Source organism: Paractinoplanes abujensis (assembly GCF_014204895.1).
Lineage (GTDB): Bacteria > Actinomycetota > Actinomycetes > Mycobacteriales > Micromonosporaceae > Actinoplanes > Actinoplanes abujensis.
In genome coordinates this window covers 8,809,883-8,867,553 of the sequence record NZ_JACHMF010000001.1, presented here as the reverse complement: position 1 = coordinate 8,867,553, position 57,671 = coordinate 8,809,883, and the positions used below count along the sequence as shown (strand labels likewise).

Annotated in this window: 42 protein-coding genes, 1 pseudogene and 1 riboswitch (1 of these 44 cut by a window edge); of the genes and pseudogenes, 15 read left to right on the top strand and 28 right to left on the bottom strand. The window is 72.4% G+C overall.

Features of this window, described 5'->3' with window-relative positions; translation table 11 throughout:
- Nucleotides 1-52: 52 nt before the first annotated feature.
- The gene (locus tag BKA14_RS40900) at nucleotides 53-778 is read right to left on the bottom strand and encodes an SIR2 family NAD-dependent protein deacylase (RefSeq protein WP_184956084.1); all 726 of its coding nucleotides are present in this window, start codon (nucleotides 776-778) and stop codon (nucleotides 53-55) included.
- On the bottom strand, nucleotides 775-2,556 hold the full coding sequence (locus BKA14_RS40895; RefSeq protein ID WP_184956083.1) for a DMT family transporter: 1,782 nt from the start codon (nucleotides 2,554-2,556) through the stop codon (nucleotides 775-777). Before BKA14_RS40895 ends, BKA14_RS40900 begins: the two co-directional genes overlap by 4 nt.
- A gap of 786 nt (nucleotides 2,557-3,342) precedes the next feature.
- Between BKA14_RS40895 and BKA14_RS40890 the strand changes: the two genes are divergently transcribed.
- Nucleotides 3,343-4,413 carry a lytic polysaccharide monooxygenase auxiliary activity family 9 protein gene (locus tag BKA14_RS40890; RefSeq protein ID WP_184956082.1) on the top strand — a complete coding sequence of 357 codons (1,071 nt, stop codon included), beginning with the start codon at nucleotides 3,343-3,345 and terminating at the stop codon, nucleotides 4,411-4,413.
- Nucleotides 4,414-4,569: 156 nt separating this feature from the next.
- Here BKA14_RS40890 and BKA14_RS40885 read toward each other — a convergent pair whose 3' ends face one another.
- Nucleotides 4,570-5,274 (bottom strand): TetR/AcrR family transcriptional regulator, encoded by a 705-nt coding sequence (locus tag BKA14_RS40885; RefSeq protein ID WP_184956081.1) that lies wholly within the window; start codon nucleotides 5,272-5,274, stop codon nucleotides 4,570-4,572.
- Between the two features lie 85 nt (nucleotides 5,275-5,359).
- Here BKA14_RS40885 and BKA14_RS40880 point away from each other — a divergent pair, with 85 nt between their 5' ends.
- Nucleotides 5,360-6,199: an NmrA family NAD(P)-binding protein gene (locus tag BKA14_RS40880; RefSeq protein WP_184956080.1), complete on the top strand. Its 840-nt coding sequence runs from the start codon at nucleotides 5,360-5,362 to the stop codon at nucleotides 6,197-6,199.
- Here the strand turns inward: BKA14_RS40880 and BKA14_RS44760 are convergent.
- The 3 genes and pseudogenes from BKA14_RS44760 to BKA14_RS40870 all read right to left on the bottom strand — a co-directional run bounded on the left by BKA14_RS44760 (nucleotide 6,157) and on the right by BKA14_RS40870 (nucleotide 7,984).
- Nucleotides 6,157-6,360, bottom strand: a complete 204-nt coding sequence (locus BKA14_RS44760; protein ID WP_260417735.1) for a hypothetical protein — start codon at nucleotides 6,358-6,360, stop codon at nucleotides 6,157-6,159. The two genes, BKA14_RS40880 and BKA14_RS44760, sit on opposite strands and share 43 nt — an antisense overlap.
- Before the next feature lie 35 nt (nucleotides 6,361-6,395).
- Nucleotides 6,396-6,944: pseudogene (locus BKA14_RS44755) on the bottom strand (glycoside hydrolase family 88 protein); the annotation flags it as partial.
- A gap of 101 nt (nucleotides 6,945-7,045) precedes the next feature.
- Nucleotides 7,046-7,984 carry a ribose-phosphate diphosphokinase gene (locus BKA14_RS40870; RefSeq protein WP_184956079.1) on the bottom strand — a complete coding sequence of 313 codons (939 nt, stop codon included), beginning with the start codon at nucleotides 7,982-7,984 and terminating at the stop codon, nucleotides 7,046-7,048.
- Between the two features lie 70 nt (nucleotides 7,985-8,054).
- Here BKA14_RS40870 and BKA14_RS40865 point away from each other — a divergent pair, with 70 nt between their 5' ends.
- Nucleotides 8,055-8,897: an ABC transporter ATP-binding protein gene (locus tag BKA14_RS40865; RefSeq protein WP_184956078.1), complete on the top strand. Its 843-nt coding sequence runs from the start codon at nucleotides 8,055-8,057 to the stop codon at nucleotides 8,895-8,897.
- A gap of 88 nt (nucleotides 8,898-8,985) precedes the next feature.
- On the opposite strand, the gene BKA14_RS40860 is transcribed toward BKA14_RS40865, so the two are convergent.
- The 4 genes from BKA14_RS40860 to BKA14_RS40845 form a co-directional block, all read right to left on the bottom strand.
- Complete coding sequence (locus BKA14_RS40860; RefSeq protein ID WP_184956077.1) at nucleotides 8,986-9,639, bottom strand: ABC transporter ATP-binding protein; 654 nt, start codon at nucleotides 9,637-9,639, stop codon at nucleotides 8,986-8,988.
- Nucleotides 9,640-9,647: 8 nt separating this feature from the next.
- Nucleotides 9,648-12,647, bottom strand: a complete 3,000-nt coding sequence (locus tag BKA14_RS40855) for an FtsX-like permease family protein (protein ID WP_184956076.1) — start codon at nucleotides 12,645-12,647, stop codon at nucleotides 9,648-9,650.
- A complete protein-coding gene (locus tag BKA14_RS40850) occupies nucleotides 12,644-15,658 on the bottom strand; it encodes an FtsX-like permease family protein (protein ID WP_184956075.1) in 3,015 nt (1,004 codons plus the stop codon). Before BKA14_RS40850 ends, BKA14_RS40855 begins: the two co-directional genes overlap by 4 nt.
- Before the next feature lie 67 nt (nucleotides 15,659-15,725).
- The gene (locus tag BKA14_RS40845; RefSeq protein WP_184956074.1) at nucleotides 15,726-16,724 is read right to left on the bottom strand and encodes a magnesium transporter CorA family protein; all 999 of its coding nucleotides are present in this window, start codon (nucleotides 16,722-16,724) and stop codon (nucleotides 15,726-15,728) included.
- 36 nt (nucleotides 16,725-16,760) lie between these two features.
- On the opposite strand from BKA14_RS40845, the gene BKA14_RS40840 reads away from it, so the two are divergent.
- Entirely contained in the window at nucleotides 16,761-17,474 is a 714-nt protein-coding gene (locus BKA14_RS40840) for a nicotinamide mononucleotide transporter family protein (RefSeq protein ID WP_184956073.1), read from the top strand.
- Here BKA14_RS40840 and BKA14_RS40835 read toward each other — a convergent pair.
- On the bottom strand, nucleotides 17,471-17,719 hold the full coding sequence (locus tag BKA14_RS40835; protein WP_184956072.1) for an SCO4226 family nickel-binding protein: 249 nt from the start codon (nucleotides 17,717-17,719) through the stop codon (nucleotides 17,471-17,473). The genes BKA14_RS40840 and BKA14_RS40835 overlap by 4 nt on opposite strands.
- Before the next feature lie 83 nt (nucleotides 17,720-17,802).
- Here BKA14_RS40835 and BKA14_RS40830 point away from each other — a divergent pair, with 83 nt between their 5' ends.
- The 3 genes from BKA14_RS40830 (at nucleotide 17,803) to BKA14_RS40820 (ending at nucleotide 22,774) form a co-directional block, all read left to right on the top strand.
- Complete coding sequence (locus BKA14_RS40830; RefSeq protein WP_184956071.1) at nucleotides 17,803-20,550, top strand: ATP-binding protein; 2,748 nt, start codon at nucleotides 17,803-17,805, stop codon at nucleotides 20,548-20,550.
- Nucleotides 20,551-20,582: 32 nt separating this feature from the next.
- Nucleotides 20,583-21,020 carry a MarR family winged helix-turn-helix transcriptional regulator gene (locus BKA14_RS40825; RefSeq protein ID WP_184956070.1) on the top strand — a complete coding sequence of 146 codons (438 nt, stop codon included), beginning with the start codon at nucleotides 20,583-20,585 and terminating at the stop codon, nucleotides 21,018-21,020.
- Between the two features lie 329 nt (nucleotides 21,021-21,349).
- Nucleotides 21,350-22,774: an MATE family efflux transporter gene (locus BKA14_RS40820; protein WP_184956069.1), complete on the top strand. Its 1,425-nt coding sequence runs from the start codon at nucleotides 21,350-21,352 to the stop codon at nucleotides 22,772-22,774.
- 16 nt (nucleotides 22,775-22,790) lie between these two features.
- Here the strand turns inward: BKA14_RS40820 and thrS are convergent, their stop codons facing one another.
- Nucleotides 22,791-24,791, bottom strand: a complete 2,001-nt coding sequence (gene thrS, locus BKA14_RS40815) for a threonine--tRNA ligase (RefSeq protein WP_184956068.1) — start codon at nucleotides 24,789-24,791, stop codon at nucleotides 22,791-22,793.
- 140 nt (nucleotides 24,792-24,931) lie between these two features.
- Between thrS and BKA14_RS40810 the strand changes: the two genes are divergently transcribed.
- Together BKA14_RS40810 and BKA14_RS40805 are read left to right on the top strand one after the other, a co-directional pair.
- Nucleotides 24,932-25,450, top strand: a complete 519-nt coding sequence (locus tag BKA14_RS40810) for a SigE family RNA polymerase sigma factor (protein WP_184956067.1) — start codon at nucleotides 24,932-24,934, stop codon at nucleotides 25,448-25,450.
- Nucleotides 25,437-26,084, top strand: a complete 648-nt coding sequence (locus tag BKA14_RS40805) for a hypothetical protein (protein ID WP_184956066.1) — start codon at nucleotides 25,437-25,439, stop codon at nucleotides 26,082-26,084. The genes BKA14_RS40810 and BKA14_RS40805 overlap by 14 nt, the downstream gene beginning before the upstream one ends.
- On the opposite strand, the gene BKA14_RS40800 is transcribed toward BKA14_RS40805, so the two are convergent.
- Together BKA14_RS40800 and BKA14_RS40795 are read right to left on the bottom strand one after the other, a co-directional pair.
- The gene (locus BKA14_RS40800) at nucleotides 26,074-26,958 is read right to left on the bottom strand and encodes a hypothetical protein (protein ID WP_184956065.1); all 885 of its coding nucleotides are present in this window, start codon (nucleotides 26,956-26,958) and stop codon (nucleotides 26,074-26,076) included. The genes BKA14_RS40805 and BKA14_RS40800 overlap by 11 nt on opposite strands.
- A gap of 4 nt (nucleotides 26,959-26,962) precedes the next feature.
- Complete coding sequence (locus BKA14_RS40795) at nucleotides 26,963-27,280, bottom strand: hypothetical protein (RefSeq protein WP_184956064.1); 318 nt, start codon at nucleotides 27,278-27,280, stop codon at nucleotides 26,963-26,965.
- Between the two features lie 189 nt (nucleotides 27,281-27,469).
- Here BKA14_RS40795 and BKA14_RS40790 point away from each other — a divergent pair, with 189 nt between their 5' ends.
- Complete coding sequence (locus tag BKA14_RS40790; protein WP_184956063.1) at nucleotides 27,470-29,086, top strand: gamma-glutamyltransferase; 1,617 nt, start codon at nucleotides 27,470-27,472, stop codon at nucleotides 29,084-29,086.
- A 248-nt stretch (nucleotides 29,087-29,334) separates the two neighbouring features.
- Here the strand turns inward: BKA14_RS40790 and BKA14_RS40785 are convergent, their stop codons facing one another.
- From BKA14_RS40785 to BKA14_RS40775, 3 genes are read right to left on the bottom strand one after another with little or no spacing between them, the layout of a single operon-like run.
- A complete protein-coding gene (locus tag BKA14_RS40785; RefSeq protein WP_184956062.1) occupies nucleotides 29,335-29,823 on the bottom strand; it encodes a DUF4240 domain-containing protein in 489 nt (162 codons plus the stop codon).
- A 27-nt stretch (nucleotides 29,824-29,850) separates the two neighbouring features.
- Nucleotides 29,851-30,291, bottom strand: coding sequence for an NUDIX hydrolase (locus BKA14_RS40780; RefSeq protein ID WP_184956061.1), 441 nt, complete (start codon nucleotides 30,289-30,291; stop codon nucleotides 29,851-29,853).
- The gene (locus tag BKA14_RS40775; protein WP_184956060.1) at nucleotides 30,288-31,436 is read right to left on the bottom strand and encodes an aminotransferase class V-fold PLP-dependent enzyme; all 1,149 of its coding nucleotides are present in this window, start codon (nucleotides 31,434-31,436) and stop codon (nucleotides 30,288-30,290) included. The genes BKA14_RS40780 and BKA14_RS40775 overlap by 4 nt, the downstream gene beginning before the upstream one ends.
- Before the next feature lie 15 nt (nucleotides 31,437-31,451).
- A riboswitch (SAM riboswitch) is annotated at nucleotides 31,452-31,568 on the bottom strand.
- A gap of 58 nt (nucleotides 31,569-31,626) precedes the next feature.
- Here BKA14_RS40775 and BKA14_RS40770 point away from each other — a divergent pair.
- Nucleotides 31,627-32,427, top strand: coding sequence for a DUF1684 domain-containing protein (locus tag BKA14_RS40770; protein ID WP_184956059.1), 801 nt, complete (start codon nucleotides 31,627-31,629; stop codon nucleotides 32,425-32,427).
- Here the strand turns inward: BKA14_RS40770 and BKA14_RS40765 are convergent.
- Nucleotides 32,397-33,248, bottom strand: coding sequence for an NAD-dependent epimerase/dehydratase family protein (locus tag BKA14_RS40765; protein ID WP_184956058.1), 852 nt, complete (start codon nucleotides 33,246-33,248; stop codon nucleotides 32,397-32,399). The genes BKA14_RS40770 and BKA14_RS40765 overlap by 31 nt on opposite strands.
- A gap of 10 nt (nucleotides 33,249-33,258) precedes the next feature.
- The gene (locus tag BKA14_RS40760) at nucleotides 33,259-33,723 is read right to left on the bottom strand and encodes a MarR family winged helix-turn-helix transcriptional regulator (protein WP_239092653.1); all 465 of its coding nucleotides are present in this window, start codon (nucleotides 33,721-33,723) and stop codon (nucleotides 33,259-33,261) included.
- 75 nt (nucleotides 33,724-33,798) lie between these two features.
- Here BKA14_RS40760 and BKA14_RS40755 point away from each other — a divergent pair, with 75 nt between their 5' ends.
- From BKA14_RS40755 to BKA14_RS40745, 3 genes are read left to right on the top strand one after another with little or no spacing between them, the layout of a single operon-like run.
- Nucleotides 33,799-34,830 (top strand): LLM class flavin-dependent oxidoreductase, encoded by a 1,032-nt coding sequence (locus tag BKA14_RS40755; RefSeq protein ID WP_184957248.1) that lies wholly within the window; start codon nucleotides 33,799-33,801, stop codon nucleotides 34,828-34,830.
- 1 nt (nucleotide 34,831) lies between these two features.
- Nucleotides 34,832-35,518, top strand: coding sequence for an NADPH-dependent F420 reductase (locus tag BKA14_RS40750; protein ID WP_184956056.1), 687 nt, complete (start codon nucleotides 34,832-34,834; stop codon nucleotides 35,516-35,518).
- 38 nt (nucleotides 35,519-35,556) lie between these two features.
- Complete coding sequence (locus BKA14_RS40745; RefSeq protein WP_184956055.1) at nucleotides 35,557-37,485, top strand: potassium transporter Kup; 1,929 nt, start codon at nucleotides 35,557-35,559, stop codon at nucleotides 37,483-37,485.
- Here the strand turns inward: BKA14_RS40745 and BKA14_RS40740 are convergent.
- From BKA14_RS40740 to BKA14_RS40710, 7 genes are all read right to left on the bottom strand, one after another.
- On the bottom strand, nucleotides 37,460-38,200 hold the full coding sequence (locus tag BKA14_RS40740) for a CYTH domain-containing protein (RefSeq protein WP_184956054.1): 741 nt from the start codon (nucleotides 38,198-38,200) through the stop codon (nucleotides 37,460-37,462). The two genes, BKA14_RS40745 and BKA14_RS40740, sit on opposite strands and share 26 nt — an antisense overlap.
- 166 nt (nucleotides 38,201-38,366) lie before the next feature.
- Entirely contained in the window at nucleotides 38,367-39,686 is a 1,320-nt protein-coding gene (locus BKA14_RS40735; RefSeq protein WP_184956053.1) for a hypothetical protein, read from the bottom strand.
- 1,289 nt (nucleotides 39,687-40,975) lie between these two features.
- Nucleotides 40,976-44,548 carry a DUF5682 family protein gene (locus BKA14_RS40730; RefSeq protein ID WP_221477430.1) on the bottom strand — a complete coding sequence of 1,191 codons (3,573 nt, stop codon included), beginning with the start codon at nucleotides 44,546-44,548 and terminating at the stop codon, nucleotides 40,976-40,978.
- Nucleotides 44,541-45,635, bottom strand: a complete 1,095-nt coding sequence (locus tag BKA14_RS40725) for an ATP-binding protein (protein WP_203722127.1) — start codon at nucleotides 45,633-45,635, stop codon at nucleotides 44,541-44,543. Before BKA14_RS40725 ends, BKA14_RS40730 begins: the two co-directional genes overlap by 8 nt.
- A complete protein-coding gene (locus tag BKA14_RS40720; protein WP_184956052.1) occupies nucleotides 45,632-50,344 on the bottom strand; it encodes a hypothetical protein in 4,713 nt (1,570 codons plus the stop codon). The genes BKA14_RS40725 and BKA14_RS40720 overlap by 4 nt, the downstream gene beginning before the upstream one ends.
- Complete coding sequence (locus tag BKA14_RS40715) at nucleotides 50,341-51,213, bottom strand: DUF4132 domain-containing protein (protein WP_184956051.1); 873 nt, start codon at nucleotides 51,211-51,213, stop codon at nucleotides 50,341-50,343. The genes BKA14_RS40720 and BKA14_RS40715 overlap by 4 nt, the downstream gene beginning before the upstream one ends.
- A gap of 71 nt (nucleotides 51,214-51,284) precedes the next feature.
- The gene (locus tag BKA14_RS40710) at nucleotides 51,285-52,379 is read right to left on the bottom strand and encodes a phytanoyl-CoA dioxygenase family protein (RefSeq protein ID WP_184956050.1); all 1,095 of its coding nucleotides are present in this window, start codon (nucleotides 52,377-52,379) and stop codon (nucleotides 51,285-51,287) included.
- Between the two features lie 114 nt (nucleotides 52,380-52,493).
- Between BKA14_RS40710 and BKA14_RS40705 the strand changes: the two genes are divergently transcribed.
- Nucleotides 52,494-53,360 (top strand): MerR family transcriptional regulator, encoded by an 867-nt coding sequence (locus tag BKA14_RS40705; protein WP_184956049.1) that lies wholly within the window; start codon nucleotides 52,494-52,496, stop codon nucleotides 53,358-53,360.
- Between the two features lie 24 nt (nucleotides 53,361-53,384).
- Here BKA14_RS40705 and fxsT read toward each other — a convergent pair whose 3' ends face one another.
- Both fxsT and BKA14_RS40695 read right to left on the bottom strand, forming a co-directional pair.
- Nucleotides 53,385-57,308, bottom strand: a complete 3,924-nt coding sequence (gene fxsT / locus BKA14_RS40700; protein WP_184956048.1) for an FxSxx-COOH system tetratricopeptide repeat protein — start codon at nucleotides 57,306-57,308, stop codon at nucleotides 53,385-53,387.
- A 2-nt stretch (nucleotides 57,309-57,310) separates the two neighbouring features.
- Nucleotides 57,311-57,671, bottom strand: the end of a protein-coding gene (locus tag BKA14_RS40695; RefSeq protein WP_184956047.1) for a VMAP-C domain-containing protein. It continues 1,103 nt past the right edge of the window; 361 of the gene's 1,464 nt are visible here — the last part of the coding sequence; its start codon lies off the right edge, out of view — the gene reads right to left on this strand; the stop codon is at nucleotides 57,311-57,313.

Sequence of the window (57,671 nt, the reverse complement as noted above, 5' to 3'; positions counted from 1 at the left end):
TGATCCGCGTCTTAAGGGGTGCGTGGTGCCGGTTCGCCAGGTTTGCAACCATTCACCTGATGATCTTCGGGAGCACCTCCGCGGCCGTGCCCCGCAGGTTGAGCGCACAAACCTCGTCGAGCGGGGTGGCCTGCGGATTGACCTGGATCACGCTACCGCCCAGCCTGGCCGTGACCTGCGGAATCTCGGCCGCGGGGTAGACGACCCCGGCCGTCCCCACGGTGATCAGCACATCGGCGGCCGCGGCAGCCTCGACGGCCCGCTCCAACACGTCGACCGGCAACGCCTCCCCGAACCAGACCACCCCCGGCCGTACGGGGGAACCGCAGTTGCCGCAGGCCGGAGGTGTGCGCGGACCGTCACCGGACCCGGCCGCGCCGGGGGGAGGCGGGGCCGGCTGGGCGCAGACTGAGCAGCGCGGCTCGAACAGGCTGCCGTGCAGGTGGAGCACGTCTTCGGAGCCGGCTCGTTCGTGCAGCTGGTCGACGTTTTGGGTGATCAGTGTGCAGTCCAGCCGGGCGACCGCCTCGTGGCCGGGGTTGGGGTCGACGCGTTCGACCAGTTCGCGGCGCCACTCGTACCACCCCCAGACCAGGGCCGGGTCGCGCTGGAAGGCCTCGGGGGTGGCCAAGGCCTGGGCGTCGTAACGAGCCCACAAACCGGTCAGGGCGTCGCGGAACGTGGGCACGCCGCTCTCGGCCGACATACCGGCCCCGGTGAACACGACAAGACGTTGCGCTCCGGCGATGAGCTCAGCCGCGTGCTGCAGGGTGTTCATCGCACGAGTGTGCCTGTCACGCCACCTCCGTAGCGATCGATATCAGCGGGCCGGCCCGGACGGGCTCGGCCGCCCGCGACCGGGCCGATCCGAAAGCCACCCGGCTCCGAACCCCAACGGACGGACGGACGCAACCGACCTCGCTCAGCACCGCTCAGCCTGAACGACCGCGTGACAGGCCGCCCAACATCGCTCAGCCTGAACGGCTCCGAAACAGGCCACTCAACACCGCTCAACCTGAACGACTCCGAAACAGGCCACTCAACACCGTCCAGCCCCAACGACTCCGAAACGGGCCGCTCAACTCCGCTCAGCCTGGACGACTGCGCACCAGGCCGCTCAACACCGCCCAACCTGAACGACTGCGTGACAGGCTGCTCAACACCGCCCAGCCTGAACGACTGCGTGACAGGCTGCTCAACACCGCCCAGCCTGAACGACTGCGCACCAGGCCGCTCAACACCGCTCAACCTGAACGACTGCGCACCAGGCCGCTCAACACCGCTCAACCTGAACGACTGCGTGACAGGCTGCTCAGCTCGGCTCAGCCTGAACGACTGCGAGACAGGCCGTGACGAGCGAACCGTAACCGGTGGCACAGCAGCGGCGACGCGAGCACGCAACGGCGGGACAGCGGTGGCCACGTGCGGGCCCGATTGCGGCACAGCTGACGCCACGTGAGCACGCAACGGCGGCCCGACGGCCGCCACACGACCACGCAACAGCGGGACAGCAGCGGCCACGCGAGCGGGCGCCGACGGGACAGCAGCGGCCGCGAGAGCACGCGCCGACGAAAGAGCTGCCGCCACGCGAGCAGGTGCCGGGGGGACGACTGACGTCACGTCAGCGGGCGCCGATCGGGTAGCAGCGGCCACGTGGGCACGCGCCGGAGGAAGCACTGCCGTCGCACGAGCACCTGCCGACGGGACGACTGCCGCCCCGTGTGCGCGCGCTGCCGCCCGGTGCGGCGTGGCCACAGCCGACTGCGACTGGGCCTGGGCCAGCAGGTAGACGCCGGTGGCCAAGACCGCGGCAGCGGCCAGCATGATGACGACGCCGGCCACGCCGGCCTGGAAGCGCTGGCCCAGCAGGACCACGCCGATCACGGCGGCGGTTGCGGGGTTGGCCACCGTGCCGACGGCCAGGGGTGCGGCCAAGCCGGAGCGGTAGGACCGTTGGGTGAACCAGACTGCCGCGATGTTGAGGCCCACGACCGCGGCGACGCCGGCGGCGATGCTGACCACGCCGGCGTCAAGGCGCAGCGTGATCGCCTGGGTGAGGGCCGAGGCCACCCCGAAGCCCATGCCGCCCACCGCGGCGGCGCCCAGCCCGGGGAGCCCTGGGCGCAGCGCAGCCCAGGCCATGATCACGGCGGCGGCGAGCAACACGACGACACCCGCGCGCGGGGTGAGCGCCTGGCTCGACGAGCCGGTGACGGCGAGCAGGGCAACCAGGGCGCCGGTGGTCAGCGCCGTGCCCGTGAGCTCGGTGCGAGTCACCCGGCGCCGCGCGGCGGCCGCAGCCAGTGGCACCGCGGCCACGAGAGTCAGCGCGCCGAGCGCCTGCACGAGGGTCAGCGAGCCGTAGCGCAGGGCGACCACGTGCAGCACCGCCCCGACGCCGTTGGCGCTCATGCCCAGCCACCAGCGCGGGTTGCGCAGCAGCGCGCGCATCGGGGCTTGCGCCACCTGCTGTTGCAACAGGGCGCCGCACGCGTAGGCCACGGCCGACAGCACGCACAGCGCCACCGCGACGACGACGGACCACGCAGGAATCATGGCGTCAAGCCTCGTCCGTGACGGGCCTGAGCACATCGGCCCGTGGCAGTAACTTGCATACGCCTATCGCAGTAGTCGCTGCTCGACCTCTCCTCCTTTCGGCCGACAGCCCAGGACGAGAGGCGGTGCGGTGGGAGGAGGTCGCGTGCGAGGGGAATGGCCGACAGGCGGCGGTCGGAGACGGAAGGAGAACGGCCGAGAGGCGGCCGGGAGCATGGGGCGAGGCGCAACGGAGGGGCACAGAAGCGAAGGCCTGGGGCGAGACGCGGGCAGGGTCCTTGGCGGCGGGGCCTGAGGAGAGACGCAGAGCCGCGAGAAGAGGGCCGCCAGAGACGACCGCCAGGGGCGGAGGCGCGAGAAGCGAGAAGCGGGGCTCGAGAAGCGGGGCGCGAGAAGCGAGGCGTGAGAAACGAGGCGCGAGAAACGAGGCGCGAGAAACGAGGCGCGAGAAACGAGGCGCGAGAAGTTGGGGCGCAAGAAGTCGGGGCGCGAGGAGGACGGGCAGCGCGGCGGGGAGCGGGCCGAGGCGCGAGGGAAGCGGCCGGCAGGCGGTGGGCAAGGGGGGACCACGGAACCCGGCGCCAGGAGGTAGGGCAGACAGCCGGCAAGGGCGGTGGCACGGAGAAACAGCCCCGGCAGCCAGGCGTCGCTATTGACAATCATCAATTCTGTGCGACCGTGTTACGACACCCGCCGGTGTAAGTGAGTTCGGGAGTTGAGGGCAGCTCCCGCCGGATCCCCCTGGCCTGTCCACCGGGCCACCGACCATGCGGAGCACATGCCCTCATGAAACGCAGAGTTCTTTTCAGCGCGGCCGCCGGCGTCCTCCTGGCCGGCCTCACCGTCCTTTTCGCGCCGACCTCCCCGGCGAGCGCGCACGGCAACGTCACCGGTCCGGCTTCGCGTAACTACGGCTGCTACGAGCGTTGGGGCAGCAAGTTCCAGGACCCCACCATGGCCACCCAGGACCCGATGTGCTGGCAGGCCTGGCAGGCCGACCCGAACGCCATGTGGAACTGGAACGGCTTGTTCCGGGAAGGCGTGGCCGGTAATCATCAAGGCGCCATCCCGGACGGGCAGTTGTGCAGCGCCGGGCACACCGTGAGCGGCCGTTACAACTCCTTGGACGTCGTCGGCGACTGGAAGGCCACGAACGTCGGCAACAACTTCAACGTCAAGTTGTTCGACGGGGCGCGGCACGGCGCCGACTACATCTGGGTCTATGTGACCAAGCCGGGCTTCAACCCGGTGACCACGGCTTTGAAGTGGTCGGATCTGACGAAGGTGTCGGAGATCGGCAACACTCCGGCGGCGCAGTGGACGCAGCGTGCGGACGGCGTCGAGATCGACGTCCCGGTGGCGTTGTCGGGGCGCAGTGGGCGGGCCATTGTTTACACGATCTGGCAGGCCAGCCATTCGGACCAGTCGTACTACTTCTGCAGCGACGTGAATTTCGGCGGCTCGACGACCACGCCGCCCACAACCCCGCCCACCACGCCGCCGACGACTCCGCCGACCACACCGCCGACCACGCCGCCCACGACGACTCCGCCGGCTTCCGGCGCGTGCTCGGCGACGTACGCGCTGAGCAGCCAGTGGTCCGGCGGCTACCAGGCCGAGGTCAAGGTGACCGCGGGCTCGGCCGCGATCAAGAGCTGGACGGTCAACTTGGCCTACGGCAGCGCGCCCAGTGTCCGGCAGTCGTGGAATTCGACCGTGTCGACCAGCGGCAACGCGGTGGTCGCGAAGAACGCCGCCTACAACGGGGCGTTGTCGGCGGGTGGCGCGACGAGTTTCGGTTTCATCGCTGACGGAACCGCGGCCACACCCACGGTGACCTGCACTGCCACTACCTGACCTATGGCGCCGGGCGCACTGAGCCGCTAGAGTCCTATGGGAGCGCTCCCAAAGACCTCACCGGCGAAAGGAGCCCGGCACGACCGGCGGATCAAAACAACAGGGCTGCGGGGGACGGTGTGTCTGCCCTCCCCGTCCCCCGTATCAAAACTGTTGTCACCCGGCCGCTTTCACGATGCGGTCGAGCCACTCCCCCAGCAGCCCCCGCTCGGCCTCGCTGAGCATTTGCAGTCGCGGCGCGAGAGCCCGCAGAGCGACGGCCGCCGTCACCGGGCCGTCCCCCCGGTCGACCGGGGCGTCGGTGAGAATGCGCCCCAGCACGGCCTCCAGCATCACGTCGCCCAGCGCGGGGTCGCGCTGTTCCGGTGGCGTCGCCAGCAACCCCTGGATGGTTCCGACCCCGGCCGCCTGAATGAGGTCGACCGCCTGCGGCTCGGACACCCGCAGCCGCCCCGCCGCCGCCACTCGGTGCACGCGGGTCTCGAGCACCTGCCGGCCCCGGCGCGCGGCCGGCGAGCCCGGCACCCGCCCCGGATCGCTCAGCAGCCGGAACACGGCCGGATTGGCCAGCCCGAAGTCGACCTGCCGGCGCCAGCTCGCGCGCAGATCGTCGACCGGGTCGACATCGGCGGCCGCGGCAGCCTCGATGCCCGCGACCTTGGCCGAGACGAACTCGGCCATCACGTGCTCGGCCACCGCCTCGAGCAGTCCGTCCTTGTCGCCGAAAAGGCGATAGATCGTGGGCGCCTGCACACCGGCCCGTTCGGCCACCCCTCGGGTGGTCACCGCTCCGGGACCGCCCGCGTGCAGAAGCGCCGCGGCAGCTTCGACGATTGCCTGACCCCTGACCCCGTCACTCACGGACCAACGATAACACCCAGTTGCTATCGCTGATAACGGCTGCTACGGTCGACGTGTTTCCACTGGTAACACGAAAGGCGAATCAATGATTATCGTCACCGGGGCGACCGGCGCCCTCAACGGCGCCACCGTCGACCACCTGCTCGAACGCCTGCCCGCCAGCGACATCACGGTCGTCACGCGCGACCCGGCCAAGGCGGAACGCTTCGCGCAGCGTGGCGTCGAGGTCCGGCGCGGCGACTACGCGGAGCCCGGCTCGCTGCCGGCGGCGTTCGCCGGAGCGGATCAGCTGCTGCTCGTCTCCTCCAACGACCCCACCGCGGACGCGACGACCCTGCACCGCACGGCCGTCGAGGCCGCGGTCGAGGCGGGCGTGAAGCGCATCCTCTACACCAGTCACCAGGCCGCCGCGCCGGACAACCCGTTCGCCCCGGGCCGCACGCACTTCGCCACCGAGCAGCTCCTGGCCGCTTCCGGCACGCCCTGGGTGTCGCTGCGCAACGGGTTCTACGCCCACAGCCTGCAGTGGCTGGCCGGCCCGTGGCAGGAGACGGGCGTGATCGCCGTGCCGGGCGACGGGCCGGTGTCGTGGACGGCCCGCGAGGACGCTGCCGAGGCGGCCGCCGTCATCCTGAGCTCCGAGGGTGCGTACGAGGGACCGGTCACCATCACGGCGCCCGCCGCCCCCACCTTCGCCGAGCTGGCCGACGTCGCGTCGGAGCGGGCCGGGCGAACCATCAGGTTCCAGCTCATGGACGAGGCGGACTGGATCGCCGCCCGCCAGTCCGATCCCCGCGCGCAGTTCCTGCTGGGCTTCTATCGGGCCGCGCGGGGCGGCTTCTTCGCCGGCGTCGACCCGCTGCTGGGCGAGTTGCTGGGCCGTCAGCCCCGTACGGCTTCCGAAGCGCTGCGGGGAGGAAGCTGAGCGGTGGCCAGCAGGTGGAAGGCCTGAGCCTCGGCCGACGTGCCGGCCCGGTCGAAGGTGGGCGCGCCGCAGGCCCCGCGGACCAGGCCGTACGCGTCGACTTCGCGCTCGGCCGCGGCGAGCAGCGATCGCCCACCGCCTCGTACGGTGAAGGCAACCACCCGTCGGCGACCCCGGTCAGCGCCGCGTAGGCGAACATCTGCGCGGCGTTGGTCTCGCGGAACGTCGTGGGGTCGTCGAGCACGTCGTGGAACAGCCCGTCGGCCCGGCGGAACTCCAGGCACGCGTCGAGCACCTCACGCGCGTGCCCCGGCAGCTCGGTGGAGCGCAGCGCCGGGGCCAGCCGTACGGCCCGGGCGATGCCCGCCACCACCCAGCCGTTCCCGCCACCCCAGCGCGCCGGCCGGTCGGGCCAGATCGCGGAATAGACGCCGTCGCGGCACAAGATCCGCCGGTGCCCGTTGACCTGCCGCACTGCCTCGTCCAGTTCACCTGACAGGGCCAGGAACGGCACGACCATGTAGACGGTGTCGGCCCAGATCGATGGCGACGAAAGGACGTGGAAGAGAGTGCCGTCCGCGGCCCGCGGCGCGTCGTGCAGGAGCCAGTTCAGCTGCCGCCGGGCGGCGTCCGCGAAGCCGGCCCGGACGACCGCCTCCCCGCACGCCGCGCCGTTGACCGCGTTGTCGTCCGGGCCGCCGAGCCGCCCGTCCGGGGTCTGCCGGGCCACCGCCGACTCCGCCATGAGCCGGGCCAGGTCAGTGCGGCCCAGATCGAGGACCGCCTGCGCGGCGACCCCCTGTTCCCAACTCTGCCGCTGCATGGCCAGCAGCGCGTCCAGGACCCTCATGCGAACAGCGCGCTGACCGACTCGCCGTTGTGGATCCGGCGCATCGCCTCGGCCAGCGCCGGCGCCACGGAGAGGATGGTCAGCTTGTCGGTGCGGCCCCCGGCCGGGATCGGCACCGTGTTCGTGCAGACGATCTCCTCGATCTCCTTCTCGTCGGAGAGCCGCCGCACCGCGTCCGCCGCGAACAGCCCGTGCGTGCAGGCCACCCGGACGCTGCGGACGTTGCGCTCGCGCAGCCGGTCGAGCAGCTCGAACACCGTGCTGCCCTTGGCGATCTCGTCGTCCAGCACGATCACGTCGCGGTCGGCCACCTCGCCGATGATCGTGCTGATCACGACCTTGTCGTCGGCGAAGCGTTGTTTGGCCCCGGCCGCGACGTCGACGCCGAGCAGCCGCGCGAACGCGGCCGCCTCCTTGGCGTTGCCCAGGTCGGGCGAGACGACGACGGTGTTGCTCAGGTCGTAGGCGCGGAAGTGACGGGCCAGTTCCTGCAGCGCGTGCAGGTGGTCGACGGGGATGTTGAAGAAGCCGTGCACCTGCGGCGAGTGCAGGGTCATGGCCAGCACCCGGTCGGCGCCGGCGGTGGTGAGCAGGTCGGCGACCAGGCGTCCCCCGATCGAGATGCGCGGGGCATCCTTCTTGTCGCTGCGGGCGTACGCGTAATGCGGCAGCACCACGGTGATGCGCCCGGCCGAGGCGCCCCGGGCGGCGTCGAGCATGAAGAGCAGTTCGACCAGATTTTCCTGTACGGGCGGGACCAGCGGCTGGATCAGGAAGACGTCGCGCTCCCGGCAGTTGGCCTGCAGCTGCACCTCGATGCAGTCGTTGGCGAACCGGGACGTACGGGTGGGAAGCAACGGCACCCCGAGGTGATCGCAAATCTCGGCGGCGAGGTCGGGATGGGCGGATCCGGAGAAAACGGCAATGTCGCGCACGTGCCTTACCTTAAAATGCCGCCCCCGTACGGGTCACCACCGGGCGGGCCGGACCGCTAGCGTGAGCGGCATGAACGGTCTTGCCGTGGCGTGCCGCCGGGTGGTGCACATCTATCGGGCCGAAGCGGGCGATGTGGTCGCCCTGGCCGGCGTCGACCTCTCGATCGCGCCGGGTGAGACGCTGGCGCTCGTGGGCCCGTCCGGTTCCGGCAAGTCGACCCTGATCGCGCTGCTGGCCGGGCTGATGCGCCCCTCGGCGGGCCGGATCAACATCGGCACGTACGACATGGGCAAGCTCTCCGACGGCGAGATCTCGCGGCTGCGCGGCACCGAGATCGGCGTGGTCCTGCAGGGGGCGGCGAGAAACCTCCTTCCGTACGCGTCTCTGCACCGCAACATCTGGCTGGCCCAGCGCCGCGCGGCCCACACCCGCGGCATCCAGCTCGACGACCCCGACCGCATCCTCGACCTGGTGGGGCTGCCCGGGCAGGGCCGTCAGCGGCTGAGCGACCTGACCCCGGGCGGGCGGCAGCGGGCGGCCCTCGCCGTGGGCATCGCCACCGGGCCGGGTCTGCTGCTCGTCGACGAGCCGACCAGCCGCCTCGACACCGCGGGGCGCGACGAGGTGCTGGCCGCGATGGAGACGGTCAACGCCGAACGGCAGACCACGATCGTGGTGGTCACCCACGACAACGAGGTGGGGGCCCGGCTGGGCCGGGCCGTGACGATCCGCGACGGCCGGGTCGGGGCGGAGGGCCGCGACGGGCAGGACTTCGCGGTGGTCGCGGGCGACGGCACGGTGCAGCTGCCGCCCGAGGTGCTGGGCAGCTATCCGCCGGGCACGCTCTTCACGGTGCAGCACATCGACGGCGAGGTCACCCTGGTGCCCGGCGGCACCGAGCCGGTCGTTTAGGCCCCGTCCGGCCGATCACGCGGGGCTGCGGCGTGGCCCAGGCGGCGCCTGACGTCGCCTCGCTGCCACGTGACCGGCCGGACAGACCCTAATCACGCACCCAATCGGTCGCGCCGTCGATCAGGTGCAGCTCGCGGTCGCAGGCCGCCGCGGCCTCGGGGTCGTGGGTGGCGAAGACGACGGTGGCGCCGCGGTCGGCCTCGGCCCGCAGCAACTCCATGACGCGCTGACGGTTGGCCGCGTCGAGCTCGCTAGTGATCTCGTCGGCCAGCAGCACGTCACCGCGCAGGGCCAGACCCCGGGCGATCGCCGTGCGCTGCTGCTGCCCGCCCGACAGTTCCTCGATCAGCTGGTTGGCCTGGCCCGACAGGCCCAGCGGCTCGAGTGACTCGGCGGTGCGCCGGCGGGCCTCGGCCGCCGTGCCGCCGGTGGCGATGACCGCGACCGAGATGTTCTCGGCGGCGGTGAGGATCGCGGCCAGACCGTTGTCCTGCGGGATCAGCACGACGCCGAGCTTGACCGCCTGGTCGCGGCTGTCCAGCCGCTCGCCGTCGACCAGCACCTCGCCGCGGGCCGGGGTGAGCAGGCCGGCCATCGCGCTGAGCAGGGTGGTCTTGCCGGCGCCGGAAGTGCCGGTGACGGCCAGGATCTGCCCGGGCCGGGCCTCGACGCCGACCCCGCGCAGCACCGTGCGGTCGCTGTCCCAGGCCAGGTCGGCGTCGACGACGCTGAGTGTCTTCACGGGGGCTCCTAGGGTTTGATGCGGCGGCGCAGGTCGCGGCCGGTGGTCAGGGCCACGGCGGCCAGCCCGAGCAGGACGAGAACGGTCACGCCGGCCAGGGTGAGTATCCGCGGCCAGGCCGGCAGGGGAAGCGGAACTTCGGCGACACCGGCCAGCGGCAGCGCCCAGCCGGTGACGGCCCAGCCCGCCAGCGCGGTCAGCACGCCGACGGCCGCGGCGATGCCGACCAGCGCCGGGTAGGTCCACAGGGTCGCCCGGCTCACCGTCGGGCCGGGCAGGCCCTGGGTGCGCAGCGCCGACAGGTCCTCGACGCGGCGGCCGCGGTCGACGGCGGCCGCCAGCACGAGGGCGAACGCGCCGAGCAGCACGGCCAGCACGCCCGCGATCACATGGAACCAGAGCGCGAGGGCCGGGCCCTGCCGGTCGAGCCGGCGGTGCACCTGGCCGGCCCGGCTGTCGCCGATGACGGTCAGGCCGGCCTTGGTGAGCCGTTGCTCGACGTCGGGCGGGGCCTGGTCGTTGAGCCAGACCTCGGGCACCAGGGCCGGGGCGGCGTCGACGGCGAGCCGGTCGGCGTATTCGAGGTCGACCAGGCTGGCCACCTCGCCCGCGCGGGGCACGGCGGGCAGGTCGTCCCGCTTGGTCACGTCGATCGGGTAGCCGTCGATGCCGGTGAGGCCGCCGTCGATCGGGTCGTCACCGGCCATCGCGACCGGGAGCGGGTAGGGCGTGGCGACCGGGTGCACCCAGGCGCCGTCGGGCAGCCCGGACGGCGCGTCCACGTCGATGCGCAGGCCGTCGGGGGCGGCGCTGACCCGGCCGTGCCGGGGCATCCGCCAGCGCGCGGCGTCCATCACGACCTGCGCCGGCTGGTCGCTGCCGATGCTGTGGACGGTGACGCCGCCGGTCACCCCGATCACGTTGTCGTTCAGCGCGAACTGCAGGCCGTTGATCCGGCAGCCGTCCTCGCAGAGGTCCACCCGTTCGGCGTATCGGGCCCGGCCCTCGCGCAGGTCGCCCAGGCGCACCACGGTCTCGCCGAGGTCGGTCAGCGACGACACGGCCACGTTGATCCGCAGCTCCTTGCCTTTGACGACGCCGGTCGTGGTGGCCTCGACGACCAGTTCGGGCCCGCCGATCACCATCGGGGCCGGCGCGTCGGGCCGCAGGTGCCGCACGACCTGCTCGGCCGAGGGGGCGCCGCCGGGCCAGGTCGCGACGGCGGCGAGCCGGGTGGTGTCGGCGGCGATGCCGAGCGGCTCGGTGCCGGTGCTGTTGCGCAGCCGCGAGGCGGCCATCGCGAACCGGCCCTCGGGGTCCACCTCGCGCACGGCGTGCAGCAGCTGGCTGCGGAAGACCGGCGACACCTCGAGCACCCGCTGCGCGCCCACGCCCAGTTCGGCCTGCACGACCCGGCCGCGCGCGGCCACGTCGACCGCGCAGGTGGCGTAGCCGGCCACGGCGACGGTGGCGACCAGCAGCGCGAACAGCCGCTGGGCGCCGGGGCGGCGGGACAGCTGGTAGGCGGCCAGCGCGGGGCCGAGCCGGCCGGCCCGCAGCGCGCGGGTGGCGTACCGGGTGACCAGCGGCACCAGGGCCCGCGCGGCCAGCAGCGACAGGGCCAGCATGACGAAGGCCGGGGCGAGCAGGCCCACCCCGGTCAGCGAGCCGTCCGTGACCGCGAGCTGCACCGCGCAGACGACGGCCAGCAGCACGACGACGGCCTCGACGGCCAGGGCGCGGGCCCCGTTGCTCTGCGGCAGCCGGCGCAGCAGGGAGGCGACCGGGCTGAGCAGTTGCCGCCGCTGGGCCAGGATCGCCGCGCCGAGGGCGGCCACCGCGGCCAGAGGTGCGTACCGCAGGGAGGCGAAGCCCGGGTCGACGCCCACGCCGGGGAACCGGGCCGCCGCGACGGCGTTGACGAGCAGCTGCCCGGCCAGGCACCCCGCCACCGCGCCGGCCAGGATCGCCAGCAGGCTCTCCCCGGTGGCCAGCCACCACCGCGTCCACCAGCGGGAACCGCGCAGCGCGACCACCGCGAGCTCGGGCTGGCGGCCCTGGGTGCCGTAACTGACGGCCAGGAAGATGCTGAAGCAGGCCAGCAGCACGAGCGGGACGGCGAGCGCCGGCACCAGCAGATGCGCGGAGGCGCGGCCGGCGTCGATGCGGTCCAGCAGGGCCGGGATGCCGGTGTCGACCTGCAGGTTGGGCCCGATCTCGGTGGCCCGCCGGGTCAGCGCGAGCAGGCCGGCCCGCAACGCGTCGAGCCGGTCGACGTCGAGCGCCGCGACCCCGGCGGCGCCGTCGATCGACAGGTCGGTCAGGCCGTGGTCCATCGTGGCCACGGTGGTGGCGCCGGTGAAGACCGGCTCGTCCGGCCCGCGGCCGGGCACCGCGTCGAAGTAGCCGTGCGCTCCCCAGTAGACGTCGGCCGGGTCGGTGACCTCGTACGTGCCGGCGACGGTGAGCCGCTTCGGAATGCCGTCGGCCTCCCAGTGCGGGTCGCGCGGGTCGTCCTCGAAGGCCGCGTACGTCATCGTGACCGGGTCGCCCGCGGTCAGCCCGGCCCGCTGCGCCGTCCGGACCCCGACGATCACGTCGTCCTGGCCGATCAGGCAGCGGCCGCTGACGATCCGCACGTGCGCGCAGACGTCCTGCCGGAAAACCAGCTGGGTGTCGTTCCCGGCGTCCTTCTCGAGGCCCACGGTCGGAAAGGCCGAGGCGTAGACGTAGCTGAAGCCGGGCAGCTCGATCAGGGCGGCGCCGACGTTGGCGAAAGCGGGCGCGCCGCTCTCGCTCTCGACCCGGTTGTCGACCCGGCCGGTGATGCTCAGCCCGCGCTCGGTGGCCACCGACGTCTCGATCTGGCCGGCCGCGATGGCCCGGTCGACGGCGGTCAGGTAGGCCGGCGACGCGACTGCGGAGGCCACCGCGAACAGGGCCAGCAGGGCGAGCGTGACGGCCTGGCCGCGGCGGGTCCAGACCATGGCGAGCACCAGCGCGATCATCGGCCGCGGGCCCCCGTCTCGTCCGCGCGCAGGCCGCGCACCAGCGGCAGCACCGCGAGCCAGCCGACCAGCCCCAGCACGGCCAGGGAGACCAGCCCGGTGACCGACAGCGCGACCCAGCCCAAGGCGCCCGGCGCGGGCAGCACGTCCCAATCGTCGGTGAAGCCGGCCACGCCCACCCGGGCCAGGGGGTTGGCGATCGCGGCGGCCAGCAGCCCGGCCATCAGGCCCGCCCCGATCAGAACCAGAGTTCCCGCGTACGCCGTGCCGACCGCCACCGGCAGCGGCAGGCCCTGCAACCGCAACGCCCGCAGCTGACCCAGACGGTGACGCCGGTCGACGGCCCCGGCCACGCCCACGGCCGCGGCGGCCAGCAGCAACCCGGCCACGCCGGCGATCAGCGCGAACCGGGCCACCGCGGACGGGGCCTGCTCGGCCAGGGCGGCGGCGCGGTCGGTGGCCACCCGCTCGTCGCCGATCACCAGGCCGGCGTCGCGCAGCGCGGTCACCACCGACGGCCCGGCGCCGGGGGCCAGCCAGACCTGGAACTCCCCGGCCGGGTTGGTGTCACCGGCGATGCGGCGGGCCGTCTCCAGGTCGACCAGCACACCCGAGCGGCCGACCACCGGCAGCACCCCGGCCGCCCCGTCCAGGCGTACGGGAACCGGTTCGGACCCCAGGCTCGGCAGCCACGGCTCGTCGAAGCGCCAGGTCTCGGGAGCCGGGCCGGCCAGCACGATCGGCGGGGGCAGGGCACTGTCGACCGCCCACAGCTCGAAGCCGACCTCGGTGGTCCGGGTGGTGTTGAGGTCGGCCGTGATGCGCAGCGCGCCGTCGCGGGCGGCCACGTCGAGGGCAGCCCCGACGCTGCCGGGCCGCCAGCGCGCGATGTCGCCGAGCTGATCGGGACCGAGGATCTCGGCGGCCGGACCGGGCTGGGTGAGGGCGCGCACGGTGACCGACGCGCCGCGGAGGCCGGGGCCGCCCGGCAGACCGTCGAACTGCCAGCGCAGGATGCGGCAGCCGGGCGCCTCGGTGCAGCCGCGCACCACCGCCGTACGGGTCTGCTCGCCGGTGCTCAACGTGCCGAACGCCACCTGCGTGGGCGCGCCGCTCCCCTCGTTCTGCAGCACCAGGCTGAGCTGGGCCGGCAGTTTGCCGTCGTAGTGCACCCGCACGGTGAGCCGGTCACCGGTGATCGCGGGCAGGGGGCGCGGGCCCGGATTTTCGGCGGTGGTGCGGGCGATCAGGTCGACCGGGCCGTACTCCGGACGCCAGTAGGCCACCCGGGCCAGCCGGGAGCTGTCGACGGCGACGACCGGCGGGGTGCTGCCACGGTCGACCACCACGGCCATCGCCTGCTCGCCGCCCGGATCGGCCTGGCGCACCGCGGTGAGCAGCGCCGTCCGGTTGGGCGCCTGCACGAACAGCACCCGCTCGGCGCCCAGCTCGGCCCGGCTGCGCTCGACCCGGTGGGCGCCGTCGCCCCGCCACAGCCCGAAAGTGGTGGCGAACAACGCGACCGCCACGACGACCAGCGCGAACACCCGGTCACTGCCGGGCTGCCGGCTGACCAGCACCGAGGTCAGGCCGAGCCGCAGCCGGCCGGTGCGCATGGCCGCGCCGCCGCCCCGGTCGGCCACCCGGCCCAGCAGCCGGGCCAGCAGCAGCGCCACGGCCAGCGCGACCAGGGCCGGGGCGACCAGCGCGAGCCCGCTGTCGGGCGCGCTCGACCGGGCCTGATAGACGGCGGCCACCGCGACCGCGAGCAGCAGCAGATCGGCCAGCCCGGCCCGCCAGTCGCCGCGGCCCGAACCCGCCTGGCGCAACAGGTCGGCGACGGGCCGGCGCAGGGCCACCGCCTCGACCGCGGCCAGCACGAGCAGCCCGCCGAGCAGCACCGCCGCGACCGCGGCCACCGAGAGCAGCCACGCCTCGGTCTGCTGGGCCGGAGTCTCGACCGGACCGGCCAGCCACCGCGCCAGCAGGTAGCCCAGCGGCAGGCCGAGCACCGCGCCCGCGGTCAGCGGCAGCAGATGCTGGCCCCAGGCCAGGCGCAGCATCGCGAACCGGGTGCTGCCGCGCAGCTTGAGCAGGGCCACGTCGCCGCGCCGGTCACGCCCGGTGTAGCGGCCCGTCAGCCCGATGGCGAACCAGGTCAGGATCAGCGTCTGGGTCATGGCGATGATCACGCCGAGCCGGATCTCGTCGTAGTCGCGGGCGATCGCGGTCAGCAGCGGGCCGCTGGCGTTGACCACCCGCAGGCCCGACGCGCCGAGCTTGTACTCGGCCTGGCGCAGTACCGGCCCGAGCCGGTAACCCCCGTCGCCACGCAGCAACTCGTCCGGGATGGTCACGTCGAAGGTGGCCGTGGGCTCCCACAGCATCCGCTCGGCGAACGTGTCGAGCGCGGTGAACGCGGGGTCGAGCCCGCCGTCGGCCTCGAACAGCGCGTTGTTCCAATAGGGACCGTTGGGATCCGAGTACGAGAAGAGGCCGACCACCTTCAGCGTGATCGGCGCGCTGCCGGGGCTGGGGGCCAGCCGCAACGGGTCGCCGCGGCCCAGACCGAGCTGCTGCGCGGCCGGCGAGCTGATGGCCACCTCGCCCCGCGCCCGCGGGCAGGCGCCGTCGAGGACCAGATGCTCGCAGGCGTCGTCGCGGTAGGCGATGCCCATGGCGGCCGGGATGCCCCCGACGTCGGTGGTCAGCGGCAGCTGCAGGCCGATCACCGGATCGGCCGCGGGCAGCGGCAGCTGGGTCTGCATCGACGCCTCGACCTGCTCGATCGCGGTCCGCGGGTCGCCGTTGCTCTTGACGATCTGACGCACCGAAACGGTCCGCTGGTCGGCCGGCGCGGCGGCCACGTCGGCCGCGGCGGCGGCGTTGATGCTCGCGTGGGCGAACCAGGGACCGGCGGCAGCCACGGCGGCGGCCAGCGCTATCAGCACCAGCACGGTCAGAACCTGGGCGGTCCGGGTCCGCACGGCACCCCAGATGAGCGCGAACATCGACCCTCCCCCCGCTGGGATCCCCCGGAGGTTACGCCACCGGAGGCCCGCGCGGGGGGCCTGTGGATCAGAGCCAGCCGCGCCGTTTCAGGAAGGCGTAGAGGGCGACCGACACCGCCACGATCAGCGCCGAACTGACCAGGAAACCCCACCACTTCTCGTAGCCGGGGTAGGGCACGTTCTGGCCGAAGTAGCCGGTCAGCGCGGTCGGCACGGCCACGATGGCGGCCCACGCGGCCAGCTTGCGGGTGGTGTCGTTGAGCACGTTGCCCTGCTCGGCCGTGTCCGCCTGCAGCAGCTGGTCGATCCGGTCGCGCAGGTGCTCGACCTCGTCCAGGGTGTGCTGGGCGTGGTCCTCGACGTCGCGGTAGTACGGCTTGAGGGTCGCGTCGACCAGGTCGAGATCGGTGCGCATGGCCTGGCTGACCAGCTCGGGCATGGGCGCGACGGCCCGGCGCAGCGCGGCCAGCAGCTTGCGCTGGTGGATGCCCTTCATCCGGATGGCCCGGGGCGCGCCGCCCTCCTCCAGCAGCGGGTCCTCGACCTGGTCCATCGCCGCGTCGAGGCGCTGGGTGGCCGCGTACTGCCCGTCCACGACCACGTCGAGCAGGCCGTAGAGCAGGAACCCGACCCCGTCGGTGCCGCCCAGGTCGCCCGTCGCGTCCCAGCGGTCGACGAACTTCGAGGTGTCGCTGGGCGACTTGCGCACCGTGATCAGGGCCCGCGGCGTGACGAACGCGCTGATCTCGGTCTTGCCGAACCGCGTCTCGGAGTCCTCGGTGGCGATGTCGACGGCGTACACGTTGAGGAACACGTGATGCGGGTAGCGGTCGAGCTTGGGCCGCTCGTGGTCGGTCATCGCGTCCTCGACCGCCAGCGGGTGCAGCGTGAACTGCTCGGCCACCGCCTGCAGGTCGCCGGGCCCGGGGGCGAACAGGTCGAGCCAGAGCACCGCGCCGGGGTGCTGCTCGAGCAGGCCGGGCACCTCGTCGTAGTCGAAGTCGCGGGCGATCACCGTCCCCTTCTCGTAGAGGCGGGTCGCGGTCGGGCACGAGGGGGAGGTCACGTACCCACTATGCTCCCCGGCGGCTTACCCTGAACCGTGACCTGGCTCGACCAACTGCTGACCGCGTTCTACACCGCCAAGTGGCAGGTGACCGCGGACCAGGCGATCTATTACCGCGAGATCGTCGGCAACGCCTTCGGGCTCGGCTCGGCCCTGTTCGGCCTGCGCCGCTCGGCCTGGGCCTGGCCGGTCGGCATCGTCGGCAACGTGCTGCTGTTCACGGTCTTCATGGGTCAGGCGGTCGGCAACGACCAGGGCACCCCGCTCTACGGCCAGGCCGCCCGGCAGGTGTTCTTCCTCATCGCCAGCGTCTACGGCTGGTGGCAGTGGAACAGCAACCGCCGCCGCACGCACGGCACAGCCGTCTCGCCGCACTGGGCCACGGCCCGCCAGCGCCTTCTCTACGGCTCGCTGGCCCTGACCGCCGTGGTGCTGTGCTTCTTCGTGTTCCGCGCGGTCGGCGCCGGCTTCGAGGTCCCGTGGTGGTATTACCTGGCCGACTCGTGGATCTTCGTCGGTTCGATGCTGGCCACGTACGCGATGGCCCGGGGCTGGGTCGAGTTCTGGCTGTGCTGGATCGCCGTCGACCTGGTGGGCGTGCCCGAGCTGCTGCACTTCGGCTACTACCCCTCGGCCGTCCTGTACGCCGTCTACGCCGCCTTCGTGATCTGGGGCTTCGTCGTGTGGCTGCGCATTTCCCGTACGCCGGAAAGGCCGCCCACCCTCGAGCAGGCGGCCCAGCCCGCTTAGACCTCGCTGGTCAGCTCGTAGACCTCGGTCGTCGGGTGGCCGGCCCGCTCGTGGATGCGCATGACGGCCTCCTTGCTGGGCGCGGTGCTGAGGCAGAAGACCTTGCCCTGCTCGGGGTCGAGCCAGGCCCGCTCGAAGTGCACGCCCTCCTCCCCCTCGATCTTGAGGTCGGCCTCGTGCGCCTCGGCCAGCTGCTCCGGGGTGACACCGTGGAATCCGCTGTGTACGTCCATGAATTTCGCCATGCCTCCACGGTTGTCGCGGTTCGCGCGTCGGACATCGGTCAGAGCACCTACGAAGACCCGATCGCCTACCTAAAGTTTCTCCCGTGGTGGCCAGCCCCGTGCTCGTCGGCCGCGAGGACCTGCTCGCCCTCGCCGACCGGCGCCTCGCCGCGCCCACCGGGGAGTTGCTGTTCCTGGCGGGTGAGGCCGGCATCGGCAAGACCCGGCTGCTCACCGAGATCGTGCGCCGGGGCCGGGCCCTGGGCTACGCGGTGGCCGCCGCGGGCGCCGCGCCGGGCGACACCGAAGTGGCCGGGGGCCTGCTGGCCGATCTGGGGACAGAGCTGCGGCGCGACCCGGCCACGGCCGCGGCCGGGCAGCGTCTCGGCGAGCGGCTGCACGAGCTGGCCGGGGCCGACGGCGACGCGGCCCGCCGGCGTCGTCTGCTCGTGGCCGACCTGGCCGAGCTGATCGCCCGTCCCGGCGGCACCGGATCGGAGTTCCTGATCACGCTGGAGGACCTGCACTGGGCCGACGACCTGACGCTCGACGTGCTGGCCCGGCTGGCCCGGCACGCCGCGTCGGCCCGCCTGATGGTCGTCGGCACCTATCGGTCGGACGAGCTCTATCCCCGCGTGCCCATGCGGCAGTGGCGCACCCGCCTGCTCACCCAGCGGCTGGCCGAGGAGGTGCGGCTGCCCCGCTTCGGCCCGGCCGAGACCGCCGCCATGGCCGCTGCGATCACCGGGTCCGGCCTGTCCACCGCCGCGGCGGCCGCCCTGCACAACCGCAGCGACGGCATCCCGTTGCACGTCGAGGAGTTCCTCGCGGGCGACGCCACCGACGTGCCGGACACGCTGGCCGACGCCGTGCTGGCCCGCGCCGACCCGTTGCGGCCGGGCACCCGCCGGGTGGCCGAGGCGGCCGCGGTGCTGGGCCGGTCGTTCGACCTCGACCTGCTCACCACGCTGACCGGCGAGCCGCCCGAAGTCGTGGACGAGGCGCTGCGCGAACTGATCGAGACCTTCTTCGTCAAGCCCGGCGCCGACGGGTCCGGCTACGACTTCCGGCATGCCCTGATCCGCGACGCGCTCTACGCCGGCATCACCCCGCACCGGCGCCGTGACCTGCACGCCCGGGCGGCCGCCGCCGATCTGCCGGACGCGCTCGCCAGCGACCACTACGAGCGGGCGGGCCGGTTCGACGAGGCCTTCGGGCACGCGCGGGCGGCGGCCCGGGAGGCGTCGGCGTTGTCGGCCCACCGCGAGGCCGCCGAGCTCTACCGCCGGGCCCGGCGCACCTGGCCCGCCCGGCTGCCCCGCGCCGACTGGGCGGGGCTGCTGGCCGCGCTGGCCTGCGAGCTGTCCGCGATCGACGAGAACGAGGAGGCCGCGGCCTGCTACGCCGAGGCGTACGAGGTGCGGCTGGCCCTGGGCGACGAGGCGGGCGCGGCGGCGCTGGTGCCGGACTGGGTGGCCGTGCGGCACCTGCTGGGCGCGAGCCTCGAGGACCGGGCCGCGGCGTTGCGGGCGGCGTTGGCGCGAAGCGCGAAACCGGGCGAGATCCACGCCGAGCTGGCGGCGGCGTACATGCTGGACCGCCGGCTCGACGAGGCGCTGGCCGACGGGGAACAGGCCCGCGCGCTCGGCGTCGACGACCGGACCCGCTGCCACCTCGACGCCACGATCGGCTCGGTGCTGCTCTTCGCGGGCCGCACCGCCGAGGGCACCGGCCTGCTGCGGGCCGCGATCACCAAAGCCACCGGCCTGCGGCTCGAGGCCCAGGCCGCGCGCTCCTACCGGATGCTCGGCACGTCGATGTCGGTGCTGGTCGACTACGAGACGGCGGCGGCCACGCTGGCCGAGGGGATCGCGTACGCCGAGCGGGTCGAACAGTTCAACGACCGGCACTACATGGCGGCTCACCGGGCCCACGTGCAGTGGGCCACGGGTGACTGGGCGGGCGCCGCCGCGACGGCCCGGCAGGCGCTGGCTGACGGTGCGGGCGGAATCACCACCGAGATCACGGCGCGGCACGTCCTCGGCTACGTCGCGCTGGGGCGGGGATCGTACGGGGAAGCGGTCTCGCATCTGGAAACGGCGGAGCGCCTGGCCTCGGGCATGCGCGAGCTGCAGCGCCTCTCGCCCGCGTGGTGGGGGCTGGCCGAGACGGCGCTGGCCCGGGGCGACCTCGCGACCGCGCTGACGCGATGCGAGCAGGGTTACGCGGCGTCGGCCGCCGTCCGCGATGCCGCCTACCTTTTCCCGTACGTCGTGACGGGCGTCCGCGCGCACCTGGCCGGCTCGGACCCGACCGCCGCCCGCGCATGGCTGGCCCGCACCTCGGCCCTGTTGCGGCTGCGGGCCATCCCGGGCACGCTGGGCGCCCTCGACCACGCCGAGGGCCTGATCCACCTGCACGAGGGCCGCACCGGCCAGGCCCGCCGGGCGCTGGCCGCCGCGGCCGCCTTCTGGTCGGGTCGCCACCGCTTCTGGGAGGGCACCGCGATCCTGCTCGACCAGGCCCGCTGCGCGACCCGCGCCCGCCGCCCGGCCGAGGCCGCCGCGTTCCGGGCTTCCGCCACCCACGCCTACGCCGCCGCCACCGCGACGTCCACGCCGCCGGACGCGCCCCCGGCTCCTCCCCGTTCCGAGGCCTCGGTGCTGTCGTCGCGGGAGGTCGAGGTCGCCCGCCTGGTGGCTCAGGGCCTCACGAACCGGGAGATCGCCGCCTCGCTGACCATCGCGCCCAAGACCGCCGCCGCTCACGTCGAGCACATCCGCACCAAGCTCGGCGTCTCCCGGCGGGCCCAGATCGCGACGTGGGTCACCGCCAGTCAGTTAGGGCGTTGACAGTTAGAGTTCTAACTGTTAGCTTTCTCAGTATGGAAGCACCCAGACTCACCACCTCGCTCGAGCTCCTCCGCTGGATCGGCTGGGCCCAGCGCAAGGCGGCCGAGGACTGGGTACGGGAGCGCGAGCTCAGCTTCGAGCAGAGCTTCGTGCTCGGCTACCTGGGGCAGAACCCCGGGGCCATCCAGCGGGACATCGCCGAGATCACCCGCACCAGCGCGGCCAGCGTGTCGAGCCTTCTGCAGGGGCTCGAACGACGTGGGCTCGTCGAGCGCCGCACGGAGCCCGGCAACGAACGCAGCAAACGCGTCTTCGCGACGCCGGCCGGGGCCGAGCTGATCGCCGGGTTCGAGACCGCGATGGCCGACGCCGACGCGACGATCCTGGCCCCGCTCGATGACGACGAGCGGGCCACCCTCCAGACCCTCCTCGAAAAGATCACTGCCGAACTACCGAGACCCACCCGCTAAACACCCCACTCACCTCATCCGCGACGGCACCGCCGCCGCGCACCCCCGCACGCCCGCGCCACCCCCTGGCCCCACACCGCGCTGACGGGCGCCGCCATCACGACCACAGCACCCAGCCCGTCGCAACACCCGCCCCGACGGGAAGCCGCGAACCCGTCGACCGTCGCCGCTGAGCATCAGCCGCCCGCCCCGACGCCGAGCCGGCCACCGCACCTCGCCGACCCGCTCGGGATCACGCCGTAAGACCCGGCGAACCCATCCGCTCCGGACATCACACCGTGCCGCATCCGCGACTCAGTGCTGCCCGGATATATCCGAAAGAGGCACACATGAGCGCCACCACCGAAGCCGTCGGCAGCAACCGCTGGTACCTCTCCACCGCCCCGATCCTGCGCGCGCTCGTGCACCTCTGTGTGCCCATGGCCGCCGCGATGATCGTCGGGGCCGTCTACAACGTGATCAACGCCGGTTTCGTCGGTTCGCAGCACGACACCGCGCTGCTGGCCGCGATCACCTTCGGCACCCCGCTGCTCGGTCTGGTCATGGCGATCGGCGGCGTGTTCGGGGTCGGCGGCGGCGCGCTCATCTCCCGCCTGCTCGGGGCAGCGGAACACGACCCCGCGAAGGCGGGCGAGATCAGGCACGTCTCGTCGTTCGCCGTCTGGGGCTCGGTGATCACCGGCGCGGTCGTGGCCGGGGCCGGCCTGATGCTGCTGCACCCACTGGTGACGCTGCTCGGCGCGGACGCCGCCGCCGTGCCCGCGACCCGCGAGTACGTGGCCGTCATGCTGGCCTTCGTCCCCGTGCTGGCCGCCGCGTTCTGCCTGGAGCAGCTCGTACGGGCCGAGGGCGCGGCCCGTCAGGCGATGATCGGCCTGATCCTGTCCACGGTGGCCAACGTCGTCTTCGACGTCGTGTTCATCCTGGTCCTCCACTGGGGTGTGGCCGGCGCGGCGCTCGGCACCGGCCTGGCCAACGCCGTCATGGTCGGCTACTTCGCGTTCTGGCTGACCCGTAACAGTGAGCACGTCAGCCTGGCCCCCCGCTGGTTCACCCTGAACAAGACCGTCGCCCAGCCCGTCTTCGGCATCGGGGTCGGCGAGCTGCTGCAGTCCGCGTTCATGATCGTGACGGTGCTCGTCCTGAACAACCTGGCTTCCGCGTACGGGGATGGTCCGCTCGCCGCCATGGGTGTCGCGGTCCGCATCGCGCAGGTGCCCGAGTTCCTGATCATGGGCGTCACGATGGGCGTGCTGCCGCTGCTGGCCTACACGTACGGCAAGGGCGACCGGGCCCGGCTCACGTCGGCTCTGCGGGCCTCCGCGGCCACGATCGGCGCGGTCATGCTGGTCTTCTGCGGCGGCGTTTTCCTGTTCCGCGAGCAGGTGCTCGGTGCGTTCTCGTCGGACCACGCCGTGCTCACTATCGGCGTCACCATCCTGGCCGCCCAGCTCGTCGCGACCGTGGCCAACGGCTTCACCGGCCTGATCACGTCGCTGTTCCAGGCGGCCGGGCTGGCCAAGCCCGCGATCGTGATGGGCATGGCCCAGGGCGTGCTGTTCATCCCGATCGTGCTGCTGGGCAACCTCTGGTACGGCCTGCCCGGCATCATCTGGGCCCTGACCGTCACCGAGTGCCTGGTCTTCGTGGCCGGCGCGGGCATGTGGCTGGCCTCGCGCGGCACGATCAACCGTGGCCTGGCCGAGGGCTCCCCCGAGCGCGCCGAAGCAGTGCTCGAGGAAGCCGCCGCGTAGGAGAGCGCGGGAACCGTCAGGCCGCCGACGGGCTCACGTTCGTACGGGATTTGACGATCTCGGCGACGTGGGCCACGGCCTCGTCCAGCGAGACCCCGTTGCGCTGCGACCCGTCGCGATAGCGGAAGCTGACCGTGCCCCCGTTGACGTCGTCGTCGCCGGCGATCGCCATGAACGGGATCTTCTGCTGCTGCGCCGTACGGATCTTCTTCTGCATCCGGTCGGAGGAGTAGTCGACCTCGGCCCGGATCCCCGCCGCCCGCAGCTTGGCCACGAACTCGGCCAGATAGTCGGCGTGGTCGTCGCGGATCGGGATGCCCACCACCTGCACGGGCGCCAGCCAGGCCGGGAACGCGCCCGCGTAGTGCTCGACCAGCACGCCGAAGAACCGCTCGATCGACCCGAACTTGGCCGAGTGGATCATGACCGGCTCCTGGCGGGTGCCGTCGGCCGCCTGGAACTCCAGCCCGAAGCGGGCCGGCTGGTTGAAGTCGTACTGGATGGTCGACATCTGCCACGTCCGGCCGATCGCATCCTTGGCCTGCACGCTGATCTTGGGACCGTAGAACGCCGCACCACCCGGGTCGAGCACCAGGTCGAGGCCGGACTCGGTGGCCGCGTCCTCCAGCACCTTGGTCGCCACCTCCCACTGCTCGTCCGTGCCGATGAACTTGTCGCTCTTCGGGTCGCGGGTCGACAGCTCCAGGTAGTAGTCGTCCAGGCCGAAGTCGTCGAGCAGCGAGCGGACGAAGGCGAGCAGGTGCTTGATCTCGCCCGGGGCCTGCTCGGCCGTCACGTACGAGTGGGAGTCGTCCTGGGTCAGACCCCGTACCCGGGTCAGGCCGTGCACCACGCCCGACTTCTCGTAGCGGTAGACCGTGCCGAACTCGAAGAAGCGCAGCGGCAGCTCACGGTAGGACCGCCCGCGCGACCGGAAGATCAGGTTGTGCCCGGGGCAGTTCATGGCCTTGAGGTAGTAGTTCGCGCCCTCCAGCTCCATGGGCGGGAACATCGTGTCCTTGTAGTACGGCAGGTGCCCGGAGGTGTGGAACAGCCCCTCCTTGCTGATGTGCGGCGTGCCGACGTACTGGAAGCCTTCCTCGATGTGACGGGCGCGGACGTAGTCCTCCATCTCGCGCTTGATGATGCCGCCCTTGGGGTGGAAGACGACCAGCCCGGAGCCGATCTCGTCGGGGAACGAGAACAGGTCGAGCTCGGTGCCCAGCTTGCGGTGGTCGCGCCGCTCGGCCTCGGCCAGCCGGTTCAGGTAGGCCTTGAGCTCGTCGCGGGACGGCCACGCGGTGCCGTAGATGCGCTGCAGCTGCGGGTTCTTCTCGGAACCGCGCCAGTACGCGGCGGCCGAACGCATCAGCTTGAACGCCGGGATGAGCCGGGTCGTGGGCAGGTGCGGACCGCGGCACAGGTCGCCCCAGACGCGCTTGCCGTCCTTGTCGAGGTTGTCGTAGTGGGTCAGGTCGCCCGCGCCGACCACGCTCAGCTCGGCGTCGTCGACGTCGCCCTTGATGTCGACGAGCTCCAGCTTGTACGGCTCCTGGGCCAGCTCGGCCTTGGCCTCGTCAAGCGACTTGTACTCCCGGCGGCGGAAGCTCTGCCCGGCCTTGACGATCTCCTGCATCCGCTTCTCGAGCTTCGTCAGGTCCTCGGGCTGGAACGGCTTGGGCACGTCGAAGTCGTAGTAGAAGCCGTCGGTGATGGGCGGGCCGATACCCAGCTTGGCCTCGGGGAAGACGTCCTGCACGGCCTGGGCCAGCACGTGCGCGGCCGAGTGGCGCAGCACATCGAGTCCGTCCGGCTCGTCGATCGCGACCGGGGTCACGTCGGTGTCGAGCTCGGGCCGCCAGTCCAGGTCGCGCAGGCGGCCGGCGGCGTCGCGCACGACCACGACCGCCTTGGGGCCCGACGTGGGGAGGCCGGCTGCGGCCACCGCATCGGCGGCCGTAGTCCCGGCCGGGACGACTAGAGGGTCGGCCACAGCGGGGGTACGGGGTGCGGACACGGTGATCTCCTTCAGCAATGAAAAGTCGCGGGAACCTTGACGATGCTAGTCGCCCGGAAATTCCCGCGATGAACGAGCAACCTTTCTCGGCTCGTACTCCACTAACAGGTGAGTGACTCCGGCTGTTCGGAAAGGACCGTGTGACCGATCCCGCGGACGCCCAGCGACTCTTCGAAGCGCATCACGCCGACCTGTCCCGCCTGGCCTACCTGCTCACCGGTGAGCCGGGGGCGGCCGACGACCTGGCGGCGGACGCCTTCGTGGAGATCTGGCGGCACTGGGACCGGGTGGCGGCGGCCGGCAACCCCGTCGCGTACGCCCGGGGGATCGTGACCAACCTGGCCCGTCAGTGGATCAAGCGGCGGGTGCGGGAACGGGCCGGTCTGCTCGGGTTGACCCTGGTGCGCCGCGGGGGCGGCGAACCCGACCCGGACACGGTGCTCGACGTGCGGGCGGCGCTGCGCCGGTTGCCGCCGCGCCGGCGGGAGTGCGTGGTCCTGCGGTACGCCTTCGACGTGCCGGAGCGCGAGGTGGCCGAGATCCTGGGCATCTCCGTGGGCGCTGTGAAGAGCCAGACCTCCCGCGGCGCGGCCCAGCTCAGCACGTATCTGAAGGACCTACCGATGGCGACAGGGAAGAGGTCGGATGCCGCTGGATGACGATCACCTGCGCGGCGTGCTGCGCGCGGAAGCCGATCGGCACACGCCGGACCGGGAAGCCATGCTGGAGCGCATCGAGCGCGGGCGGCCGGCTTCCCGCTTCCCCCGCGTGTTGCGTCCGGCTGCGGCCGCGTTGGCCGTCGTCGTGGTGGTGGCTACCGTCGTGGCCGGGGTGCGCCGGGCCGACGCGCCCGATCCGCGGCCCCCCATCGCCGCGTCCCCCGTTCCCACCCTCAGGTTCTCAACCCCTTCCCCCGTACGGGGAAAAGGTCTGTCAGCCGTGGGGAAGCGCGACGCGCACTCGTTTGCCAGCTGGTCGCAGCAGCAGGTCACGCTGCACACGGACGGGGAGATCAGGCGGCTCGACGTGACGATCAGGATCGCCCGCTCGGAACAGGTGGCCGACACCGGGCGCTGGACGTCGATCCCGGCCGAGATGGTCAGCGCGTCGATCGCCGTGGAGCAGAAAGCGCTGATCTACCGCTTCACGTTGAAGCCGGGCGGCACCCTCGCCCCCGGCTCCTACGTGTTCGCGGCCCAGTTCAACCACGCCATCGAGCCGCGCGCCCTCACCGGCGACGCCTTCACGATCGTCGCCGGCGGGGTCACGCTGACCGGGGGATTCAGCGCCTGACCAGCTCCGACTCGGCTTCGGCGCCGGGGGTGTAGGTCACGATGCGGCGGCCCCGGGCGCGGCGTTCGAGGTCGTCGAGCGCGGCCAGACGGCGGTCGATGTCGAGCTGGGCCCGGGTCAGGGCGCCGTCGTGCCGGTTCTGGTGCGCCTCCCGCGAGGCGAGCAGGGCCTCCCGGTCGCGGCGCAGCAGCAGGCGGTTGGCGGAGTCGCGGTCCTTGGCGGGCAGCCCGGTGGCGGCCCCGATGATCTCGGGGTGCTCGACGATCGCCCGGTCCTGCACGAGCGGATGCTGGGCCCGCCACCAGGACGACACCCGGCCCGGGTCGGCGCCCGCGTTCGCGAGTGCGAGCACGGCGGCCTCGTCGTACCGGGGGCGGTCGGTGTCCGGGATGACCGTGTCGCGGTACGTGTAGCTGGGCATGCGTTCCGCGGTCGCCCGGTCGTCCTCGTTGACCCGGGCCAGGATCTCGCTGATCTGGGCCGCGTACGAGGCCTGGTCGGCACTCCGGTCGAGCGGCGCGGTGATCGTCCCGTCGCGCAGATCAATCCGCAGGCCCCGCTGCTCGGCCTCGGCCACCAGCCCCAGCAGCAGCCGCCGGTGATACTCGACCGACCCGGCGTAGTCGCGGATGACCTCGGCGATGGTCACGCAGTGCACGTGCCCGGTGCCGACCTGCACCCGGATGTCGGCCCGCTTGTCCTGCGCGGCCTGTGAACTCGGCCCCGCCGGCCAGTGATGGGGCAGGTCCCGGGTGTGCCGGCCGAGTTCCTCGACGGCCGTGTCGAGATCGTGGGCCAGCCGGTCCCAGCGGCGGGCGATGGTGAGCAGGCGCCCGGTGTCGGCGTCGAGCAGCCCCGGCAACGTGATCGTCATCGAGTCACTCCCACGGCTTTCCGACGCCCCGGACACGCTCGGCGATGTCCTGGTCCACGGCGACGAAGTCCCCGGCCGCCGTCCGCAGGTCGTGGCCGAACTCGCGCACCAGCTGCCCGAGCCCGTCGACTGTGACCTCCCAGGCCCGCGCGGTCACGGCCAGCATCACGTCACACATGACGGCGCCCTCGACGGCTCCCCTGCCCTCGTACTCCCAGGTCCGGATCTCGCCGGCCACGGCGACGAGCCGCTCCCCCACCCCGTCGACCGCCTGCCCCATCGCCCGCACCTCCAGCGCGTCGATGCTGGTCATGTCATCCATCGATCAACCACCGTTCCGTTGATGTCGACTGCGGCTATCCCCACACGCCCCCCGCGCGCGGGCCGGTTCAGCCGACGCGCCGGTTGGTTCTGCAGGCGGCCGCTCTTGCCCCCGGCGCACGGGCCGGTTCCGCCGGCGGCCGCTCTTGCCCCCGCGCGCGCGGACCGGTTCGGTCGTAGGGTCGCCGGTATGCCTGTCGCGATCGCCGCGCCCCACCCGGCCGCCGTCGACGCCGCACGCGAGGTGGTCGCGGCCGGGGGCAACGCCTTCGACGCGGCCCTGGCGGCGGCCGCGGCCCTGACGGTCGCCTACCCCCACCAGTGCTCGGTGGGCGGCGACCTGGTCGCCATGGTGCGTCCGGCCCGTTCCCCCGTACGGGCGGTCCTCTCCATCGGCGCGGCGGCGCGCGCGGTCGACGTGACGGCCCTGGGCGACACGATGCCGCAGAGCGGCCCGCAGACGGTGACCGTGCCCGGCGTGGTCGCGGGGTGGGCCGCCGTGCACGAACTCGGGGCCCGCCTCCCCCTCGACCGCCTGCTGGCCTTCGCGGTGCGGCTCGCCTCCGCGGGCGTCGACCTGGCCCCGGGCCTGCGGGCGGCCGTGGAGAGGCGGATCGACGTCATCCGGGCCGATCCGGGACTGTCCGCGATCATGCTGCGCCCCCGGCTCGTGCAGCCGGCCCTGGCGCAGACCCTGGCCGCGATCGGGCGTGACTGGCGGTCTTTCTACACGGGACCGATCGTGGCCGGGGTGCGGGCGCTGGGCAGTCCGCTGACCGCCGCGGATTTCGCCGAGCACGCCGCGGAGGTCGGCGACCCCCTGCGTACGGTGGCCGGGGACGTCACCTGGCACGCCGCGCCACCGCCGGTGCAGGGCGCGACGTTCCTCGCGATCGTGGGCTCGCCGGCCCTGATCGCCGACAGCCACCGCGCCCAGGCCGCCCGCAACGCGCTGCTCGGCGATCCTCGCGGCGGCCCGATCTCCCTCGACGGGCTGCTTCTCCGGGGGCCGCAGGCTGATCCGCCTCTCCGGGGGCCGGAGGCTGATCCGCTTCTCCGAGCGCCCGAGGCTGGTCCGCCTCTCCGGGGGCCGCAGGCTGATCCGCTTCTCCGAGCGCCCGAGGCTGATCCGCCTCTCCGAGCGCCGGAGGCTGATCCGCCGGACGCCCGTACGGCGGGGCTGCCCGAGCCGGCCGGTGACACGGTGGCGGTGACAGCGGTCGACGACGAGGGCAATGCCGTCACTCTGATCCAGAGTGTCTTCGAGAGCTTCGGGGCCGGCCTGCTGGACCCGGCGACCGGGGTGGTGCTGCACAACCGGGGCTCCTCGTTCAGTCTCGACCCGTCGCATCCCGCCTACCTCCGGCCCGGCCTGCGTCCGCCGCACACGTTGTGCCCGGCCATCGCCACCACCGGAGAGAGCGTGGTCGCGCTCGGCTGCCAGGGCGGCCGGGCCCAGCCGTGGATCCTGGCCCAGCTGGCCCCCGACGTCCTGTCGGCCCCCGACCCCGGCGAACTGGCGGCGCGTCCACGGTGGATCGTCCGCGGCGACGACTTGATCCTCGAGCCGGGCCTGCCCGCCGACGCCTTTGCTCCGCGGGCCTCGACCGTGCCGACCGCGCCCGACGCCTTTGCTCCGCGGGCCTCGACCGTGCCGACCGCGCCCGACGCCTTTGCTCTGCGGATCTCGACCGTGCCGGCCCTGCACGACGACGCCGGCCACGTCCAGCTGTCCCGCCTGCGCCACGGTGTGCTTGACGCCGGAAGCGACCCCCGCGCCGACGGCCTCGCCGCGGTGCTTCCCTGACCGGATCCGTCCGCCACAGGCTCCACTCCCTCGCGGCGACCCTGGTGAGGGGTCGCCGGTGGTCCGGCATCAGCAGCTGCCGGACCACGCGACCTCGCACGACAGCCACCCCCTCCCCGGGGCGACTGCGCCCCGCCGCCCACAGCACCGGCAGCGGAGACGCGGATTGCTCCGCGACACCTAGTCATGTGAGCCCTAGGCATGGGTCAACTATGGCATGGCTCACGGAGCCCCGTCAACGTTCAGCTTCAGCGGCCCGGTGGCTCACTCGTGCCGCCGCGGTTCAGCAGACGGGCCACGCCGACAGCAGCACGAATCCACAGTGGCGGTTCAGACCCCGCCCACCCCTCGGCATTGCTGCCCGACTCGTAGTCGTACGGAGCCTCATGCGTCCACGGCAGTCCGGTTTTCCGCTCGTAGGCCGTCGACGCCACAGACAGCAGGTGCTCAGCCTCGCGGGTGGCATACCGGCGCAGTTTCCGAGGCTCGGCGAGCACTTCCTCGTACGCCGAAGGCCCGTCCGCCACAACAGCGCAGCGCACGTAAAGAAACCAGTCCCCCCGGGCCCGCGCGGCCCTGGCGTGCGGATAAGTGTCGATGGCATACAACAATGCCGCCAGCCGGTCCTCGAAACCGTATATGGCGGAGACTTCACGTCGGGCCAGTTCGTCGACGACGCGCCCGAATTCGCGGTCGTCCCCGAGGGTGATCAGCTGCCAGAAGTCGCCGGGTTCCATTCCACGATTGTCCCGTGAGGACAATTTTCACAACAATGCGGTCAGTGGCGCCCGGATGCTGGGTGGAAACACATTCAGCGGCTCGAAGTCGGCCGGGGTGGCCCACAGCAATTCGAAACTGTTGAGCGGCCCGTTCTCGACGGCCTCGGGCCCGGACAGCACGGGCGTGCCCTCGACGTCGGTCATGAGGAAATAGACAGCCCGGCGTTTGGCGTGCCGGCCCGACCACAGTTGACGCTCGATCCGTGCCGTCATCGTGGTCTCCTCGGTCAGCTCGCGCAGGACGGCTTCCTCGAACGACTCCCCGGGCTCGACACTCCCGCCCGGCAGCACGGCGTAGTGGTGACCCGCGCAGGCCAGGGCCCCGCGCGGGCACATCACGCACGGCCGGGGCCGCTGCAGGTAACGCTTCATCAGCAGGACGCGGCCCTCGGAGATCACGACGGCCACGGCGCGCGGTTGAGTCATGGGAACAGAATGCCGCACAGCCGGTCGATGTCGTCGTGGGTGGTGCCCAAGCCGAAGCTCACGCGCAGCAGGCCGCCGGTTCCGCAGTCGCCGCCACCGCCGAGGCGCCGCACCAGCGGGTGGGCGCAGAACATTCCCGCCCGGACGCCGATGCCGTGTTCACGCCCCAGCCGATCGGCGACGCCGACCGCGTCGGGCAGGGCGTACGAGACGATGCCGACGCGCGGCTGCCGTCCGCCGAAGAGGGTGACACCGTCGGGGAGCGAAGCGAGCAGCGAACGCTCATGGTCGTCCAGCTCGGCGCGATCGGCCTGCATCAGCGCCTCGCATACGGCGGCCAGAGCGACAGCTCCGATCAGGTTGGGGGTGCCGCCTTCGTGCCGCGCGGGTCCGGTGGCCCAGGTGACGTCGTGGTCGCCGACGGACAGGCTGGCGCCGCCGCCGCGCAGGTACGGTTCGGCCGCGTCCAGCCAATCGCTCCGCCCGGCCAGCACGCCCGCCCCGAACGGCGCGTACAGCTTGTGCCCGGAGAAGGCGACATAGTCCGTGCCCAGTTCGCTCAGGTTCACCGGCCGGTGCGGCGCCAGCTGAGCGGCATCGAGCAGAACCCTTCCCCCGTACGAGTGAGCCACGTCGGCCAGTTCCCGCACCGGCCAGATCTCCCCCGTCACATTGCTCGCGCCGGTCACGGCGAGCAGCGCGGGACCCCGTACGGACTCGAAAGCGGCCCGCACCGCCCGGACCGCCGCGTCGGGATCGGCCGGCGCGGGCAGGCGCACGGGTGACGGCCAGGGCAGCAGGTTGGCGTGGTGCTCGCCGTCGAACACGATCGTCGTGGTGCCCTCGGGCAGCGCGCGGGCCAGCAGGTTGAGCGAGTCCGTCGTGTTGCGCGTGAAGATGACGCTGTCGCCGTCGCGGGCGCCCACGAACTCGGCCACGGTGTCGCGGGCCCGCTCGTATTCGAGCGTCGACCGCTGCGACCGCAGCCCCGCGCCGCGGTGCACGCTGCCGTAATACGGGAGCAGATCCCGTACGGCGTCGGCCGCGGCCCGGACAGCGGGCGCCGAGGCCGCGTAGTCGAGGTGAACGAAACGTTGCCCGCCCACGGTCAGGTCGGCGCCGACGACATCGAGACGGTCAGACACAGCAAGGCCTCCGGAGGCTCGCGCTTGCCTGCGCCCGGCCGGGCGCAGACCTGGTCCTCACCCGGGGCACCCCATCGCGAACGCAAGGGTTGCCGGCCAGCAAGCCGGGGCTACGCGCTGGCACTCATGACCTTCCGAAGAGGCTAGCATCACGTAACTCCTATCGGTCAAGTAGGCATAGGCTGAACGCATGGACGAGCAGCTTTGGGCCGAGTGGCACGCCGAGCACGAGCGCACCCTCGCCGACCCGCATGGATTCCTGGCCGTCACCAGCCTCAACTTCCTCACCGCGACCCCGCAGCGCTTTCCCGACGCCCCCGGCGAGTGGAGCACCGGCCCGGCCGGCCCGGTCGTCACGCTGGCCCCCGGCGAGTCACTCACCGTCGACGGCACGGAGGTCACCGGCCGCCACGAGTTCGGCGTCCTCCCCGAACGCGGCGGCCGCAACGCCACCGCCGGCGACGCCGTCATCGAAGTGGCCAAGCGCGGCGGTTTCGACATCGTCCGCCCCCGCCACCCCGGCAATGCGCTGCGCACCCGGTTCCGCGGCACCCCCACGTACGAGCCCACCGACAAGTGGCAGCTGACCGGCCGCTACGTTCCCTTCGACACCCCGCAGGACGTCACGGTGGGCGCCGCCGTGGAGGGTTTGGAACACATCTACGAGTCCCCCGGCGTCGTCGAGTTCGAGGCCCTGGGCACCCCGCTCTCCCTCACAGTCTTCAACGGCCGCACCCCGGGATCGTTCTTCGCCCTGTTCACCGACGAGACGTCGGGCATCACCACGTACGCGGCCAACCGCAGCCTGGCCATCGCCGAGCCGGCCTCCGACGGCACAGTCACCCTCGACTTCAACCGCGCCACCAACCTGCCCTGCGCCTACACCGACTTCGCCACGTGCCCCCTGCCCCCGGCGGAGAACAAACTCCCCGTCCCCGTCGAGGCCGGCGAGAAAATCCCCTACGAACGCCAGCTGAACGCGGGCTCGTAGCCGAGCAGGCGGCGGGCCTTGTCGATGGAGAGCAGGGTCTCGTGTTCGGTGAGGTCTTTCTTGAGGGGCAGGTCGGGGAAGACCTCAGCCGCCAGGGCGGTGCTGGGCCGGGCCATCACCGTGTCGGCGTTGGCGATCACGAAGATCTCGACACCCGGCTTCCCGTACGCCAGGGACAGCCGGACGGCTTGGGCCCCGTCGCGGGCGTCGATGTAACCCCACGCGTTCCAGCTGCGGTGGTGCGGATCGGCGTCGTACGAGGGGAAGTCCTGGTAGTCGCCGGGTTCCATCACGTTGGAGAAGCGCAGGCCGACCATGGTCAGCGTGGGGTCCCAGCGGCAGAACTGGGCCGCCATCTGCTCCTCGAGGTGCTTGGCCAGCGAGTACGAGGAGTTGGGGCGGGCCGGGTACTCCTCGTCGGCCGGCAGGTACGGCGGCGGCGTGGTCTCGAAGGGCAGGCCGAGCACGGTTTCGCTGGACGCCCACACGACGGTCTTGATGCCGGCCGTACGGGCGGCGGCGAAGACGTTGTACGTCACCGTGATGTTGTTGTGGAACGTGGCCGCGTTGGGGAGCAGGCCGGGGGCGGGGATCGCGGCCAGGTGCACCACGGCGTCGATCTTGTCGTAGCGGTCGTCGACGGCGGTCAGCACGGAGACCGCCTGGCCGAAGTCTGACAAATCGACACGCGTGTAGGACGCCGCCGACGGCGGACCCGGCGCCAGGTCGAGGTTCACCACGTCGTTGCCGTGGTCGAGCAGGTCCTTGACGACGGCGCGGCCGAGTTTGCCGCTGCCTCCGGTCACCGCGATACGAGCCATGCCGACCTTTCTACCCCCGTACGAGATGGGCACGCAGGGCGGCCGCGATCTCGCCCGCCGCCGCGAGCTGTTCGGGGGTCAGCGCGTCGACGAAGAGTTCGCGGATGTCGCGCAGATGCGGCCGGGTCGCCGCCTGGAACGCGGCCAGCCCTTCCGGGGTGAGCACCACCTCGTGACCCCGGCTGTCGGTGGCGCACTCCTCGCGGCGGATCAGCCCGCGCTTCTCCATCCGGCCCAGGTGGTGCGACAACCGGCTGCGCTCCCAGCTGATCGCGGCGGCCAGCTCGGACGAGCGCAGCCGCTGCCCGGTGGCTTCGCTGAGCGCGAGCAGCACCGCGTAGTCCCCCGGCGAGAGCTGGGACGTCTGCTGCAGGCGGGCCGTCAGCTCGGCCCGCACCAGGTCCCCCGTCTCCAGGAAGTCACGCCAGACCCGGAGCTCGTCCCGGGTGGGAAATCGCCGTGTGCCAGCGCTCACAACTCCACCTCCTGTGATTGACGTGTCAATAGTAGCGGGCATAATTGACACGTCAATCAGCTTGAGAGGGTCATGATGACGGAACTCACGTTCGGCCTCGACACGTTCGGCGACAGGCCGGAGGACGACAAGGGCAATCTGCTTTCGCACGGCGACGCCATCCGGCAGGTCGTCGACGAGGCCGTGCTCGCCGACGAGCTGGGCGTCGACGTGATCGCGCTGGGCGAGCACCACCGGCCGGAGTATGCGATCTCCACCCCCGAGACCGTGCTCGCGGGCATCGCGGGCCGGACCAAGCGCATCCACCTGGCGTCCGGCGTCACGGTGCTGAGCTCCGACGACCCCGTACGGGTGTTCCAGCGCTTCGCGACCGTGGACGCCCTGTCGAACGGACGCGCCGAGGTCATCCTGGGCCGCGGGTCCTTCACCGAGTCGTTCCCGCTGTTCGGCTACGACATGGCCGACTACGACAAGCTGTTCGAGGAGAAGATCGAGCTCTTCGTCCAGCTGCTCGACGAGAAGCCGGTGACCTGGAGCGGCACGACCCGCGCGCCGCTGGTCGACGCCGACGTGTTCCCCAAGACCGACTCCGGCCGGCTGACGACGTGGGTCGGTGTGGGCGGCTCCCCGCAGTCCGTGGTCCGTGCGGCCCGTTACAACCTGCCCCTGATGCTGGCGATCATCGGTGGCCGGCCCGACCGCTTCGCCCCGTACGTGGATCTCTATCGGCGGGCCGCCGACCAGCTCGGCACGGTGGCGCACCCGGTCGGGATGCACTCGCCGGGGTTCGTCGCCGACACCGACGAGGAGGCCAAGGAGATCTTCTACCCGCGCTTCAAGGTCATGCGGGACCGGATCGGCGCCCTCCGGGGCTGGCCGCCGCTGCGCAAGCAGGAGTTCGACTACGAGGTCGAGCAGGGCTCGCTGTACATCGGCTCGCCCGAGACCGTGGCCCGCAAGATGGCCGGCGCGATCAAGACCCTCGGCGTCGGGCGGTTCGACATGATTTACACCGCCGGTTCGATCCCGGCCGGCGCCCGCATGCGCGCCGTCGAGCTGTTCGGCACTAAGGTGCTGCCGATGACTCGTGAAATCCTGGCCGCCTGAGATGACGACGATCGGCATTCTCGGCGCCGGCAAGGTGGGCACCGTCCTGGCCCGGCTCGCGGTGGCGGCCGGGCACCAGGTGCTCATCGCCGGCTCCGGCGACGTCGCGAAAATCGGTCTGATCATCAGCGTGCTGGTGCCGGGGGCCGAGCCCACCACCGCGGCCGACGCGGCGGCCCGGGCCGACGTCGTGGTGCTGGCCCTGCCGCTGGGCAAGCACCGCAACGTCCCGGTCGAGCCGCTGCGGGGCAAGCTGGTCGTCGACGCCATGAACTACTGGTGGGAGGTCGACGGCATCCGCGACGACCTGACCGACCCCCGCACGTCGTCGAGCGAGATCGTGCAGGCGTTCCTGCCCGGCTCGCGCGTGGTCAAGGCGTTCAACCACATGGGTTATCACGACCTCGAGGAGGGCGCGCGGCCCACCGGCACCCCCGGCCGCAAGGCGATCGCGGTGGCCGGCGACGACCCGGCCGACGTGGCCGCGGTCTCGGCGCTCGTCGACGACCTCGGGTTCGATCCCGTGGTGGCCGGGCCGCTGGCCGCCGGCGTACGGCTGGAGCCGGGCACGGAGGCGTTCGGCGCCAACGTCGCGGCGGACGAACTGGAGGCCATGATCGGCCGTTTCCCCACTTCCGAGCGTGGTCGTGTGGTACTCGAAGCTCGTGGCGACGGACACGCCGGATAGGACCTCCCAAGCGGGTACGGCGGGCGCAGAATGGGCCAGTGAGCGAACCGGCGGCCCCGCACGTGCAGCACGACCACTCGAAGCTGAAGGCGGCAGTGGTCGTCGGCGCCCTCGGTGTCGTCTTCGGCGACATCGGCACGAGCCCGATCTACACGCTGCAGACGATCTTCAACCCGGCCGACCCGCACCCGGTGCCGATCAGCGACAGCAACATCCTGGGCGTGGTGTCGACGATCTTCTGGTCCGTCATGATCATCGTGACGCTGACCTACATCTCGCTGGTGATGCGGGTCAACAACGACGGCGAGGGCGGCATCATGGCCCTCATCACCCTGCTGCGCCGCTGGGGGTCCGACCACCACCGGCGCAGCGCGGTGATCCTGGCCGCGTTCGGCATCTTCGGCGCCTCGCTGTTCTTCGGCGACAGCATGATCACGCCGGCCATCTCGGTGCTGTCCGCGATCGAGGGCCTCGAAACCGTCCGCTCCGGGCTGGACGACCTGGTCGTGCCGATCACCGCCGTCATCATCGTGATCCTGTTCGCCTTCCAGCGGCACGGCACGGCGGCGGTCGGGCGCCTCTTCGGCCCCATCATGATCGCCTGGTTCACGGTGATCGGGGCGGCCGGCGTGTGGGGCGTGATCGACGAGCCCCGCATCCTCGAGGCGCTCTCCCCCACGTACGCGATCGGGTTCATCTCCGGACATTTCCACATCGCGTTCTTCGCCCTGGCCGCGATCGTGCTTTCCGTGACCGGCGCCGAGGCGCTGTACGCGGACATGGGCCACTTCGGGCGCAAGGCGATCACGGTCGGCTGGCTCGCGCTGGTGCTGCCCGCCTGCACGCTGAGCTACCTGGGCCAGGGCGCGCTGCTGCTGGGCGACCCGGGCAAGCTGTCCAGTCCGTTCTTCCTGCTCGTGCCGGACGCGGCCCGGCTGCCCCTGGTCGTCCTGGCCACCGCGGCCACCGTGATCGCGGCCCAGGCCGTCATCACCGGCGCCTACTCGGTGGCGTCCCAGGCGGGCCAGCTCGGTTACCTTCCGCGCCTGCGCATCGCGCACACGTCGGAGTCGACGGTGGGCCAGATCTACGTACCGTGGATCAATTGGCTTCTCATGGTCGCGGTGCTGGTGCTGGTGTTCGCGTTCCGCAGCTCGGCCGCGCTGGCCTACGCGTACGGGATGGCCGTGGTCGGCACGATCACCATCACCACGCTGTTGTTCCTGTATTTCGCGCGGGTTCGCTGGCACGCACCCAAGTGGCTGGTGATCGGCGGGGGTGGCCTGCTGCTCGCCGTCGACCTGCTGTTCGTCAGCGCCAACCTGACCAAGCTCGTGCACGGGGCGTGGTTGCCCCTGCTGATCGGTCTGATCGCGTTCACGGTCATGACCACGTGGCAGCGCGGCCGCCAGATCGTCACCGCGGAGCGTGACAAGGCCGAAGGGTCGCTGCGCGAGTTCGTCGACGACATGCAGACCCGCACACCGGCACTGACCCGGGTGCCCGGCACGGCGATCTTCCTCAACCGCGGCAAGCAGACCGCCCCGCTGGCGCTGCGGGCCAACGTCACGCACAACCACGTGCGGCACGACCACGTGATCATCCTGTCGATCGAGACGGTGCCGGTGCCGCGACTGCCCGACGACCAGCGCATCGCCGTCGACGACCTGGGCTACGCGGGCGACGGCATGACGCACGTAAGCGCGCGCTACGGATACATGGAGACGCCCGACGTGCCGGCGCTGCTGCGCACCCTCGAGGCCGAGCAGACCGAAGGCACGATCTCGGTCGACGAGGCGTCCTACTTCCTGTCGAAGATCGAGCTCACCCGCGGCGACTCCAGCACCATGGCCCCGTGGCGCAAACGGCTGTTCATCGCCACGTCCTACATCACGGCCGACGCGGCGGAATACTTCAGCCTGCCCCGCGACCGTACGGTGATCATGGGGTCGCGAATCGAGGTGTGAAGTGGCGCAGCGTGGCCTCGGTCTTGGTCACCTGCGGCTCGTCGTCGGGGACGATCCCGTACGCCCGGAGCGCGCTGGACGTCTCGTCGGCGATCTCGGGGGCCCGCTCGGACGGGCAGCGCGTGGACAGCTCGGCGATCACCGACCCGTCCGGGAAAGTCCACTGCTCGGCGACCAGGGCGTGGTCGAGCGCCGCCAGCTGCAGCCGGCACCGCCTGACGACGACCGGGCCGAACGTGAGCAGGGTGTTCAACGGCACGTTGGCATACGCGGTGAGCAGGCGCTTCTGCCGGCTGGAGAGCAGCCGGGCCAGCGGCTTGCCGGCCGCGACCGTGCGTTCCACGTCGTGCCGCCCGAGCCGTCGCTTGAGCGTGCCCGAGCAGGCGTAATTGTCGGGCAGCGCGTCGATCTCGACGGCGAAGCCGTCGTCGCGCCGCAGCCAGCCCGGCAACGCCTTGGGCAGCACCGGCCGCAGCTTGACCACCGCGTCGGCGCAGCGGCCCTTGTTGCTGCGGATCCGCACGATCAGGCCGTGCCGCTGCAGGGCAAGGTCGACGGTGTCGAGGAAGTAGACCTTCCGCATCAGACCACTCTTCAGGTCAGCACCGAGCTTGCGCAGGTCGTCGTTGGCCACGGCCACCTTGAGCTCGACCTTGGGAACCTGGCCGGTCAGTGGTGGCTGCCAAAAACCCTTGGTCATCACTGCTTCAGTCACTGCACACCCGTGTCGATCGTGGTCCGGCATGGCGACCCGCATTACCCGGATCAGCCATTGGAAACGTCCATCCCCTCTTCGTCACCCAGGCCTTGTTAACGTGCCGTTCATCTTGCCTGCCCCGCAGCTTCACTTAGAAGCAGACAAGCGGCAATCCTACCCGTAGTCAGCCCCAGGCAACCCTGGTTGCCTCGGCGGTGGCCGCCTGCTCATAGACGGCAGCGGTCAGCCAGGCCTGAGCCAAGTGCTGGGAATCGTGCGGATCCAGCCGTCCGAAAACGTCCCGCGTACGCCGCACACCCGCCGCGGCGAGCCCAGTCACCACAGCGGCGGCCGTCGCCAGGTGGGCCCCGGCCAGGCGGCGCGCGTCCAGCTCGGCCCCCGCCAGCAGGGCCGCGCGACCGGTGGCCACGACCCGTTCCAGCTGATGTCGCACGAGGTGCAGAGGGGGTCCCGCAAACGGCGGCACGGGCGGCCCGGCAGCCGTCGAGCCCGGGACATCCGCCCTGGTCAGACGCTGCGCGCCGAGATCGGCGTGACCCCCGTACGAGGGCGGGAGCCAACTCGCGGCGACGGCCAGCGCGGCAATCCGGGCGGGACCGGTGAAACGCCCGACGACCCGCACGGGCCGGCCCCGGGCCTGGGTCGCGAGCAGACGCAGATTACCGACGTAGGGCAGCGCCGGATCCTCGTGCGGCACGCCCACGGCGACAGTCCGGCCGTCGCCCCCCACCGCGACCACCAGCCCGCTGCGGTCGGTGCCGAGAATCACACCATCGACGTACGCCAGGTCGTGCGCGGCGTGCCGTTCCTGAACAGGCAACGCGGCTCCGGCCAGCCAACGGTCGACCTGACTGCTCAGCGGCACCCGCCACAGCGCGTCGAGCGGATCGTCGAACCACCCCACCCCCGGCGCGGCCACCGCCCGGCGGGCCCGGCCGTGACTGAGCCGCCCCACCACCGAGGCGTGCGCGTTGATCGCCCGCAACCCCGCCCGAGCCAGCCCATGGTGACTGAGACGCACCTCGCCCAGATCGACCGAACCCCGCGTGGCCGTGAGCGCAACCGACGGCTCGGCCGGCTTGACGTCCGACACCACCCAGACCCGACCGCCCGGATCGGCCAGGTAGGTCACCGCGCCGGCGTGACCGGTCGCCGCCCGAACCGGCTCGCAGAAAACCCCGAAAAGCCGGAGATCGCCCACCGGCTGGTAGTCCCGCCGAGCCACCCCGACGGCGCTCGCGTCGCCCGCGGCCACACGGTGACAGACCAGGAGCAGCTCGCGCAGATCATCGGTCAGGGCGGCCCGTTGAAACGACGGCTCCTCCCGGCGGGCCGCCCGCAGCTGCTCCACAACCCGCACCGACGCCGCGGCGGCGGTGTGCAGGCCTGTGGCCCGCGCGTGATGCCCGGCGCGAAGCAGTGCGGCCTGGGTTACCGCCCCGGCTCCGGGGATGCCACCGGCCAGCATCTCGGCCCCCGCCACCCAGAGCCCCCGAGCAGCCTCCCGCTGCGCTGCGGTTACCTGGGGGGCCTGATCTAGCGGCCCGGACTCGGCACGCCGCCCGGACTCCCTTCCTGCCCCGCCACTGACGCGCGGCCCCGGCCCAAAAGTTGCAGCCCCCGCCGGCGCCGCGTGTGTTACCGAGCCCGGATCGGCGTCCTGTATCGGTTCAGCGCCAGCGAGTCGCCCTCGCTCATCGCGGCCGACTCCGTCCTGCCCGCCACCCAGCCGTGATCCGGCGGCCCCGTCATCGGTGGACAGCCTCCGACCCGCGCCCACCGACATGTCAGCCGGCAACTCCCGACCCGAGCCCACTGACATATCAGTCGGCAGGTCCTGACCCAAGCCCACTGACGAATCAGCCGGCAGCCCTCGATCCGAACCCACTGAAGTATCCGAACCCTCTGAAATATCAGTGGCCTGCTCCAGATCCGAACCCACTGACATATCAGTCGGCCGACCCTGAACCGAGCCCGCTGAAATGTCAGTCCGCAGGTCATGACCGGAGCCCGCTGAAATGCCAGTCGACAGCCCTCGACCCAAACCCACTGAAATATCAGTCGGCAACTCCGAACCCGAACCCTCTGAAATATCAGTGGCCCGCCCCGGACCCGAACCCACTGACATATCAGTCGGCCGACCCTGAACCGAGTCCGCTGAAATGTCAGCCGGCAGCCCTCGACGCAAGCTCACTGAAATGTCAGCCGGAAACTCCCGACCCGAACCCGCTGAAATAACAGCCGGCTGCCCCCGACCCGAACCCACTGAAATATCAGCCGGCAACTCCGAACCCGAACCCTCTGAAATATCAATGGCCCGCCCCGGACCCGAACCCACTGACATATCAGTCGGCCGACCCTGAACCGAGTCCGCTGAAATGTCAGTCGGCAACTCCGGGCTCGAACCCGCTGAAATGTCAGTGGCCAGACCTCGACCCGAACCTACTGAAATATCAGTGGTCGGTTCCGGGGCGGCGTCGGTGGGTGGCTCCTCTTGGGTGTCGGTCAGGATGGGGGCGGCGCTCAAGACCGCGGCTCGGTGCAGGCAGCGGGGCGTCAGCAAGCAGCTGCAGACGGCGTCGGCGGCCGTGCGCACCGGGGTTGTCAGCGTGACCGTCGTCTTGTCGTCGGGGTGGACCGTCACGGTCCGGCCGATCGTGACAACGGGCCACGTGTGGGCCTGGGCGACGGCGGCGTCGAGGCGGCCCTTCAGCCGGGCGGGCAGCGCGGCCACAGCGTCGGCGGTGACCGACGGGTCGACCGGGGGCAGGTTCATCGGACCCGGTCCCCGATCCAGCCGGCCAGTTGGAGCGGGCTCAGCGCGGCCACCGGCATGCCCGCCGCGACGAGCTGAGCGGCCACGCCGGTGCTGTAGCGGGGCCGGCCCTTGTCGTCGAGGCTGGCGCAACCGAGCAGCGTCATGCCGTCGTCGGCCAGGGCCCGGACGGCGCCGAGCAGGTCGCCGATCGGGAAGCCCTCCTCGAAGTCGCTGATCGTGACGACCATCGTGCGGGCGGGCACGATGCTCATCTGCCGGGCGTACCGCAGCGCGGCCGCGATGTGGGTGCCGCCGCCCACCCGAATTCCCAGCAGCAGCGACAGCGGGTCGGTCACGCGGTCGGTCAGGTCGATCACCTCGGTCGAGAACGTGACGAAGTGCGTCCGCAGCGCGGGCACCCCGGCCAGAACCGACGCGGTGAGTGCGGCCCAGATCGTCGACTCCTCCATCGACCCTGACACGTCGACCAGCAGGATCACCTGCCAGTCGACGCTGCGCCGCCCCCGGCTGCGAAAGACTGGCCGCTCCGGGACGATCCGGGGCCGCCCGGTCTCGTCGGCCCGTACGGTGTGCAGATTGCGCCGGACCGTCGCCGCCAGGTCCAGCCGGCCCGTCGGCCGCAGCGTGGGCCGCGGCGTCCCGATGCCGGTGAGCGCGGGCCGGATCCGCCGGGCCAGGCGCGCGGTCAGCTCGTCGGTGAGCCGGGCCACCAGCGGCCGGAGCTGGGCCAGCCGGGCCTCGGGCAGCCCGCCGGCCAGCGAGAGCACGGCATGCAGCAGATCAACCGACGCCCGTACGCGGTCCGGGTCGGCCGCTGTCAACGCGTCGAGCCGACCTTTCTCGGCCGCCCGGGCCAGCACTTCGTCCCGGACGTCAGCCCCGAACAGGTCCTCCACATCGGACAGCCAGTCGCGAACTTCGGGGTAGGCCGCCTCCTGGCCGCCCCCACCCCCGACCGTGTACGCGCCTTCACCGCGCCCGGCCCCGTAGAGCTCGTCGAGTGCGGTCGCCAGTCGTCGCTGCCGCTGCGAAAGCTGATCGGTCTCCCGCCCGAGCAGAAGCCGCCACCGCTCCACCGCACCGATAGCCGCCTCCCGGCCGGAGCCGCCGGTGTCGGTGCCCGGATCCCGAACGTCCGGTGGGAGCTCCACCATCGGGGCGGGGAGGGACAAGGCTCGGAGCGCGGCAGCTCCGGCACGGTCGGCGGTCACCCAAGCGGCCAGGGTGGCGGCGTCGGTGGGCAGGGTGGTCGAGAACTCGCCGTGCGCGGCGGTCACCGTTTCCAGCAGGCGGTCGCGGTCGGCCGGGGTCAGTGCGTCGAACCCGCCGCGCAGTGCGGGCAGACGGCGTACGAAAGTGTCGTCGGGCATTTCCTCGATGACGGTCAGCAGGGGTGTCAACGCCTCGCCCGGCGACCGCAGCAGCGCGCCGGCCACGCTCAGCGCACCCCGTAGACGGTCGGTGGCCTCAGGCCCTGGCAGGTCGGCCCACGACGCCAGGCGTACGCCGAAAGCTTGTGGCTCCTCATGCCCCAGCAGCACGCCGACGGCCGCCGCGGCGCCGCGCATCAGGGGTGAACCGTCGCGGGCCAGGGTTCTGATCGCGTGGCCCAGCCGCAACACGCGACCGTCCTCGTCGGCCGACTGCACCAGGTCGAGCAGCGCCCGCGCGTCCTCCACCCGCTGCGAACCGGTCAGCCCTGCCATCGCCGCCACCGCCGCCGCGTGCAAGGTGTCGCGCACCTCGGGCACACCCGCGAGCGGCTCACCGAGATGGCCGCGTTCGAGCCGCCCGAGCAGGCGCAACGCCGCCACGATCTGCTCGATGCCGCCAACCATTTCCCGGACGTCGTTCAGCCGCTGCCCGGCCGGCCCGGCCAGCCCGCACGCGGCCGCTTCCTCGAGCCCGTCCAGGGCCTGCTCGGCAGTCGGCCCACCGGCCTGCAGCTCGCGACGCCGACGACTCGCCAGCACCCCCTCCGCCGCCTGCGCCAACGTGACACCGTGCAGCCCGGCGACGGCCAGCGCCGCGTCGGCCGAGGGCGTCCACTCCAGCCGCCACGTCGTCGTCAGGGTCTCCCCACCCGGCACCGGCCCCGCCGTTCCCGCGCTGCCGTAGACCGCCCCGCACGCGTTGAGCCGCCGGATCGTCAGGTCCCGTTCCCGGTCGGTGGGCGAGCGCATCGGATCCAGCCGTACGCGTTGCCACTTCTCCCCCGGCCCGGCCAGTTTGAGCCGCACCACATCGTGCTCGACCGCCGGCCGCAGCCCGGTGACGGGAGCACCTTTGGGCAGCCGTCCCCGTCGCTGTCCGATCAGGACCGTCTGCATCGCCCGGGCCACTTGCCGCCCCACACCCGCGGGGGCTCCCTGCGCCAGCACGGTTTGCAACGCCTCGACAAGCTCACCCCGCCCCGGCGCGGGCAACGACCGCAACGAAGCCAGATCCTGGGCCAGCCGTGCCACTTCGGCCGCCTCGCCGGGCCCGGCGGGTTGCCCCGACCCGCGCAGCTCCCGAGCCACCTCGACCGCGAACCGGTCCGCCGCCCGCCGGACGCCGTCCGGCTCGGCCCCGCACTCGAACACGGCCTGCTGCCACCGCGGATCCCGAATGCCGGCCGGATAGCCGGACCGCGCGTCCAGCAGATCAAACGTATAGGGCACAAGCGAAACGACCGGCTCGGAACCACCGGCCACACCCCCGATACCAACGTGACCGGGCGTGGTGGTGCCGGGACGTCGTACGCGGTGGTCGGGCATCTCGGCGGCGGCGATCTCATCGGGGGCCTCCAGCAGCGCGGGGGCGTGGAAGGCGCCGACCACCACGGAGACCCGGCCCTGTGTGCGGGTGATGTGGGCTCTCATCCAGGACTCGCGGGCCAGGTCGGTTTCGTCGATGCCGGTGCGGGCGGCGTCGTGGCGGAGGGCCCATCCGACGGTGAGGGCGGCCCGGCGCACGGCTTCGGCGGAGCTTCCCGGTGCGGCGGCCTCGACCCAGCGGTCCCACAGGTCGTCGCCGGTGCGGCCGGACAGGGTTGCCTGCACGGTTTGGCCCAGCGTCGGACCGACCGCGAGGCCCGGCGGCGAGTCGGCCGCCGGCAGCCTCGACGGAACGGGAGCCGCCGGGACGGACAGCGGACCGGACGAAGGCGGGACGGACGGCGGACCGAATGAAGGCGGGACGGACGGCGGGCCGGACGACGAGAGGGCCGGCGCGGGTTGGCGGGCGGCCAAGGGCAGGTCGCAGCAAATGGCGGGGATGCCGTGGGTGTGGGCCCAGCGCAGGGCGGCCAGCTCGGGGCTGAAGTCGGCGAACGGATAGAACGCGACCGGCCCGTCAGGCGTGGCCGCGGCCAGGGCGACCGGCGTCACCAGGGAGGGGTCGGCCAGCCAGCGCAACCAGGGCTGCATCTCGGCCGGCAACTCGACCAGCACCGCCGCGGGGGCGAAGGCGTCGAGCAGCGCCGGCACGGCGGCCGCCAGCACCGGGGAGTGGTGACGTACGCCGATCAGCTGGACACGGGGATCACCGGCGAGCGCAACGATCTGCGGCCGGGGGTCAGTCACGGAGCACGTCCCGGTGTTCCCAGAGCTGCCGCCACATGCGCGAGCCCGCCTCGGCCCGCCGGCGTAGCGCACCGTCCCAGTACGCCAGCAGGCGTTCGGCGTCGGCCGGGTCGTCCTTGCGGACCACGCCGAGCAGGTGGCCGGGGAGCAGTGACAGCGGGTCGGGGCCGGGCAGGTAGGCCGCGGACAACCCGATCGAGGCGGCCACCGCGACCGCTTCGGCCGTGCTCATCACCGAGGACGGGCGTTCCACCTCCCAGCCTTCGGCGCTCGTGCCCGTACGCAGGTCGCGGAACGCCGTTACCAGCGTCTCCAGCACTGCCTCGTCGATGCCGTAGGCCGCCCCGCCACGTTCGACCGCGGCCCGCGCCTGGCGGGTCACCAGCGCCACTTCGGCGTCGAGGTCGGCGATGGGTGGCACGACCTCGAAGTTGAAGCGTCGTTTGAGCGCGGCCGACATCTCGGAGACGCCGCGGTCGCGCAGGTTGGCCGTGGCGATCAGGCAGAACCCGGGCACCGCGAAGGTCGTGGTGCCGAGTTCGGGCACGCTGATCCGGCGCTCCGACATGATCGAGACGAGGGCGTCCTGCACTTCGGGCAGGCAGCGCGTGATTTCTTCGACGCGGGCCACGGCCCCGGTGCGCATGGCGGTGAGGACGGGCGACGGCACCAGCGACTCGGGCGTGGGCCCCTGGGCCAGCAGCAGCGCGTAGTTCCAGCCGTATCGAAGCTGGTCCTCGCTGGTGCCCGCGGTGCCTTGAACGGCCAGCGCGCTGGTGCCGCAGACGGCCGCGGCAAGCAGTTCGGACAGCATCGACTTGGCCGTGCCGGGTTCGCCGACCAGCAGCAGGCCGCGCTCGCCGGCCAGGGTGACGACGCAGCGTTCGACCAGGGCCCGTTCGCCGACGAATTTGGGTTCGATGACCCGGCCGTCGACGGGCGCCCCGGCCGAGCCGGCCACGAAGGTGACCACGGCCCGCGGGGTGAGCCGCCAGCCGGGCGGGCGCGGGCCGTCGTCGGCCGCGGCGAGGAAGGCCAGCTCGTCGGCGTGGCGCAGCTCGGGCGGGTCGATCTGGCGGGCGGTCACGGCTTCTCCTCGAGGTCGCGGTAGCGGGGCACGTCCCCGGCGGTGATGCGGGCCCAGGCCGCGGCGAACAGTTCGGGAAGCGGGTGCGCGACGACCTGCGGCTTGCCGACGGCGACGTAGAACTGGTTTTTCCAGCTCTCCACCGGCAGCCGGGGCGCGCGGGCGGTCTGCCAGCCGCCGGGCAGGAAGACCGGCCGCCCGGCCCGTTCCCGTTTGGCCTCGACCAGCAGCCCCGCCGCGACGAGTTGTTTCTGCGCCTGGCGTACGGCGGCCGGCTTCCACCCGTTGTAGCCCTGCACGGCCTTGTCGGTCGGGTCGGGCAGGGCGAGCACCTGCAGGTAGTAGGCCGCGGTGTCGGCGTCGACCCCGTACCGCTCACTGGCCTCGGCCACCACCTGCGGCGCGCTCACCCGGGGGTCGCGCGGGTCGCCGCTCGCGCCCTCCGGTGTGGACAGCAAGGGTTCGATCCAGTCGGAGAGCACCACCCGCAGCGCCGTCGCGGTCTCCTCGTCGACGAAGCCGAGCGCCGGGTCGTCGGGCCCGGACAGCCGGGCCGGGGCGATGTGGCAGCTGGTGAAGCCGCTCGTGTGGCTGCTCACGATGAGGGCGGGCCCGGCGTCGGGCTGCCGGCCGTCGGGATAGTAGCCGTGGCCCACGATCAGCGCCGGGTTGGCCAGCCGGGCCCGGACCAGCCGCAACGCCTCGGGCAGGGCCGCCCGCAGCGGATCGTCCCAGCGCAGCCGATAGGCCAGCCAGGGCAGGGCGACCGCGACCGCCTGCAGGTGCTGCCCCTCGAACGGGGTGCCTTCGTCGGCCGTGGTCGTCACTTCGTAGTAGCCCTCGGCGTCGCTGCGCCCGTCCGTGCTGAGCCAGTCGCCCGCGCGGGGCCCGGCGATTGCCTGCAGCACCGTGCCGGCCAGGGCCGTGTCGACCACCCGGGCCAGGTCGGCCACCAGATCTTCCGGTACGGCGATCTGGCGCCCGCGCAGCGCGACCCACCGCTCGGCCACCGCGGCCACGTCGGGCCCGTGCTGCCACAGGTCGGCCGGGTCGGCCGGCATGGCGGCGTCGAGCAGCGCCAGCCGTTGCGATCGGGTCAGGTTGCGCAGGGCGGCCCGCGCCACCTTGGCGTGCGCGGCGGTCAGGCCCAGGCCCGTACGCTGCTCGGTCGTCAGGAAGGTGGTCTCCCACGAGGTGAGCCCGGGCAGCCCGGCCAGCAGCAGGACGGCCTCGGCCCGGGTCATGCCGGTCGCGGTGGCCAGCGCCTCGGCCGCTCCGGGACGCCACGGCGCGGGCCCACGCTCGGCCAGCAGGGTGAGGAATGTGCGCAGCCGGTCGCCCGCCAACCGGCCCCCGGGCCGGCCCTCCTCGCTCAGGTGGGTGCCTTCGGGCAGCGTGAAGACGCCGTCGGGGGACAGCTGGATCGCGTGCCGCTCCCAGTATTTCTTGCCGCCGTCGTAGTTCTGCTGCAGCGGGAACAGCACAGTGATCCGGTCGCCGTCGCGCCGGACCTCCACTTTGCTCTCGCTCATCCGGGGCTGGGTCAGCCGCACCACCCGGACCGGTGTGCCGTCGCCGGCCAGCGGGGTGCCGATCAGTTCGCCGAGGAAGGCGGTCAGCGCCTCACGATCCTCGGGGGGCGTGCACGCCGCCGCGGCCCGCAGTGCCACCCCGCCCAGGCCGGCCAGCAGGGCCGTCCAGGTGGCGTCGACCGCCGGGATCTCCCCCCGCCCGGCGTCACCGCCGAGCAGGGCGCCGACGAGGCGGACCTGTTCGAGAATCTGATGCCGCCCCGGGCCGCCGCCGTAGTAGACGCGGTGGCCGGCGTCGAGGCCGTCCCACGCCTGTTCCAGGGCGTCGTCGGTGACCGCGGGCAGGGCCGGGACGGCCTCGAACCGGATGTCGAGGTGCTCGGGGATCCCGGCCAGGCGGCGCTGCATGCGCACGGCGCGGGCGATCACCTCGGCCAGCCGGGCCCGCAGTTCGCCGTCGGTGACCGCGGGCAGGTGGGTCTCGAGGTTGGCTGTCACGGCCCGCCGGACCGGGATAGTGCCGGTCACCTCGGCGCCGACCGCCAGCAGCCGGGCCGCGGTCTCGTCGTCGAGCTTGCGCAGAGCCGCCGAACCAGCCTCGTCGCGGGTGCGCAAAGCGTGCCACCAGGCCACCGGCGGCAGCGTGGACGAGCCCTCGGTCTGCTCGGCCAGCAGGTGCTCACCGTCGGCGGTCCAGACGCGGATGCGCGCGGGTGGCTGGCCGTCGATCTGGGTCACCGGCAACACCTCGGACGAGCCCGGCATGATCACGCCGCCCGTGAGCCGTTCGTTGTCGGTGCGCCCGACCCGATACAGCGTGTCCTCGGGCAGGGTGACGCGGCGGCCGTCGAGGCCCACCCCGATCCGCACGCCGGCAGCCACTGTGGACCGCCAGCCGATCTGCCCGTCCCGGACGCCCAGCGGTGACGCGGCGAACTCGGGGGCGGCCGGGCGCAACTGGCAGCGCTCGGCCACGAGCTCCTCGCCGGGCGCGAGCCCGGCCAGGAACGCGGGAACGCTGTAACGGCCCAGTTCCCCCGTACGGGGATCGAACTCACGCCATTGCCACGTGCTCTCACCCGGCTCGCACCGCCAGAACGCCTGCCCGTCGGTGGCCAGCGGATAGATCTCGCCGGGGCCGCGCACGTCTCCCGCGTGCACCGGGCGCACGCCGGTGGTCAGACCGCCACCGGCCAGCGGCAGCGGGTGGGCCGGGATGCCCCAGCCCGGTCGATGCGGCATCCAGTCGTGCTCGTGCCGGTCGTCGGGGCGCGACGCCCAGTACGCCGCCGGGCTCTGCTCGCCCGACCACGACACGAGCAGGTCACCGTCGACGGCGAAGCAGGACGTGTGCGAGTAGTACCGGCGGGCGTGCCGGTCGCCCGCCGGCGGGATGCGGAAGACGTGCTCGGTGACCTCGCCCGCGGGCGTGATCACATGGGCCGACTGGTCGTCGTAGACCACGATCTCGGGCCACGACTCGCCGATCCGTACGTTCTTCTTCGTGGTCGCGGCGGCCTCGTACTCGGGCCAGACGAACTCGACGGGCAGCCCGGCCCGCAGGGTACGCCCGACGACGGCGGCCATGTCGACGCCGAGCAGCTCACGGAAGCCGTCGGGCACGAGCGCCATGCCGGCCGGGGACCACAGCGCGGCCAGCTCGGTCAGGGTGACGTCGAGACCGGCCACCGTGCTCGCGGCGGCGCGGCTGGTCTGCTCGCGCACGATCTCGGCCAGCACCTCGCGGACGCCCGCCGCGGACAAAACCTGCTCCAGCGTACGGACGGGAAGCGCCGGGCTGGTGAGCGCGTGCCCCTCCCGGAACCGGTGGATCGCCGCGCGCACACCCAGTTTCAACAGCGGCCGCAGGCGTGGGTCGGCGGCCACGGCGGACAGGTCGCGGCGGCCCTCGCCCTGATCCTGGACCCACTCGTCGAGGTCGAGCCCGCCCCGGAAACAACCCGGCGGAACGGCGACCTCGACGCCCCCGGCCAGGCACAGGTCGAGCACGTCGAGCTCGACCCGGTGGTAGTTGGGCGCGAGCCGCAATTCGCCCGCGCCCCGCAGCCGCGGGATCATCCGCTCGACCAGGCCGAGCAGGCGGGCGTCACGCCGGCCGCTGCCGTAGCCGGACCGGCGGGAGGCGAGGAACCGTTCGAGCCAGCGGGCCGGTTCGCCCGCCCAGGCGCCGCCGGCCGCGGTCAGTTCACCGGCCGCGCCGGAGGCTTCCAGCAGTTCCAGCCACTGGTCGGTGATGTCGGTGTCCCAGCCCGGCGGCTCGGGGAAGATCTCCAGCAGGCGGACCCGGACGGCGGCGTCCCGCTTCGCGACCCGCACCAGGCTCTTGCGATACGCCTTCCACACCGAGGGATGCGAGCGGACCATCGCGGGATAGGTCAGCAGCTGAGTGACCATCTCGTCGGCCTGCTGGTCCGCGTCGAGCCCCGCCGCCTTGGCCAGCCGGGCCAGGTCGGCCGCCATCGACGCGTGCGGGGGCAGGCCACCGGCGACCCGCCGCAGGGCCAGGGAGCGAACCAGCTCGTACGCCTCGCCTGACTCACGCCGGCCGATCACCCCCCGCGAGTACTCGGCCAGCATGGCGGCCGTCAGGGCCCCGGCGAAGGCGAACTCGAGGTGCACGTCGCGCACCCTGTCCTCGTCGATGACCAGACCGTGCACCTGCTCGGCCCGGCGGGCCTCGGTGAAACAGGTGCCGGCCATGCGCGCGTTCTCCGCAGCCACGAAGGCCCGGCCGGCCTGTTCCCAGAACGTCGGCAGGAACTGCGGGGCGGCCGCACCGAGACGCTGGGCCAGCCCGTCGTAGCCCTCCTTGGCGTTGCCGGGCTTGCTGCGGGCCACCCGGGCCAGCCGTTCCATGTCTTTGACCAGCGCCAGGGCGTGCCGGCCGTGGGCCGGGTCGTGCACCAGGGCCCAGGCCGGGAAGCCCAGCGCCTGCCGCCGGGCGTGACCGACCGGCACCGGCTCGGCGGCCGGGGTGAACCCGAGAAACTCCATCGAGATGTCCTCGGCCGGGCCGACCGTCGCGCCCACCAGCGTCACGACCGTGCGGCCGTCGAGAACCGGATGCTCGTACGCCCGGGCGGTCACCGTGTCGAGCCCCGGCCCCGTGGCCTCGCCGGCCAGAACCGCACCCGCCTCCAGCAGTGTCTCGCTCATCGGTCGCCCTCCTCGTCGGCCACCCGCCCGGCGTGCAGGGTGGCCGCCATCCGCAGCCCCTCGGACCAGGCCACCGGCGGCACGTCGGCCGGGGCGATCGGGTCGCCGGACACGTCGGCGAAGCTCAGCTCGGACGTCTCGGTCTCCACGCCGGGGTCGCCGTCCCCGATCCAGACCGAGGCCACGACTGTGGTGCCGCCCTCCCAGACCCGGCACACGGCCGTGCCGCCCTGCACGCGACAACCCGCCGCCGTGGCCCGCGACTGCACGTGGCGCAGCTCCTTGTACCGCGCGCCGGCATAGCGCCGCAGCTCGGCGCGCTGCTCGGCCTCGGCCTCGGGTTTGCGCCAGATCTCGCGGAACAACTGCAGCAAGCCCTGCTCGACCCCCAGGTCGGCGGCGAACTCGCGCAGATCGTCGAGGTCGGGAAGCCGTACGGGATGGGGAACGGCGATCGACCTCGCGGTGATGCGGGCGGATTCACCGTCGAGATCGACCACGCCCAGCCCGGACACCGGATCAGCGTCACGCAACAGCCCCGCGGCGGCCACATCCCACTCGCCGTCGTCGGTGATCGGCACCACGACAGCGTCGCGCAGGACGGCCCGCCACGTCTCGTCGGCCCAGACCTGCGCGACCAGCGCGACCGGCACGGGCAGGGACCGGACCATCCACCGCTCGGCCTCGCCCCGGCAGGACGCCTCGTGCCGGCGCAGCCACTCGACGAGCTGCCGCAGGCCGACGACCGCTTCGTGGTCCTTCAGGGCCTTGGGCAGGCTCTTGAGCGGTTTGCCCCCGCCTTTGCGCGCGACGACTTTGCCCTTGTCGACACTGATTTCATAGTCGGCCCCGGCCTGCACCCAGCCCATCAGACAACTCCCCCGTCGGCGAACGTGCCGCGGATTGTGCCACCGCCCACCGACAGTTTCGGCCGAACTCCTCATCCCGCCCGCAGTGCGCCCTCGAAGCGGTCCCCGTCCCAGCGCTCGGCCACCGCCTGCCGCACCAGGTCGGCCTGCGTCCGCGGCGCCAGCCCACCGATCGGCTGGTCCCGGTCGAGGTCGGCCGGGAACGCGTACCCCTCGGCCGACGCGGCGATCACGTTGTCCACCGACCCCGCGTGTTCGAGCAGCACCGGATAGAGCGCGGAAACCATCCCCGTACGGTCGACGCTCTCCATGGCCCGCCCGAACCCCGACGAGATCTGCAGCAGGTTGGCCATCCGGCGTACGTCGGACGATCGGTTGGTGCCCGCCCCGTGGAACACGGCCGGGTTGAAGAACGCGGCGTCCCCCTTGGCCAGCGGCAACTGCACGTGCCGTTCCTCGAAGTACGCCGTGAACTCGGGCTGGTGAAAGGCGACGTAGCCGGGCAGGTATTTCTGCGAGTGCGGCAGATACAACGTCGGCCCCGTCTCGACCGGCATGTCCACGTGCGCCACCGCGCCCTGCAGAGTCAGCACCGGCGACAGCTGATGAACGTGCGCCGGATAGCGCAGCGCCTGCTCCTGCGACATGAACCCGAGGTGGTAGTCGCGGTGCGCGACCTGTGCCCGGCCGCCCGGGTTGACCACGTTGACCTGCGAGGTCACCTGATATCCGGTGCCCAGCCAGGCCTCGCAGATCAGCGCGAGGGTGTCGTTGTCGTAGTACTCGGCGAAGGCCCGCGGGTCGCGCAACGCGAACTTGTCGAGCGCGCCCCACACCCGGTCGTTCTCGCCGGGTTGCGCGAAGTGGTCGCCGCCCTGCAGGCCGGCCGCTTTCTGCTCGGCGATCAGCCCGGTGAACACGGCGGTCGCCCGGTCGACCACGGCGGGGGCGAACGCCGAGGTGAAGACCACGATGCCGGGGCCGTCGCGCAGCGCGCGGATCAGCTCACCCTGGATCTCGCGGGTGTTCGGCAGGTCGCCGGGGTAGATGAGCACGTTGTCGACGACGTCGGTGGCGTGCGGATAGCCGGTCAGTTCCGTCTTCTGCGCGCAGACGGCCCGGAAGTCCTCCAGGCGGCAGTCCGCGGCGGTGAACCACGTTGTCATGCCCTTCACGCTAGGGTCCGGCGCGCCTGCTGAGCGATTCCCCGGCCCCCGCACGCGGACGCGGGTGAGCGACGACTTGACCCGGACCCTGGGGTACGGGTTTAGGGTCGCGGCATGCGGGTGGGTGAACTGGCGCGGCGCACCGGGACGACGGTCCGGGCGTTGCGCTACTACGAGGCGGCCGGGCTGGTTGTGCCGCGGCGGCTGAGCAACGGCTACCGCGAGTACGAACCGCTGGCCGAGCGGCAGGTCGCGCAGATCCGTGAGCTGATGGCGCTGGGCCTGTCGGTCGAGGAGACGCGCCCGTTCGTGGAGTCGATCGCCGCCGGTGACGACGTGTGCGCGGCCGCCTTGGCCACGTTCCGGAGCACGGTCACCGGCCTGCAGAACCGGATCGGTGAGCTGACGGCGCAGCGGGACGCGCTTGACGCCCGCATCGACGAGGCCGCCCGCCAGGTCGTCACGGCCGCGCCCGTACGGGGGTCGGATCCGTCCGCGCTGGTCGGCACCTCGCTGCCCACGTTGCGCTTCTTCGCCACCGACGGCCGCCCGGTGGACCCCTCGGCGCTGGGCCCCGGCCGTACGGTCATCTTCGTCTACCCCTTGACCGGCCGCCCCGGCGTCGACCTGCCCCGCAGCCTGCTCGAGGTGCACGGCGCCCGCGACCAGGCCCTGTGGCTGCGCGACCACCACGCCGAGATCCTGGCCGCGGGGGCCGCCCGCGTCTACGGCCTGTCGGCCCAGTCGACCGGCTATCAGCGCGAACTCGTGCACCGGCTGCAGCTGCCCTACCCGCTGATTCCCGACCCGCGGCTGACCCTGGCGTCCGCGCTCGGCCTGCCCACCCTGGCCGCGGGCACCCTTTACGACCGCCTGACCCTGATCGTCACCGACGACGTCGTCGAACACGTCTTCCACCCGATCCATGACCCGGCTTCACACGCCCTGGACGTGATCCGCTGGTTGGCCCGCCTGTCCTGATTCAGCGGCGTCGACGGCTCGAGCTCACAGCGGCATCGGATCCATGTCGCAGTTGGCCCGGATCCAGTTCTCGGCGTCGGTGGTGGCCGGGTGGGTGGCCCGCAATGTCCGGCGGTAGCGGTCCAGGGTGTCGTGCCAGAGCGCTTCGGCCTCGTCCACGCGGCCGAGCTCCCGCAGGTCGATCGCCAGGTTGAGGGCCGCGGCCAGGGTCGACGGATGGTCCTCGCCCAGCACCCGGCGGTAACGCTTCAGGTTTTCCGCGTCGAGGTCGTAGGCGTCCTGGAACTCCCCGGCCGCGTACAGATCGCTGGCCAGGTTGGTGGTGCAGCCCAGCGACAGGATGTGGGAGTCGCCGAGCCGGTCGTGCAGCCGCCGCACGGTCGCCTCGTTGAGCGCCCGGGCGTCGGCCAGGTTGCCTCGCAGCCGCAGGATTATGGCCAGGTTGCCGCCGGCCGCCAGCGTGTGCGGGTGTTCCTTGCCCAGCGTCTGCCGGAACCGGCGGAAGTTGTCCTCGGCGATCACTTCGGCCTCGTCGAGCAGGGCGGCCTGCCGCAGGTCGAGCGACAGGTTCAGGGCCGCGGTGAGCGTGCTCCAATTGTCCGGCCCCAGCACCGACTCGTAACCACGCAGGGCATCGCGGGACAGCGCGAGGGCGCCCTCGTGGTCACCGGCTTTGCGGCGGGTCACCGACAGACCCCACTTGGTCTCCAGCATCTGCGGGTCGCGGTCGGTCAGCGTCTCGAAGAACGTCACGGCCAGCGCCTCGAACCGGTCGCGGGCCTCCATGTACTCGCCGAGCTGGCGGCGGGCGATGATCACGCCCCGCAACGCGACCAGGCTTTCGACGTGCGCCGGGCCGTGGGTCCAGACCTTGGTGTCGTAGATCTGCTGGTCGAGCCGGCCCGCTTCCTCAAAGAGCCCGGCCAGACGCAGGCTGACGGCCAGGTTCTGCGCGGCTTTGAGGGTGGGCGGGCCGTCGTCGCGGAACTCGGCCTGGCACCCGGCGTAGACCTGGCGGGAGAGCTCGACCGCCTCTTGGAACTTGCCCTGAGCGCGCAGGTCGGCCGCGACGGCCTGCAGAGAGTCGAAGGTGGCCTCGTGTTCGGGGCCGAGCAAGGCGCGGTGGGTCTCGAGCAGTTCCAAGTTGTGGGTGGCCGCCTCCTCGGAGCGGCCGAGCGCGAACAGCACGTAGCCCAGCCATCGGCCGATCTCCAGGCGCTGCTCCGGATCGGGCTCCCCGGCCGGTGGGGCCCAGGCCTCGTACGCCTCCCGTGAGATGACCAGGCTTTCCTTGAGGTCGCCCCACCCGGCGTGGTACCTCGCCTCGTTGATCACCAGGCGGCGCAGGTACGGGTCGACGGCCCCGGTGATGGCGCCGGACGCCCGCAGGTGCGGATACAGCTCGGCGTACCACGGCCAGGAGGACCGCTCGTCGGGCTGGTTGGGGTCGTTCGCGGCGAGCAGCCGGTAGGCCCGGTCGCGCATGGTCTCGCGCTCCGGGTCGGTCATGCGCCGGACGAGAACGGATTGCACCAGGCGGTGGAGCTGAATGTTGTTGTTGACGTGGTCGATGCGGGCCAGCGCGTACCGGCTGATCTCGAGCACCGCCCGGCCGAACTGGATCGGGTCGCGCAGCGCCGAGTCGGGTTCGTCCTCGATCTGGGCCACGCCGGGTCGCAGCAGCAGGTTCCGCGAGATCGGCTCCGGGGCCAGGAACGCGCAGATCTGCAGCAGGCGCAGCGCGGCCGGCCGGTTGCGGGCCAGATAGTCGAGCGAGACGTTCCACGCCGCCGCGACCGGGGTGTTGTAGAAGGGCGCCGGGGCCGACATCTCCATCAGCTCGGTGGTCTTGCTCTGGAACAGGTCGAGGTATTCCCGGGCTTGCATGCCGGTCTCGGCCAACCACGCGCCGGCCTGTTCGATCGCCAGCGGCAGGTCGCCCAGCGCCTCGGCCAGTGCGTCGGCGTCGGCGTCGGTCAGGGCCGGGCGATCCGAGGGCCGGCCCGGCCGCTCGGTCCGCCGCCGCAGCAACGCGACGCTCTCGGCCCGTTTGAAGATGTCGACGTCGATCTGCCGGGCGACGCGGGACCACTGCAGGTTGCGCGACGTCACGATGATGCGGCCCGGCCCGCCCTTGGGGAAGTATTCGGCGACCACCTCGGGGCTGTCCGCGTTGTCAAAGATCAACAGCCAGTTCGCGTACGGCTCACCGCGGCGCAGTGCCTCCCGCACCGCGGGCACGGCCGCGGCCTCCGCTCCGACCGGCAGGCCCAGCCGCTGGGCGAGCTCCACCATTCCGGCCACGATCTGCGAGGGCTGCTCGGCCGAGATCCACCAGATCACTTCGTACTCGGTCTGGTGCTGATAGACGAACTCGATGACGACCTGGGTCTTGCCGACACCGCCCATGCCGTGCAACGCCTCGGGCAGCACCGCCGTGGTGCCGGTGGCCAGCCGCGTCTGCAGCTCCGCCAGCAGGTCGAAGCGGCCCGTGAAGTTCGGGTTGCGCGGCGGCAGGCGCCCGAGGATCACGGGTAGACGCCCGGCCGGACCCGGGGGCCGGGGGGACGTGCCGAAGAACTCGGCCCCCGCAGCCGGGCCCGGCGGTCCGGCCGGCTCCGGCAGCGGGGGCAGCGCGGACGACGTCCCCCGGGGCCGGGCCAGGTGCCGTTCCATGTCGGCGGCCGGCGAGAGGTAGGGCCCGGAGAGCGCCCGCAGCACCCCGGCCAGCACCTCGGCCAGCCGGCGTTCACCGGGCTCGATCCGGCTGATCGTCGCCGCCGCAGGCGACCGTACGGTGGTGGCCACCAGCCGGATGATCGGCACGCGGTCGCCCAGGTGATGATCGAGCAGGTGGATCACCTGTTTGGTGGTCTGCTGCTGTGAGGCGGCGAGGAGCGCGGCCCGGGCGCCGGGGACGAACCGGTGGGTGACCAGGCCGGACTCGTCGGCGGCGGGGTCGGCCTCGACCGGGCGCAGCAGACCGGCCACGACGATCTCGGCCAGGTGCCCGGGGCCGGAGCGGGGCATCAGCTCGGCCTGGATGAGCCGCATGATGGGGATGCTGAGGGGTGCCGCGGCGAGCAGCTGGGCCAGCCTCACCGCCTCGGGCGAGGCCCCGGCTTGGAAGTGCGCGACCGCCGGACCGGGACGCACCCGGGCCGGGTCGGCCGGCGGCGTGGGCGACACCGGCGACGACTCGCCCGGGCCGCCGACGAACAGGCAGGGAATCTCGACCGGATCGGACCCGGGCGACGCGATCAGCCGGGCCAGCTCGTGCAGCCACGGGCCGGCGAGCTCGATCACCGGAACGGTCAGGCCCTCGTCGGCCGCGCCGGCCGGCCCGGTCAGACCGGCGTTGGCGACGGCGTCGCCCAGCGGGGAGAGCGCCGTACGCTGCCCGATGATGCCGGACCTGCCCCAGATCTGCTGCGGCAGCATGTGCACGATCGCGACGAAGTGGGTCGCGCCCCACGTGCGCAGCGCCTCGGCCAGGTGCCCGTGCCGCCAGCCGGGGGCCGCGCCGTCGGTGCAGATCAGGATGCAGCGGGGCCGGCCCGGGGTGACCAGGATCTGCGCGACGCGGTCGGGCTCGGGGTCGATCGGACCGGCCAGGCGGGCCGGCTCGGCGGCAGTCGACGGCACCCGCAGCCGCCAGCGCCGCACCCGGCGGAAGACAGCGAGCCGGCTGACCTCGTCGGCGAACGCGTCGATGGCCTCGGTCCACAGTTGCATGGAGTAGTGATCGTCGACGAGGACCTCGAAGTCCCACTCCTGCCGGGAGACGTCGAGCTCGGCCAGCGGCAGCAGCGCCGTGGCGACCGTGCCGTCGCCGGGGTAGCTCACCACGACCGGCCACTGCACGTCGCCGCCGGGCAGATGGACGGTGCGCTGCTCGATCAGCGGGGCGTCGTCCGGCCGGTCCTCCGGCGGCAAAGTCTCGGCCACTGCTACCTCTCCCCCGCGGTCGCGTCGAACTCGCCCGGGAGGCGGGACGGATCGTCCCAGAGCAGGACGAGCCCCTGACCGACCCCTCTGTCATCCTCATTCATCGATGTCGTGATCCTCAAGCGCGATGCGCGATCCGGCAGTTCTGCCATACCCCCGTCGACGATCAGGTTCTCGACCAGTTCCAGGAACGTCGGGCTGGGGCGCTCGGTGCGGTGCCAGATGACGATCGGCACGCCGGTGCGAATCGCGATCCGGATCTCGCGGGCGGCGCCGTCGGACGCGCCGGGCGGGGGCTCGCTGAGGATCATCGTGACGATCCGCTCCTCGGCCCTGATCGCCTCCTCCAGTTTGTGGCCGGCG

Coding starts and splice junctions, on each gene's coding strand:
- BKA14_RS40715 (WP_184956051.1), bottom strand. CDS start 51,213: ATGGGCTGGGTGCAGGCCGGGGCCGACTATGAAATCAGTGTCGACAAG.
- BKA14_RS40765 (WP_184956058.1), bottom strand. CDS start 33,248: ATGGCTCGTATCGCGGTGACCGGAGGCAGCGGCAAACTCGGCCGCGCC.
- BKA14_RS40825 (WP_184956070.1), top strand. CDS start 20,583: ATGGAAGCACCCAGACTCACCACCTCGCTCGAGCTCCTCCGCTGGATC.
- BKA14_RS40820 (WP_184956069.1), top strand. CDS start 21,350: ATGAGCGCCACCACCGAAGCCGTCGGCAGCAACCGCTGGTACCTCTCC.
- BKA14_RS40865 (WP_184956078.1), top strand. CDS start 8,055: ATGAACGGTCTTGCCGTGGCGTGCCGCCGGGTGGTGCACATCTATCGG.
- BKA14_RS40795 (WP_184956064.1), bottom strand. CDS start 27,280: ATGGATGACATGACCAGCATCGACGCGCTGGAGGTGCGGGCGATGGGG.
- BKA14_RS40790 (WP_184956063.1), top strand. CDS start 27,470: ATGCCTGTCGCGATCGCCGCGCCCCACCCGGCCGCCGTCGACGCCGCA.
- BKA14_RS40750 (WP_184956056.1), top strand. CDS start 34,832: ATGACGACGATCGGCATTCTCGGCGCCGGCAAGGTGGGCACCGTCCTG.
- BKA14_RS40710 (WP_184956050.1), bottom strand. CDS start 52,379: ATGACAACGTGGTTCACCGCCGCGGACTGCCGCCTGGAGGACTTCCGG.
- BKA14_RS40800 (WP_184956065.1), bottom strand. CDS start 26,958: ATGACGATCACGTTGCCGGGGCTGCTCGACGCCGACACCGGGCGCCTG.
- BKA14_RS40755 (WP_184957248.1), top strand. CDS start 33,799: ATGACGGAACTCACGTTCGGCCTCGACACGTTCGGCGACAGGCCGGAG.
- BKA14_RS40780 (WP_184956061.1), bottom strand. CDS start 30,291: ATGACTCAACCGCGCGCCGTGGCCGTCGTGATCTCCGAGGGCCGCGTC.
- BKA14_RS40895 (WP_184956083.1), bottom strand. CDS start 2,556: ATGATTCCTGCGTGGTCCGTCGTCGTCGCGGTGGCGCTGTGCGTGCTG.
- BKA14_RS40705 (WP_184956049.1), top strand. CDS start 52,494: ATGCGGGTGGGTGAACTGGCGCGGCGCACCGGGACGACGGTCCGGGCG.
- BKA14_RS40785 (WP_184956062.1), bottom strand. CDS start 29,823: ATGGAACCCGGCGACTTCTGGCAGCTGATCACCCTCGGGGACGACCGC.
- BKA14_RS40850 (WP_184956075.1), bottom strand. CDS start 15,658: ATGTTCGCGCTCATCTGGGGTGCCGTGCGGACCCGGACCGCCCAGGTT.
- BKA14_RS40890 (WP_184956082.1), top strand. CDS start 3,343: ATGAAACGCAGAGTTCTTTTCAGCGCGGCCGCCGGCGTCCTCCTGGCC.
- BKA14_RS40880 (WP_184956080.1), top strand. CDS start 5,360: ATGATTATCGTCACCGGGGCGACCGGCGCCCTCAACGGCGCCACCGTC.
- BKA14_RS40835 (WP_184956072.1), bottom strand. CDS start 17,719: ATGGCGAAATTCATGGACGTACACAGCGGATTCCACGGTGTCACCCCG.
- BKA14_RS40720 (WP_184956052.1), bottom strand. CDS start 50,344: ATGAGCGAGACACTGCTGGAGGCGGGTGCGGTTCTGGCCGGCGAGGCC.
- BKA14_RS40805 (WP_184956066.1), top strand. CDS start 25,437: ATGCCGCTGGATGACGATCACCTGCGCGGCGTGCTGCGCGCGGAAGCC.
- BKA14_RS40770 (WP_184956059.1), top strand. CDS start 31,627: ATGGACGAGCAGCTTTGGGCCGAGTGGCACGCCGAGCACGAGCGCACC.
- BKA14_RS40900 (WP_184956084.1), bottom strand. CDS start 778: ATGAACACCCTGCAGCACGCGGCTGAGCTCATCGCCGGAGCGCAACGT.
- BKA14_RS40855 (WP_184956076.1), bottom strand. CDS start 12,647: ATGATCGCGCTGGTGCTCGCCATGGTCTGGACCCGCCGCGGCCAGGCC.